Annotated in this window: 45 protein-coding genes (1 of these 45 running past the window's edge); 27 read left to right on the plus strand and 18 right to left on the minus strand. The window is 66.4% G+C overall.

Annotated features, from left to right (window positions below; genetic code table 11):
- A protein-coding gene (locus SOM18_RS01645) for a glucose 1-dehydrogenase (protein ID WP_031441113.1) crosses the window boundary here: on the plus strand, positions 1-468 show its 3' portion. 330 nt of this gene lie to the left of the window's left edge; only the last 468 of its 798 coding nucleotides appear in the window; the start codon falls outside the window, past its left edge; it ends in the stop codon at positions 466-468.
- 45 nt (positions 469-513) lie between these two features.
- On the opposite strand, the gene SOM18_RS01650 is transcribed toward SOM18_RS01645, so the two are convergent.
- Together SOM18_RS01650 and SOM18_RS01655 are read right to left on the minus strand one after the other, a co-directional pair.
- Positions 514-1617: an NADH:flavin oxidoreductase/NADH oxidase gene (locus tag SOM18_RS01650; protein ID WP_031441114.1), complete on the minus strand. Its 1104-nt coding sequence runs from the start codon at positions 1615-1617 to the stop codon at positions 514-516.
- Positions 1618-1801: 184 nt separating this feature from the next.
- Positions 1802-4228 (minus strand): TonB-dependent receptor, encoded by a 2427-nt coding sequence (locus tag SOM18_RS01655; RefSeq protein ID WP_031441115.1) that lies wholly within the window; start codon positions 4226-4228, stop codon positions 1802-1804.
- Between the two features lie 166 nt (positions 4229-4394).
- Between SOM18_RS01655 and SOM18_RS01660 the strand changes: the two genes are divergently transcribed.
- From SOM18_RS01660 to treY, 5 genes are all read left to right on the plus strand, one after another.
- Positions 4395-6068, plus strand: a complete 1674-nt coding sequence (locus tag SOM18_RS01660; RefSeq protein WP_031441116.1) for an alkaline phosphatase D family protein — start codon at positions 4395-4397, stop codon at positions 6066-6068.
- A gap of 184 nt (positions 6069-6252) precedes the next feature.
- Positions 6253-8355, plus strand: coding sequence for a glycogen debranching protein GlgX (glgX, locus tag SOM18_RS01665; protein ID WP_031441117.1), 2103 nt, complete (start codon positions 6253-6255; stop codon positions 8353-8355).
- Positions 8352-10061, plus strand: a complete 1710-nt coding sequence (treZ, locus tag SOM18_RS01670) for a malto-oligosyltrehalose trehalohydrolase (RefSeq protein WP_320481183.1) — start codon at positions 8352-8354, stop codon at positions 10059-10061. Before glgX ends, treZ begins: the two co-directional genes overlap by 4 nt.
- Positions 10058-12040: a 4-alpha-glucanotransferase gene (malQ, locus tag SOM18_RS01675; protein ID WP_031441119.1), complete on the plus strand. Its 1983-nt coding sequence runs from the start codon at positions 10058-10060 to the stop codon at positions 12038-12040. Before treZ ends, malQ begins: the two co-directional genes overlap by 4 nt.
- Positions 12037-14454 (plus strand): malto-oligosyltrehalose synthase, encoded by a 2418-nt coding sequence (gene treY, locus SOM18_RS01680; RefSeq protein WP_042467338.1) that lies wholly within the window; start codon positions 12037-12039, stop codon positions 14452-14454. Before malQ ends, treY begins: the two co-directional genes overlap by 4 nt.
- Before the next feature lie 34 nt (positions 14455-14488).
- Here the strand turns inward: treY and SOM18_RS01685 are convergent, their stop codons facing one another.
- The 7 genes from SOM18_RS01685 to SOM18_RS01715 all read right to left on the minus strand — a co-directional run bounded on the left by SOM18_RS01685 (position 14489) and on the right by SOM18_RS01715 (position 24014).
- Entirely contained in the window at positions 14489-15532 is a 1044-nt protein-coding gene (locus SOM18_RS01685; RefSeq protein WP_031441121.1) for a c-type cytochrome, read from the minus strand.
- Positions 15529-16149: a cytochrome c oxidase assembly protein gene (locus SOM18_RS01690; protein WP_031441122.1), complete on the minus strand. Its 621-nt coding sequence runs from the start codon at positions 16147-16149 to the stop codon at positions 15529-15531. Before SOM18_RS01690 ends, SOM18_RS01685 begins: the two co-directional genes overlap by 4 nt.
- Positions 16146-16547 (minus strand): hypothetical protein, encoded by a 402-nt coding sequence (locus SOM18_RS01695; protein WP_042467339.1) that lies wholly within the window; start codon positions 16545-16547, stop codon positions 16146-16148. Before SOM18_RS01695 ends, SOM18_RS01690 begins: the two co-directional genes overlap by 4 nt.
- Complete coding sequence (gene ctaD / locus SOM18_RS01700) at positions 16544-19090, minus strand: cytochrome c oxidase subunit I (protein ID WP_031441123.1); 2547 nt, start codon at positions 19088-19090, stop codon at positions 16544-16546. Before ctaD ends, SOM18_RS01695 begins: the two co-directional genes overlap by 4 nt.
- A complete protein-coding gene (locus SOM18_RS01705; RefSeq protein WP_320481325.1) occupies positions 19087-20055 on the minus strand; it encodes a cytochrome c oxidase subunit II in 969 nt (322 codons plus the stop codon). Before SOM18_RS01705 ends, ctaD begins: the two co-directional genes overlap by 4 nt.
- 121 nt (positions 20056-20176) lie before the next feature.
- Positions 20177-23092, minus strand: a complete 2916-nt coding sequence (locus SOM18_RS01710; protein ID WP_052380943.1) for a PAS domain-containing protein — start codon at positions 23090-23092, stop codon at positions 20177-20179.
- A 124-nt stretch (positions 23093-23216) separates the two neighbouring features.
- Positions 23217-24014: an N-formylglutamate amidohydrolase gene (locus SOM18_RS01715; RefSeq protein WP_031441125.1), complete on the minus strand. Its 798-nt coding sequence runs from the start codon at positions 24012-24014 to the stop codon at positions 23217-23219.
- Between the two features lie 16 nt (positions 24015-24030).
- Here SOM18_RS01715 and SOM18_RS01720 point away from each other — a divergent pair, with 16 nt between their 5' ends.
- The 3 genes from SOM18_RS01720 (at position 24031) to SOM18_RS01730 (ending at position 26213) form a co-directional block, all read left to right on the plus strand.
- On the plus strand, positions 24031-24957 hold the full coding sequence (locus tag SOM18_RS01720; RefSeq protein ID WP_042467344.1) for a transglutaminase family protein: 927 nt from the start codon (positions 24031-24033) through the stop codon (positions 24955-24957).
- A gap of 13 nt (positions 24958-24970) precedes the next feature.
- Complete coding sequence (locus SOM18_RS01725; RefSeq protein WP_031441127.1) at positions 24971-25786, plus strand: transglutaminase-like domain-containing protein; 816 nt, start codon at positions 24971-24973, stop codon at positions 25784-25786.
- An 88-nt stretch (positions 25787-25874) separates the two neighbouring features.
- Positions 25875-26213: a hypothetical protein gene (locus SOM18_RS01730; protein WP_320481184.1), complete on the plus strand. Its 339-nt coding sequence runs from the start codon at positions 25875-25877 to the stop codon at positions 26211-26213.
- Positions 26214-26237: 24 nt separating this feature from the next.
- Here the strand turns inward: SOM18_RS01730 and SOM18_RS01735 are convergent, their stop codons facing one another.
- Together SOM18_RS01735 and SOM18_RS01740 are read right to left on the minus strand one after the other, a co-directional pair.
- Positions 26238-26972 (minus strand): Crp/Fnr family transcriptional regulator, encoded by a 735-nt coding sequence (locus SOM18_RS01735; RefSeq protein ID WP_031395205.1) that lies wholly within the window; start codon positions 26970-26972, stop codon positions 26238-26240.
- Between the two features lie 132 nt (positions 26973-27104).
- Entirely contained in the window at positions 27105-27746 is a 642-nt protein-coding gene (locus SOM18_RS01740) for an arylesterase (RefSeq protein WP_320481185.1), read from the minus strand.
- A 109-nt stretch (positions 27747-27855) separates the two neighbouring features.
- Here SOM18_RS01740 and SOM18_RS01745 point away from each other — a divergent pair, with 109 nt between their 5' ends.
- From SOM18_RS01745 to SOM18_RS01765, 5 genes are all read left to right on the plus strand, one after another.
- On the plus strand, positions 27856-28575 hold the full coding sequence (locus tag SOM18_RS01745) for an ABC transporter ATP-binding protein (protein ID WP_031441129.1): 720 nt from the start codon (positions 27856-27858) through the stop codon (positions 28573-28575).
- Positions 28572-31070 (plus strand): ABC transporter permease, encoded by a 2499-nt coding sequence (locus SOM18_RS01750; RefSeq protein WP_031441130.1) that lies wholly within the window; start codon positions 28572-28574, stop codon positions 31068-31070. The genes SOM18_RS01745 and SOM18_RS01750 overlap by 4 nt, the downstream gene beginning before the upstream one ends.
- 85 nt (positions 31071-31155) lie before the next feature.
- Positions 31156-32361 carry a YihY/virulence factor BrkB family protein gene (locus SOM18_RS01755; protein ID WP_320481186.1) on the plus strand — a complete coding sequence of 402 codons (1206 nt, stop codon included), beginning with the start codon at positions 31156-31158 and terminating at the stop codon, positions 32359-32361.
- The gene (locus SOM18_RS01760) at positions 32342-32728 is read left to right on the plus strand and encodes a ribonuclease HI family protein (protein ID WP_031441132.1); all 387 of its coding nucleotides are present in this window, start codon (positions 32342-32344) and stop codon (positions 32726-32728) included. Before SOM18_RS01755 ends, SOM18_RS01760 begins: the two co-directional genes overlap by 20 nt.
- 144 nt (positions 32729-32872) lie before the next feature.
- Entirely contained in the window at positions 32873-33640 is a 768-nt protein-coding gene (locus SOM18_RS01765; RefSeq protein ID WP_320481187.1) for a Crp/Fnr family transcriptional regulator, read from the plus strand.
- Here SOM18_RS01765 and SOM18_RS01770 read toward each other — a convergent pair.
- Genes SOM18_RS01770 through SOM18_RS01785 form a run of 4 tightly spaced genes read right to left on the minus strand, consistent with a single transcriptional unit; the run spans position 33637 to position 37478 of the window.
- Positions 33637-34386: a 3'(2'),5'-bisphosphate nucleotidase CysQ gene (locus SOM18_RS01770; protein WP_042467347.1), complete on the minus strand. Its 750-nt coding sequence runs from the start codon at positions 34384-34386 to the stop codon at positions 33637-33639. The two genes, SOM18_RS01765 and SOM18_RS01770, sit on opposite strands and share 4 nt — an antisense overlap.
- Positions 34383-36296, minus strand: a complete 1914-nt coding sequence (gene cysN / locus SOM18_RS01775; RefSeq protein WP_031441135.1) for a sulfate adenylyltransferase subunit CysN — start codon at positions 36294-36296, stop codon at positions 34383-34385. The genes SOM18_RS01770 and cysN overlap by 4 nt, the downstream gene beginning before the upstream one ends.
- Positions 36296-37240 carry a sulfate adenylyltransferase subunit CysD gene (gene cysD / locus SOM18_RS01780; RefSeq protein ID WP_198526928.1) on the minus strand — a complete coding sequence of 315 codons (945 nt, stop codon included), beginning with the start codon at positions 37238-37240 and terminating at the stop codon, positions 36296-36298. The genes cysN and cysD overlap by 1 nt, the downstream gene beginning before the upstream one ends.
- A 22-nt stretch (positions 37241-37262) precedes the next feature.
- A complete protein-coding gene (locus SOM18_RS01785) occupies positions 37263-37478 on the minus strand; it encodes a hypothetical protein (protein ID WP_031441137.1) in 216 nt (71 codons plus the stop codon).
- Positions 37479-37639: 161 nt separating this feature from the next.
- Between SOM18_RS01785 and SOM18_RS01790 the strand changes: the two genes are divergently transcribed.
- The 9 genes from SOM18_RS01790 to SOM18_RS01830 all read left to right on the plus strand — a co-directional run bounded on the left by SOM18_RS01790 (position 37640) and on the right by SOM18_RS01830 (position 41097).
- Entirely contained in the window at positions 37640-38050 is a 411-nt protein-coding gene (locus SOM18_RS01790; RefSeq protein ID WP_320481188.1) for a hypothetical protein, read from the plus strand.
- Positions 38047-38361, plus strand: a complete 315-nt coding sequence (locus tag SOM18_RS01795) for a hypothetical protein (RefSeq protein WP_320481189.1) — start codon at positions 38047-38049, stop codon at positions 38359-38361. The genes SOM18_RS01790 and SOM18_RS01795 overlap by 4 nt, the downstream gene beginning before the upstream one ends.
- Positions 38358-38564, plus strand: a complete 207-nt coding sequence (locus tag SOM18_RS01800) for a hypothetical protein (RefSeq protein ID WP_320481328.1) — start codon at positions 38358-38360, stop codon at positions 38562-38564. The genes SOM18_RS01795 and SOM18_RS01800 overlap by 4 nt, the downstream gene beginning before the upstream one ends.
- Positions 38501-39031: an XF1762 family protein gene (locus SOM18_RS01805; protein WP_320481190.1), complete on the plus strand. Its 531-nt coding sequence runs from the start codon at positions 38501-38503 to the stop codon at positions 39029-39031. Before SOM18_RS01800 ends, SOM18_RS01805 begins: the two co-directional genes overlap by 64 nt.
- Positions 39032-39071: 40 nt before the next feature.
- Complete coding sequence (locus SOM18_RS01810; RefSeq protein ID WP_320481191.1) at positions 39072-39392, plus strand: hypothetical protein; 321 nt, start codon at positions 39072-39074, stop codon at positions 39390-39392.
- Positions 39379-39840, plus strand: coding sequence for a hypothetical protein (locus SOM18_RS01815; RefSeq protein WP_320481192.1), 462 nt, complete (start codon positions 39379-39381; stop codon positions 39838-39840). The genes SOM18_RS01810 and SOM18_RS01815 overlap by 14 nt, the downstream gene beginning before the upstream one ends.
- Before the next feature lie 24 nt (positions 39841-39864).
- Positions 39865-40056, plus strand: coding sequence for a hypothetical protein (locus SOM18_RS01820; RefSeq protein ID WP_320481193.1), 192 nt, complete (start codon positions 39865-39867; stop codon positions 40054-40056).
- Between the two features lie 175 nt (positions 40057-40231).
- Positions 40232-40465, plus strand: a complete 234-nt coding sequence (locus SOM18_RS01825) for a hypothetical protein (RefSeq protein WP_320481194.1) — start codon at positions 40232-40234, stop codon at positions 40463-40465.
- Between the two features lie 197 nt (positions 40466-40662).
- The gene (locus SOM18_RS01830) at positions 40663-41097 is read left to right on the plus strand and encodes a hypothetical protein (RefSeq protein WP_320481195.1); all 435 of its coding nucleotides are present in this window, start codon (positions 40663-40665) and stop codon (positions 41095-41097) included.
- A gap of 232 nt (positions 41098-41329) precedes the next feature.
- On the opposite strand, the gene SOM18_RS01835 is transcribed toward SOM18_RS01830, so the two are convergent.
- Positions 41330-41998, minus strand: coding sequence for a Crp/Fnr family transcriptional regulator (locus SOM18_RS01835; protein WP_244654694.1), 669 nt, complete (start codon positions 41996-41998; stop codon positions 41330-41332).
- 396 nt (positions 41999-42394) lie between these two features.
- Here SOM18_RS01835 and SOM18_RS01840 point away from each other — a divergent pair, with 396 nt between their 5' ends.
- From SOM18_RS01840 to SOM18_RS01855, 4 genes are all read left to right on the plus strand, one after another.
- Complete coding sequence (locus SOM18_RS01840) at positions 42395-42604, plus strand: hypothetical protein (RefSeq protein ID WP_192138979.1); 210 nt, start codon at positions 42395-42397, stop codon at positions 42602-42604.
- Positions 42605-42913: 309 nt separating this feature from the next.
- Positions 42914-43144, plus strand: a complete 231-nt coding sequence (locus SOM18_RS01845; protein WP_192070265.1) for a hypothetical protein — start codon at positions 42914-42916, stop codon at positions 43142-43144.
- Between the two features lie 148 nt (positions 43145-43292).
- The gene (locus SOM18_RS01850) at positions 43293-43505 is read left to right on the plus strand and encodes a hypothetical protein (protein ID WP_192008813.1); all 213 of its coding nucleotides are present in this window, start codon (positions 43293-43295) and stop codon (positions 43503-43505) included.
- The gene (locus SOM18_RS01855) at positions 43505-43681 is read left to right on the plus strand and encodes a hypothetical protein (protein WP_192008815.1); all 177 of its coding nucleotides are present in this window, start codon (positions 43505-43507) and stop codon (positions 43679-43681) included. The genes SOM18_RS01850 and SOM18_RS01855 overlap by 1 nt, the downstream gene beginning before the upstream one ends.
- 254 nt (positions 43682-43935) lie before the next feature.
- On the opposite strand, the gene SOM18_RS01860 is transcribed toward SOM18_RS01855, so the two are convergent.
- The gene (locus SOM18_RS01860) at positions 43936-44823 is read right to left on the minus strand and encodes a CpsD/CapB family tyrosine-protein kinase (RefSeq protein WP_192008817.1); all 888 of its coding nucleotides are present in this window, start codon (positions 44821-44823) and stop codon (positions 43936-43938) included.
- The gene (locus tag SOM18_RS01865; protein WP_192008819.1) at positions 44820-46193 is read right to left on the minus strand and encodes a GNVR domain-containing protein; all 1374 of its coding nucleotides are present in this window, start codon (positions 46191-46193) and stop codon (positions 44820-44822) included. Before SOM18_RS01865 ends, SOM18_RS01860 begins: the two co-directional genes overlap by 4 nt.
- Positions 46194-46225: the final 32 nt, after the last annotated feature.

Here is a 46225-nt window from a genome sequence, read left to right on the forward strand (position 1 = left end):
CGCGTCATCGACGTCAACCTGACGGGCCAGTTCCTCGTGTCGCGCGAAGCGGTACGCCGGTTCCGCGCGCAGGGTGATCGCGGCTTTGGCCGGGCGATCGGCAAGATCCTGTTCATGAGTTCGGTGCACGAGACGATCCCCTGGGCGGGACATGCAAACTATGCAGCGTCAAAGGGCGGCAGCGGGATGCTGATGCGGACACTGGCACAGGAGGTCGCGCAGGAGCGGATCCGGGTCAATGCGCTGGCGCCCGGCGCGATCGCGACCGACATCAACGCCGATGCGACCAAGGGCGATGCCGCCGACGCGCTGCTCGAGCTCATCCCCTATGGACGAATCGGCGAACCCGACGATGTCGCGCGTGCGGCGCTGTTCCTGGTGTCCGATGCCGCGGACTATATCATCGGATCGACGCTGACCGTCGACGGCGGGATGAGTCTGTATCCCGGTTTCCGCGACAACGGCTGACCGCGCTGGAGACATTGCCGCGACCTGCGAGGGTCGCGGTTGGCGTCAGGCCTTGAACAGGTCCTTGTACTGGCGTGGCTGTGAGCGGAGATACTGGTTGGGCGCCTTCACATGGCCGCCGAGATGTGCGGCGGCATGCCACGGCCAGCGTGGATCGTAGAGCAGGGTCCGGGCTAGCGCGACGAGATCGGCGTCACCGGTACCGATGATCGCCTCGGCCTGTTCATAGTCGGTGATCAGGCCGACCGCGACGACGGGGATGCCGACCGCCTGCTTGACCTGACGCGCCAGCGGGACCTGATAGCTCGGGCCGACCGGGATCTGCTGGTCCGGGCTGAGGCCCCCGCTCGAGACGTGGATCGCGTCGCACCCGCGAGCCTCAAGCGCCTTTGCGAAGGCGACGGTCTGTTCACCGTCCCAGCCACCCTCGACCCAGTCGGTGCCCGATACGCGCATCGTCACCGGGCGATCCGCCGGGAAGGCGGCGCGGACCGCGTCGTAGATTTCGAGCGGGAAGCGCATCCGGTTCTCGAGGCTGCCGCCATAGTCGTCGTCGCGGTGGTTGGCCAAGGGCGAGAGGAACTGGTGGAGCAGATAGCCGTGCGCGGCGTGCAGCTGGATCGCATCAATCTCGAGGCGAGCCGCGCGCGTCGCCGCGGCGGCAAACGCGTCGCGCAGTCGCGCCAGCCCCTCGCGATCGAGCGCCGTCGGCGGCGTATCGTCGGGCAGGAAACCGGCCGGGGAGGGGGCTTCGGTCTGCCAGCCCTGCTCAGCGTCGGGCGCGATCTGACCGCCGCCCTTCCAGGGCACCTCGCACGACGCCTTGCGTCCGGCATGCGACAGCTGGATGCCGATCGGCATGTCCGACCAGCGGCGCACGCTGTCGAGTGTCCGCGCGATCGCCGCTTCGCTCGCATCGTCATACAGCCCGACATCGGCATAGGTGATCCGCCCCTCGGGCGTCACGGCGGCGGCTTCGAGCATCATCAGGGCCGCGCCCGACAGCGCGAGATGCCCGAGATGGATCAGGTGCCAGTCGGTCATGCAGCCGTCGACCGCCGAATATTGGCACATCGGCGCGATGACGATCCGGTTGGCGAGATCGAGCTTGCCGACCTTGAACGGCGTGAAGAGCTGCGGACCGCTCATGCGGCGACCGCCGGAACGATAGAAGTGGCGCGCATCGTGAGAACCTCGTGCGATGGGGAATGCGCGTCAACGCGCCGGGCCGGGATAGGAGCCGGCCAAGAAGCGAACCGCCACCTGGCCCAGGCCCGCGGATGGTCCCCGCCGTCCCGGCGCGTGCCGGAACGACAGGGTGGGACAGGGCTGTTTAGAACTTGGCGCCGAGCTCGACGCCGTAGAAGCGCGGTTCGCCGGCGATATAGGTGGGGATGCCGAAGCCGCCGCCCGTGTTGCCCGCGTCGATCAGGTACCGCTTGTTCGTCAGGTTGCGCGCAAAGCCGCCGACGCGGTAGCGCCCGTCCGCAAGCTCGATACCCGCACGCAGGTTGACCAGCGTATAGCCGCGCTGGCTGATAGCGGCGCTGTTGGGCAGTTCGAAGAACACCTTTGACCGGTAATTCGCGCTCGGCGTCGCATAGAAGACCGCGCCGCCGACGGGCAGCCGGAGCGTCGCGCCGCCCGAGGCCGTGGTGCTCGGCTGGAGGCGGAAGCGGTTGCCGGCAAAGGTGCCCGCAGGCTGGTCCGCGATCCCGCCGTCGAGATAGGCGAAGGTCCCGAACACCGACAGATACTGGCCAAGCGCCAGATTGCCCTCGAGCTCGACGCCGACATTCTTCGCCGAGCCCGCGCTGCGCGTGACCGCAACGACCGCACCATTGGCGGGATTGACCTCGTTCACCGAGACCTGGAACCCGTCATAGGTCTGATAGAAGACCGATGCCGCGCCGGTGAACGGACCGACGCGCCCCTTGATACCGCCTTCGTAGTTCCAGACATTTTCCTCAGGCACGATCTGAAGATTGGGGCGTACGCCATTGACGGCGTTGAGTGCGGCCAACTGGACGACCGGCGAGCGCCGGCCCTTGCTGATCGTGCCGTAGAGGCTGACATCGTCGTCGAGCTTCAACAGCGCATTGAAGCGCGGGAGGATCGCGGCGAAGCTCTGGTCCGCTTCGAACTTCACGCCATTGGTGTTCGCGGTCCCGAGCAGGCTGGTGCGGACGCCCAGCGCGGCGAGGATCTGAGAGTTGGGCTGGATCGACGAATAGCCCGACTGACGATCCTCGATCAGGATGCGCGCGCCGGCGGTCAGCTCGAGCGCCGGGATCGGGATATAGGTCGCATCGGCGAACACCGAATAGGTGTCGTTGTTGCCGTAATTGGTGAACTCGGACGAATAGGGGATCTGCGTCGAACGGCCGCCGGTGAGGATCGCGGTGGCGCGGGTCGCAGCCGGGATCGTGCCGTTGGCGGCGACACAGCCCGGGCCGGTCGGGATGCCGGCACCGTTCAGCGCGGTGCGGAACGGCTGATAGGCCGCAGCGATCGAGCAAGCGATATAGGTGCCCTCCTCGGTCGAGAAGGGGACGCGCTGCGACCCGTTTTCGAAGAAGGCGTTCCACCCGAACGACGCGCGATATTTCGGGCCGTCGAACGCGAAGCGGCTCTCATGGCTCCACTGGTCGCCCTTCGCATCCTCGGCGAATTCGAGATACCAGGCCGGGCCGCCATCCGCGTCGAAAATCTCGAGCGCGTCGAAGCGGCGATAGCCGTTGACGGTGGTGAAGGTGATGCCGGGCGACAGATCGACCGACACCGTCAGGTTGGCGTCGTAGACGTTGCGGTCGAGACCGAGCTTGCGCGCACCGAGCGCCGTCGCGCTGAACGGCGAACCCGAAAGTTCGGCATTGCCGTAATCGCCGGTCTGGCCGCCGGTCGGGGCATGCGCGCGGCTCTTGAACGCGGTGCCGGGATTGCGCTGACCGTCATAGGTCAGGACGAGGTCGGCGGTGATCGCATCGTTCGGCCGGAAGCGCAGCGAGCCGCGGATGCCGCGCTGGTCCTGCCCGTTCAGATCGTCCTGATCGACCTTGCCCTGGTTCTGGTTGGGGATGTTCGCATCACCGGCGATGTTGCGGACATAGCCGTCGCGATATTTATAGGCGAAGGCCAGGCGCCCCGACAGCACGTCGTTGCCGGCGTTGATAAAGCCCGACACCTGCGTCCTGTTGTAATTACCATAGGAGCCGGTGATCGCACCCGAGGTGCCGGGCTGCGGCTTGGCGGAGATGAGGTTGATCGCACCGACCGCGGCGGCGGTGCCGAACAGCGTCGCCTGCGGGCCCTTCACGACTTCGATCCGCTCGAGATCATAGAGGTCCTGATAGGCGCCGCGCGAGCGGCTGATGTCGACGCCGTTATAATAGAGCGTCACGCGCGCACCCTGCTGCGACGAGCCATTGTCCGAGGTGATGCCGCGGATCACGAAGCCGGGGTTGTTCGCGCTCTGCTCCTGGATCTGCAGGCCGGGAATATAGGCGGCGACCTCGGACAGCGAGTTGACGCCGATATCCGCCATCTTCGCGCCGGTGAGCGCGGTGACGGTCAGCGGCACGTCCTCGATCCGCTGTTCGCGCTTCTGGGCGGTGACGACGATGTCGCCGCCGCCCGTCACGTCGGCGCGGGCGGCCGGGCCGGTCGCCGGATCGGGTGCGACGATCGCCTGGGCAAGCGCACCCGTCGAACAGGATGCAGCAAGCGCGGCCAGAGCCAGGCGCGTAGAAATAGTCGTCATGAAGTCCCCCGATTGTCAGTGAGCGAGCACCTAGGGCGGGGTCGTTACGGTTCCGCGTCGGATACATGACCCGCGCGTGACGGCCTGTCATCGCGGCGTAACACCGTCGCAACGTGACTGACGCCGAGCGCCCCTAGCAGGCGGCATCACCGCAAAAGGCACTGTTATGACGATCAATCGCCGCGACGCCCTCACGCTCTTCGGCTCAGGCTCCGCGCTCGCGCTTCCTGGCCTTGCCACCGCGGCGCGCACGAACGGCAGCGCGGGGGCAGCGCGCTTCGACCACGGCGTGGCGAGCGGCGATCCCTCCGCGGACGGCGCCATCCTGTGGACCCGCGCGACCCCGCAGGATCCGCAACAGGCGGGCGATATCGCGCTGACCTGGCATGTCGCACTGCGCGAGGGCGATACGCCCCTCCGTTCGGGCCGTATCGCGGCGCGTGCCGCGCGCGACTTCACCGCCAAGGTTGCGGTGACGGGGCTGAAGCCCGGAACCGAGTATCGCTACTGGTTCGAAACCGCGGCGGGCACGCGCTCGCCCGTCGGCCGGGTCCGCACGCTGCCCCGCGGCGCGGTGGCGGATGTCGTCATGGGCGTGGTGTCGTGCCAGCTCTACCCCGGCGGGTTCTTCAACGCCTATGCTTCGATCGCGAAACTCGACCGGCTCGACGCGGTGCTGCATCTCGGCGACTACATCTATGAATATGCCATCGACGGCTATGGCGGCGACATCGGCAAAAAGATCGGCCGTCTGGTCGAGCCCACGCATGAGATCCTGACGCTCGCCGACTATAGGATGCGTCACGCGCAGGTGAAGCGCGACGCCGACATGCAGGCGGCGCATGCCCGGGCGGCGTTCATCTGCGTGTGGGACGATCACGAGGTCGCCAATGACGACTGGATCGGTGGCGCCGAGAACCATGACCCGGCGACCGAGGGCGACTGGAAGGCGCGCAAGGCCGCGTCGATGCAGGCCTATTTCGAATGGATGCCGATCCGCGACCCGAAGCCCGGCGAGCCGTGGGAAGCGATCAACCGCAGTTTCGAGTTCGGCGAACTCGCGACGCTGGTGATGGTCGAGACGCGGCTGCTCGCGCGGAGCAGGCAGGTCGCGGCAAAGGGCGAGGCGATTGCGCCTGCAGAATATGCCCCGATGATGGCGGAGCGCGCGCAGCCGGGTCGCGAAATGCTGGGCGCACCGCAGCTCGCCTGGATCGAGCGGACGATGGCGGCGTCGGTCACGGCGGGCAAGCCATGGCAGGTACTCGGCAACCAGGTGGTGATGGCGCGCGTCGCCGGCCCCGATCTCGAGAAGCAGCTCGGCCCCGATCGCTTCGCCGCGATGATGGCGCGGCTCCCGGAGAAATGGCGCACGGCGCTGATGGCGAGCATGGCATCCTATCGCGCGGGTCTGCCGTTCAACTTCGACAGTTGGGACGGCTATCCTGCAGCACGCGAACGGCTTTATGCCGCGTTCAAGCGGTCGGGGTCGCGACCGGTCGTGCTGTCGGGGGATAGCCATGCCGGCTGGGCGAACGATCTGCACGATGCATCGGGGAAGCTCGTCGCGGTCGAATTCGGCGCGACCGCGATCACCAGTCCGTCCTATGGCTCGCTGATCCCGGGAATCGGCACGCTGATCGCCGACGCCAATGACGAGGTCCGCTTCTGCGACCAGGATCGCAAGGGGTACATCGTCCTGACGCTGACGCCGGACCATGCCACCGCGGACTTCAAGACGGTATCGACCGTTGTTGCCAAGCCGTTCGAGGAGGCGAGCGTCGCGCGGTTCCGCGCCTCGGCCGCAGCCCCGGAAGCGAAACTCGAGCAGCTTGGATAGCGGCGGCGACGCACCGGGTGACGCCGATCGGGGTCACCCGCTTTGCACGAGACCGCCGGTAATTTCTCGTCGACAGGGAAAAGAAACCGAACCGGGAACATTGGCGAGAGCAGGCGGGTTTTCGCCCTGACACGCCGCCGCGCTGCTAGAATGGTGGAGGTTGGCGTCAATCTGGGGGCTCGCTTTGCATCTTCTGCCTGATACGCTCGAGGCCGGTTCGGCCTATCCGCTCGGCGCCACGTTCGACGGGCTCGGGGTCAATTTCGCGGTCTATTCGGCCAATGCCGAGAAGATCGAGCTGTGCGTCTATGACGACAGCGGCCGCCGTGAACTGAAGCGCTACGTCCTGCCCGAATGGACCGACGAGGTGTGGCACGGCTATCTCCCCGATGCGCAGCCGGGGCTGTCCTATGGCTATCGCGCTTATGGCCGGTACGCGCCCGAAGAAGGCCACCGGTTCAATCCTAACAAGCTGCTGCTCGATCCCTATGCCAAGGCGATGACGGGCGAGTTGCGCTGGACCGACGCGATGTACGGCTATCAGGTCAAGTCGGCGCGCGAGGATCTTAGCTTCGATCGACGCGACAATGCGCTGACCATGCCCAAGGGAGTCGTGACCGACAGCCATTTCGACTGGTCGCGCGACGTCCGCCCGAACACGCCTTGGTCCGAGACGGTCATCTACGAGGCGCACGTCAAGGGTCTGACCAAGTTGTTCGACGAGGTGCAGCCGTCCGAACGCGGGACCTTCGCCGCGCTCGGCAATCCCAAAGTCATCGATCATCTGAAGCGGCTGGGCGTGACCGCGCTCGAGCTGTTGCCAATCCAGAGCTATACGCAGGATCGTTTCCTGCAGGAGAAGGGGCTGAGGAATTACTGGGGGTACAACACCCTCAACTTCTTCACGCCCGAACGCTCCTTTTTTGCTACCGACAGCCACAACGAACTGCGCCGGTCGATCCGCCGTCTTCATGCGGCGGGGATCGAGGTGATCCTCGACGTCGTCTACAATCACACGTGCGAGGGGTCCGAGCAGGGGCCGACACTGTCGTGGCGCGGGCTCGACAATGCGAGCTATTACCGGCTGGTCAAGGATCAGCCGCGCTTCTCGATCAACGACACGGGGACCGGCAACACGCTGAACCTGACCAAGGCGCGGGTGATCCAGATGGTGGCGGATTCGCTGCGCTACTGGGCGACCAGCTTCGGGATCGACGGGTTCCGTTTCGATCTCGGGCTGACGCTGGGGCGGACCGATACCGGCTTCGATCCGGGCGCCGGCTTCTTCGACGTGCTGCGCCAGGATCCGGTACTGGGCAGGCTGAAGCTGATCACCGAACCGTGGGACATCGGTCCGGGTGGCTATCAGCTCGGCAATTTCCCCCCGGGCTTTGCCGAATGGAACGACAAGTACCGCGATACCGTCCGCAAGTTCTGGCGCGGTGACCATGCGCAGCGCGCGGATCTGGCGGCGCGGCTGACCGGGTCGGCGGATCTGTTCGATCGCCGTGCGCGGCGCCCCTGGGCGAGCGTCAACCTGCTCGGCGCGCATGACGGCTACACGCTCGCCGACACGACGGCCTATGAGGAACGGCACAACGAGGCGAATGGCGAGGACAATCGCGACGGCCATTCGAACAATTGCTCGCGCAACTGGGGTGTCGAGGGGCCGACCGACGATCCCGCGATTGCGGAGACGCGCAAGCGGGTCGCGCGCTCGATGCTGACGACGCTGTTCGCCTCGCTCGGCACGCCGATGCTCGTCGCGGGCGACGAGTTCGGGCGGACGCAGGGCGGCAACAACAACGCCTATTGCCAGGATAACGAGATCAGCTGGCTCGACTGGACGCAGGCGAAGACCCCCGAGGGCGAAGCATTGATCGACTTCACCGCGCGGCTGGCCGCGTTGCGGCGCGACTATCCGATGCTGCGCGCGGGCAATTTCCTCTACGGCGAGGATACCCCGGCGGAGGGTCTGAAGGACATCGAATGGTGGGACGAGCGCGGTGTCCAGCTGTCGCCTGAGGACTGGGAAAACACCAATGGCCGTGCGCTGACGATGCGTCGTGCGGCGCTGTGCGAGGATGGCAGGATCCAGGTCGTGTCGTTGCTGCTGAACGCGTCGGAGGGTCCGCTGACCTTCACCATGCCACCGCCCTCCGAGGTCGAGCGTATGGTACTGATCGACAGCGCCAAGCCCGATCAGCTACCGATGCCGATCACCGACAGCTATGACCTCGCACCACAGGGTGCGGCGCTGCTGTCCTGGACGATGGATCCGGCATGAGCGCGTGGGGCGCGACGCCGGCGAACGGCGGCACGGCGTTCCGGCTCTGGGCGCCCGATGCCGACCGGGTGACGCTGGAGATCGACGGGGCTGCGCCGACGTCGATGGACGGGCAGGCCGACGGATGGTTCACCGCGACCGCCGATGTCGGCGCAGGGGCGCGCTATCGCTTCCGGATCGGCGAGGACCTGGCCGTTCCCGACCCCGCCTCGCGCCAGCAATCGGGGGGTGTGCATGGCTGGAGCGTTACCGTCGATCCCGCTGCGTATCGCTGGCAATCGACTGACTGGCGCGGGCGGCGCTGGGAGGAGCTGGTGATCATGGAAGTCCATGCGGGAAGCATGGGCGGTTTCGCCGGGATCACCGCACGCCTGCCCGAGATCGCCGCGCTCGGCGTGACCGCGATCGAGCTGATGCCGGTCGCGGCGTTCGGCGGCACGCGCAATTGGGGCTATGACGGCGTCCTGCCCTATGCGGTCGCCGAGAGCTACGGCACGCCCGACGATCTGCAGGCGATGGTCGACGCCGCCCACGCGCTGGGCGTCGCGGTGCTGCTCGATGTCGTTTATAATCACTTCGGGCCCGACGGGAATTATCTCGGCGCCTATGCCGGATCGTTCTTTCACAAGGACGTCGACACCCCCTGGGGCGGGGCGGTGGCGGTCGATGTCGAGCCGGTTGCGCGCTACTTCATCGACAACGCACTGATGTGGCTGACCGACTACCGGATCGACGGTCTTCGGTTCGATGCCGTCCACGCGATCGACAATGACCGGTTCCTCGACGCGATGGCGGCTGAGATCCGCGCGACGGTGACCGACCGGCCGGTTCACCTCGTCCTCGAAAACGAGCGCAACGACGCCGATCGACTGCGGCCGGGCGGCTATGACGCGCAGTGGAACGACGATTTCCACAATGTCCTTCACGTGCTGCTGACGGGCGAGACCAGCGCCTATTACGCCGACTTCGCCGACCGGTCGGCGGAGCGTCTCGCGCGGTGCCTGGGCGAAGGGTTCATCTATCAGGGGGAGGGGTCGGCCAATCATGACGGCCGGACGCGCGGGACGCCGAGCGCGCACCTGTCCCCGACCGCGTTCGTGTCGTTTCTCCAGAACCACGACCAGATCGGCAACCGGGCGCTTGGCGAGCGGCTGACGCGGCTCACCGATCACGCGCGGTTGCGTGCGGCGACAGTCCTGCTGCTGCTCTGCCCGCAGATCCCTCTGCTGTTCATGGGGGACGAGACGGGGAGCGAGACGCCGTTCCTGTTCTTCACCGACTTCCATGACGAGCTGGCAGATGCGGTGCGCGATGGCCGGCGCCGGGAATTCGCGAAGTTTGCCGCGTTCGCCGACGAATCCGCCCGCGCGGCGATCCCCGATCCGAATGCGCGCGCGACCTTCGAGGCGTCGGTTGCTGCGCCTGGTCCCGACGCCGATGCGTGGCGCGATCTTTATCGCACGCTGACCGCGGTCCGGCAGCGCGCGATCATACCGCGCCTGTCCGGCACGCGCGCGATGGGCGCGGAGGCGATCGGGCCGGCAGCGGTCGTCGCGCGCTGGACGCTGGGCGACGGCGCGGTGCTCACGATCGCGCTCAATCTCGGCGAGGATCCGGTCGCATTTCCGGAGGCCTCCGGCGAGATGCTGTTCGCGCAGGGCGATGCGGGGCAGCCCGCGAGTGTCGCCGTGTGGCTGGCGGCATGAGCCTGCTCCACGACCTCGCCGCCGCCGCTGGTCTGCAGCCCCGGTGGCAGGATGCCGGCGGGCGTGCGCAGACCGTAGCCGACGAGGCGTTGCGAGCGATCCTGAGCGCGCTCGGGCTTCCAGCCGACTGCGACGCAGCGATACGCGCCAGCCTGGCTACCGCACGCGCGGCGCGTGCCGAACCTCCGTCGTTCGTCTCGGCAGATATCGGTGCGCGGGTGTCGGTTGGAGCAGGCGACGGACCTGCCATCCTGACGTTGGAGGACGGGTCGTCGCGTGCCGTGACGATCGTCGACGGGCAACTGCCGGGCATCACGGAGCCGGGATACCACATGCTCACGATCGGCGGCCGGGACATCCGGCTCGCGATCGCGCCACCGCGCTGCGTCACGATTGCGGATGTCGACGCAGGTGGGCGTCTCTGGGGCCCGGCGGTGCAGATCCCGGCCCTGCGCGACGGCCGGGGCACCGAGTTCGGCGACTTCGGCACGCTTGCGGACACGGTGCGCGCGTTCGCGACGCGCGGTGCCGATGCGGTGGCGATCAGCCCGACACATGCGCTGTTCCCGGCGGATGCGACCCGCTTCAGCCCCTATGCCCCGTCGAGCCGCCAGTTCCTCAACGTCATGCTCGCCGATCCGTCCATGATAGCCGGCGATGCGCCAGCGGACGCAGGGTCGCCGCCCGCGCTGATCGACTGGGCGGGCGCGATCCCGGATCGCCTCGCCGCGCTGCGTCGACGGTTCGACACGTTGCCGGACACCGTACGGGCCGAGGTCGAGGCGTTCGCGGCAAGGGGCGGCAGTGACCTGCGCTTCCACGCCGCGTTCGATGCGCTTCACGCGCATTTTCTTGCGCAGTCGGGCGCCCGGGGATGGCAGGACTGGCCCGCTGCCTATCAGGATCCCGATGGCGCCGCGGTGGCCGCGTTCATGACCGAGCAGCGCGATACGTGCGACTTCTATGTCTTCCTTCAGTGGCTGGCGGATACCGGGCTTGAACGGGCGCAGCGCACGGCACGTGATGGCGGCATGGCGGTCGGTCTGGTCGCGGATCTCGCGGTCGGCATGGATCCGGGCGGCAGTCATGCGTGGCGGCGGCGGGGTGATCTGCTGAACGGCCTGTCGATCGGCGCGCCACCCGACCCGCTCGGCCCCGACGGGCAGGCCTGGGGCATCACCGGATTCGATCCGCGCGCGCTGGTGGCAAACGGCTTCGCGCCGTTCATCGCGACGATCCGCGCGGGTCTGGCGCATGCCGGCGGGCTTCGCATCGATCACGCCTTTGGCCTGCGCCGGCTATGGGTGGTGCCGGACGGCGCGTTGGCGGCGGACGGGGCGTATCTCGACATGCCCTTTGCCGACATGATGCGGATCATCGCGATCGAATCGCACCGCGCGCGCGCGATTGTCATCGGCGAGGATCTGGGGACCGTGCCCGACGGGTTTCGCGAGGCGATGGACACGCGGGCGATGCTGGGGATGCGCGTGCTCTTGTTCGAGCGCGACGGCGACGGTGATTTCATTCCCCCCGACTCCTGGTCGGTTGATGCGGTCGCGATGAGCGGGACGCATGATCTCGCGACGATCGCGGGCTGGTGGCAGGGTCGTGATATCGCCTGGAACTGGGCCCTTGGCCGGACCAGCGAGGCCGCCGACGAGGCGGCCGACCATGCCGCCCGCGCTGCGGATCGGTCCCGGCTGTGGACCGCGCTCGGTGCGCCGGGGCCACAGCCCGATCCGAGCGACACCGCGCCGGTCGTCGACGCCGCGCTGGCGCATGTCGCACGGACGCCTTGCGGGCTGGCGATCTTCCCGCTCGAGGACCTCGTCGGCCTCGTCGAGCAGCCCAATCTTCCCGGCACGATCGATGAACACCCCAATTGGCGGAGACGCATGCCAGACACCACCGACGCGCTCCTCGCGCGCCCCGAGATCGCCGCGCATCTTGCCCTGATCGCCACGGCACGCGCGTCATGACGCCGCGCGCAACCTATCGGATGCAGTTCCACAAGGACTTCACCTTCGCGGACGCCGAGGCGCAGGTGCCCTATCTGGCCGCGCTCGGGATCAGCCATCTCTACGCCTCGCCGATCGCGACGGCACGATCCGGATCGACGCACGGCTATGACGTTGTCGATCCGACCCGGATCAATCCCGAACTGGGCGGCGAGGCGGGATTTCGCGGGCTCGTCGACCGGTTGAAGGCGCACGGCATGGGCATGATCGTCGACATCGTCCCCAATCACATGGGTGTGGCGGGCGGCGAGAATGGCTGGTGGAACGACGTTCTCGCGAACGGGGCGTCGAGCCATTATGCGCACTTTTTCGATATCGACTGGCGCGAGCCAGTGCTGCTCCCGATCCTGGGCGATCCGGTGTCGGTGGCGATCGCGCAGGGTGCGCTCAGCGTCGAACTGGTCGACGATGTGCCGATGCTGGTCGCTTATGGCGAGCACCGTCTGCCGCTCCGTCCCGAGGATCACGCGACCGCCACGAGCGACGACCTGGCCGTGTTGCTCGATCGGCAGCATTACCGGCTGGCATCGTGGCGCACCGCGAACGACGATCTCAACTGGCGACGGTTTTTTACGATCAACGATCTCGCCGGACTGCGCGCGGAAGACCCCGCAGTGTTCGAGGCGAGCCACCGCCTGTATCTCGACCTCTATGCCGAGGGGCTGATCGACGGTGTCCGGGTCGATCATGTCGACGGACTGACCGACCCCGCCGGCTATTGCCGAATGCTGCGCGCGCACTTCGACGCGATCACGCTAGCTGGCGCGGATCCGGCCTATATCGTCGTCGAGAAGATCCTCGCGGAGGGCGAACCGCTAGCCACCGACTGGGGAATCGATGGTACCAGTGGGTATGACTTCATGGCGCAGGTCACCGCGCTGTTGCATGACGAGGACGGCGCCGCACCGCTCGCCGAGCTCTGGGCGGATATCAGCGGGCGGTCGGCCGCGTTCGAGCCCGAGGATCTGCGCGCGCGTCAGGACATGCTGTCCTGGCAGTTCGAGGGGCAGCTTGCCCGATGCGTCGCGGCGTTCGTCGCGCTGGCGCGGTCGACGCCAACGGGCGACGGGGTAACCGCGGGGATGATCCGGCGGGCGGTCGAGCGCATGCTCTGGGTCTTCCCGGTCTATCGCACCTATGGCACCGGCATCGCGGCACCCGCCGCCGATGCCGCGATCCGGGCGATCGTGCGCGAGCGGGTTGCGACGCATCTGGCACCCGGCGAAGGACCGGTCGTCGACCTGATCCTCGACTGGCTGGCTGGCGAAGGTCCGGGCGACCCGGATCTCGCAGCGGCCGCGGTGCGGCGGTTCCAGCAACTCTCGGCACCGATCGTGGCGAAGGCCGTCGAGGACACCGCCTTCTACCGCTATGGCCGGTTGCTGTCGCGCAACGACGTCGGGTTCGACCCTGCGGCCTTCACGTTGCCCATCGAGGCGTTTCATGCCGCGATGGCGGAGCGCGCCGCCTGTTGGCCGCGTGCGATGCTGGCGTCGGCGACGCATGATCACAAGCGTGGCGAGGACGTCCGTGCACGTCTCGCGGTGCTGAGCGAGATCCCGGTGCGCTGGTGTGAGACCGTGACGGGCTGGCTCGCCGCGGCGGCCGCTATCGACGACGCGGTGGATGCAGGCGATGCCTATATGCTGCTGCAGACGCTGTTCGGCGCGTGGCCCGAGGGGCTGCAGATCGATGACCGCGCAGGGCTTGCCGCTTTTGCCGAACGCATCGTCGGGTGGCAGGAAAAGTCGCTGCGCGAGGCCAAGCTGCGGTCGTCCTGGGAGGCGCCGGACGAGGCCTATGAGGAACGCTGTCACGTACTCGCCCGCGCCTTGCTCGACCCGGGCCGTTCCGCGGCGTTTCTGCGCGATCTGCATGATCTGGTCGAAGCGACCGCGGCGGCGGCGCAGGCGAATGCGCTCGTTCAGACGGCGCTGCGTTACACCGTGCCGGGGGTCCCCGATCTGTATCAGGGCACCGAACTGGCGGATCTCAGCCTGGTCGATCCGGACAACCGCCGGCCGGTGGATTATGCCTGCCGCGCGCGGCTGCTCGGGCACGATGCGCCTGCAAAGCTCGCGCTGATCGCCCGCCTGCTCGCGACCCGGGCGGACGCACCCGAGATCTTCGCCCAGGGTGACTACGCCCCTCTCGACGTGACCGGACCGCGTGCCGCGCATGTCCTCGCTTTTGAGCGCCGCGCGAACGGACAGACCTTGCGGGTTGCGGTCTCACTACGCTGCGCGGCGGAATTGCTCGATCAGTCGGGGGCGGCGGTTCCTGCGGCATGGTGGGGTGAAACCCGGCTCGCCACCGGCGAGCGCGCAGCCGACCTTTTCGTGGACGGACCGGTCTTCGTCGCGGTGAGCAACTGATCCGGAGGGCGTCCCGCACAGCGCGGGACGCAGCTTATTTGCCGGCGAGATACGCGGCGATCAGGTCGATCATGTCCTCGGGGATGCGGCGCGCGATCACCGGCATCGTCGCCTGCGACTTGCGCGCGTCTACCACCGTCTCGTCACCCCGCCAGTTGCGCAGGCGCTGTGCGATGTAGGTGGCGCTCTGCCCGGCAAGAATTGGATAGGGCTTGCCCGGCGCGTGGCAGCTGGCGCAGGCGGGAAGCTGCTTGGCAGGCAGGCCCTCGCGGACGATCCGCGCGGCATTCACGCTGCCCGAGGCTGTGGTCGTGCCGAGACCCGGCATGGCGGCGAAATGCCGCGCGAGCCGCGTCATCTCTCCGGGCGTCAGTGTCGCGGCGGCGTTGGCCATGACCGCGCTCTGGCGCTTGCCAGTCGCATAGGCCTGGAGCGCAGCACGCAGATAGACGGGGCTCTGGCCCCCGAGCACGGGCATGTCGGGCTGGCCACGGCCGCGGCCGTCCGTGCCATGACAGCCGGCGCAGACGGCGATACGTGCTGTGTCAGGACCGGCGGTACCGCTGCCGGGGACTTCGGTCAGGGCGCGATAGGTCGCAGGCGACATCTCCGGCAACAGGCGGACGAACGCGACCATGCGGCGGACCTCGTCGTCGCGGTCCTTGGCCGCCCAGCCGGGCATGCCGGTATATTTGACGCCGTGCTTGAGGATCCAGAAGATCTGCTTGTCGGTCCATTCGCGCGCGTTGACCGCGAGGTCGGGGGCAGGGGGCGTCGCCGCCTGCATCACCGGCAACGGACGCACGCCGGGCGCGCCGTGGCACGAGGCGCAGCTTGCCCTGAACAGGCCCGCCGCGCTGACGAGGCCTTCATTCGCCTTGGGATCGTCGGGCGCGGTGAAGGCGGCGTGCGTGCGCACTGAATTGCGCATCGTCCAGTGAAGGAACCAGTCGGTGATCTTCCAATGACCCGACGAGGCGGCGATGTTGAACACGCCCGACCAGGCGAACAACAGCCCGGCAAGCGCCAGCGCGACGATCGCGGCGATCGCGCGCGCCCAGGTAATGCGGATCGTCATGCCGTCGCGCTCCGTGTCTTCAATACCCCGCCGAGCATCGCGAGCCCGCCGAGGAAATAGCTTGCTGCGCCGACCATCAGCATGACGACGCCGCCGAGCTGCTGATCCTCGAGCGCGTCGAGGCCGTGCGCGGCCGGGTGCATCGCCATCATCGCGTAAAGCGGCCGCGGGGCGAGGCCGACGAGTGCGCCGAGAAGGGTCATGTGCATCGACGTCAGCAGCATCGCCGCGACGCCCGATACGCGCCGGTCGGTCGCGCCACCGGTGCGCGTGCCAAGCACCGCGCTCCAGAGCAGCAGGCCGGCCGCGAGGAAGCTCGCCTGTTCAAGCAGCAGCGCAACCGGCTGCATGTCGACGCGCAGCCGGAGCGCGGGGAGGTGCCAGAGCCACACGACGACCAGCTCGACCAGCGACATGGCCAGCGGAGTGACGATCGTCGGCCAGCGCTCGGCGGGATCGAACCGGCTGCCCGCGATGCCATAGGCGAGGAACGGTGCCGCGACTGCGACGGCGATCATGTGGCCGGTCATGTGGCCGACCATGCCGAGCGGCGCGGCGGCGAACGCCCAGCCGATCGGCGCCAGCGCGACGCCGAGCGCGAGGCTCGCGCGCCTCATCGGCAGTCGCCGAAGACGATCACGGGCAGCGCGGTGAAGATCACCGCGACGAAGCTCAGGCCTGCGAGCAGCCGGGTCGACAGCGCAAGGAAGCGCAGCCGGTCGATCGCGGTCCCCTCGTCATGCGGCGGGGCGTCGCCCGGCGTCTGCGACTGGACACGCGCGATATAGCCCGCGGCGAGGATGCCGAGCAACGCGACGATCGTCGCGATCAGGGTCGCCACGGGAAAGCCCGTCAGCGCTGTCGCCGGCGTGGGGGACTTGGCGCACGTCACCGCGACCCACAGATAGCAGAACAGGAAATGCACGGCCCAGATCGTCGGCGGGACGATCAGCGTCCACAACGTGACCTTCAGGTCGCGCGCCCAGTGTTTCCGATTGTCCTTCGGTGTTGTCATGCGACCCCCGGGAACAGGCCGATCGTGCAGAACGTCACGATGCCCGTCAGTGCGAGGAAATGATGGTAGACGGTGATGTTGCGCAGATCGGCGTCATAGACCGGCGTCATCTTGCCCGCGAGGCTACGCGCGAGCGTATAGGCCTGCATGATCACGCCGATCGCGGCATGCACCGCCGTCCAGATCGCGAGCGTCCAGACGATCGCCGGATAGACATGCAGTTCAGGGTCCATCCCCGAATACCACGGCCCGGCGAGCCCGGCGAACAGGCTCGACAGCGTTGCGACGATGCCTAGGACCAGCAATAGGCGGCCCACGGCGACGTTGCCGCGACGATGCACCTCGCGCGCGCCGACGGTCGCCGCCCAGCCGGTCAACGTCAGCGCCAGCGCGACCATCGGCCAGAATACGCCGGGTCCGTCCAGCCCCGCGCCCGTGGGCGGGAAATTGCTATGGATCGTCCAGAAGAAGAAATAGCCGAAGACGAGCCCCGAAAACGCGGTCGCATCCGCCATCATCGTGATGAACATCGCCCACCAGCCCGGCGCCGATGGCCCCGAGGTATAGAGCGGTACCTCGATCCCGTGACCGATATGCTTGGTCGGCTTTTCGGGGATCTCGGCGGTGCCGGTCCACAGCCACCACAGCACGCAGGCGAGCGTCGCGACGCCGCTGAGCGCTGACAGCAGATAGAGGTGATAGGTCGTCAGGATGAATACGCCCGCCAGTGCGACCGCGGTCATCATCGGCTTCACGCTGGGCGTGCCGAGGCGGATGACCTGCAACGGTCGTGCGTCGAGCACGGTGGTGATGATCGACTCGCGCCGCATCTCCTCCGCGTCGGGCAGGAAGAAACGACCCTCGTCGACCTTCTGGACGAAATTCTTCTGGTCCCAGATCGGATAGCGGCTCTCGATCAGCGGGACCGAGCGGATGCCCCAGTCCTCGTCATCGGGCAGCGCCAGCCATTCGAGCGTCCCTGCGTTCCACGGATTGCGCGGCGCCTTGGGGCGGCGCGGCGACAGCGCGAGGTCGATACAGACGATCAGCACGCCGAGCGCGAACATGTAGGAGCCGGCGGTCGAGGCGAGATTGAGCCCGCCGATGCCGAGTTCCTCGGGGTAGGTGAACACGCGGCGCGGCATGCCGAGCAGGCCCGACAAATGCATCGGGAAGAAGGTCAGGTTCATGCCGACGAACATGATCCAGAACGCGGTCCGCCCGAGCCGATCCGACAGCTTCTTGCCGGTAACCAGCGGCCAATAATAATAGAGCCCGGCGAACAGCGGCAGCAGCGTACCGCCGATCAGCACGTAATGGAGATGCGCGACGATGAAATAGGTGTCGTGTGCCTGCCAGTCGAAAGGCGCGACCGCGACCATCACGCCGGTCAGACCGCCGATCACGAACACCGCAAGGCTGCCGCTCGCGTAAAGCAAGGGAGTCGATTTCTTGACGTTGCCCGCCCACAGAGTCGCGATGAACACGAATATCTGGACGCCGGTCGGGATCGCAACCGCCTCGGACGCTGCCGCGAAGAAGGCGAGGCTGATCTTAGGCAGCCCGGTCGTGAACATGTGGTGGACCCACAGCCCGAAGCTCAGGAACGCGGTGCCGACCGCCGCCAGCACGATCCACGGATAACCCAGCAGATGCCGCTGTGCGAAGGTCGGGATGAGCATCGCGAACAGCGCGATCGACGGCAGGAAGACGATATAGACTTCGGGGTGGCCGAAGATCCAGAACAGGTGCTGCCACAACAGCGGGTCGCCGCCCTTTTCCGCGTTGAAGAACGGCCAGTTGAGCAGCCGCTCCATCTCGAACAGCACGTCGCCTGCGATCAGCGGCGGGAAGGCGAACAGGATCATCACCGCGACGACCAGGATGTACCAGGCGTAAAGCGGCATGAGGTTGAGCCGCATGCCGGGCGGGCGGCATTTGAGCACGCCGACGATCAGCTCGACGGCGGCTGCGACCGACGACACCTCGATGAAGCTGAGGCCCAGCATCCAGATGTCCGCGCCGAGCCCGCTGAGATCGGTCCGCGTCGTCAGCGGCGGATACATGAACCAGCCGCCATCGGGCGCGGCATCGAAGAAGATCGATCCGGAGACGAACACGCCGCCGATCAGGAAGCTCCAATAGCCAAAGCCCGACAGCCGCGGGAAGGGCAGGTCGCGCGCGCCGAGCAGCTGTGGCAGCAGAATGATCGAGACCGCCTCGAACATCGGCACAGCGAACAGGAACATCATCATCGAGCCGTGCAGCGTGAACAGCTGGTTGAACGTGTTCGCGGTGACGAGATCGTTGTTCGGCACCGCCAGCTGCGTGCGCATGATCAGCGCGAGCACGCCCGCGAACAGCATGAAGCCGAACGCGGTCAGCGTGTACCAGACGCCGATCCGGTTGTTGTTGACGTCGGTCCAGCGGAAGAACCAGCCGCTCGGCGGTTTCCAGACCTCGCGCAGGCGATCCTCTTGGCCCTTTCGGACCGCGGGATCGTTCTGGTCGGGGGCGACATAGGCCGGACTGTCGGTCGTCATTTCAGCCCCTGAAGATAGCTGGCGATCTGGTCGGCTTCGGCGGCCGACATCTGCGGGAAGGCGGGCATGCGGACGCCGGGCTTGGTCTTGCCGGGCTCACGCACGAACCGCGCGATATTGGCATGGGTCATCGGCAGGATCCCCGCCGCGAGCGTCGGGCGCGATCCGAAATGCGTCAGGTCGGGGCCGATCTTCGCCGCCGGGCCCACCCCGCGAACGCTGTGGCAGCCGCTGCAGCCATAGCTGGCGAACAGCCTCGCACCGGGCGATGCGGTGACCGTCGCCGGACGCGCCTGCGCGGTGAGCCAGCGCTCGAACGCGGCAGGCTCCATCGCGACGACGTCGAATGCCATCAGCGCATGCCCCAGCCCGCAGAATTCGGCGCAGACGCCGCGATATGTTCCGGCCTTGATCGCGCGGACGACGAGGCGATTGGTACGGCCGGGGATCATGTCCATCTTGCCAGCAAGCCCCGGCACCCAGAAGCTGTGGATGACGTCGGGGCTGCGCAGCGACAGCTCGACGGTGCGGCCGACGGGGAGGCGGAGTTCGTTCGCCGCCTCGACGACCGCGCCGCCGGGCGGGGCGTACCTTATGCGCCACCAGAATTGTTCGCCATCGACGCCGATCCGCAGGTCGGCATCGGCGACCGGTCGGGGGCGCATCGCGGGCAACGCGTAGAGCAGCAGCGCGAGCAACAGGATCGACGGGCCGATCCCGCCAAGCCACAGGACCATCTTCATCCCGCCCTTGTGGGTCAACCGCCCCTCGGGCGCGCGGATCGCATGCCGCATCAGCAGCGCAAGACCCAGTGCAAGCACGACCGCGCCGACGACCAGCACGATGGTGATCGACAGGACCTGATCGGCCTGTTCACCGAACGGAGCCAGCGTCGACTGGTGCCGGTTGCAGGCGCCAAGCGCCGGCAGACAAGCCCAGACGGAAAGTAAACTTGCCTTCCGCATCATCGCCTTAGCTTCCCCTTTGAGCAGGTCCTCTAGCTGTGGCCGAAACGGCGTTAAACCCCTTAAATGAACTTTCCGTCATGAACTGGCACAACCCGGGCGGGGGGGCCTGGCATGTGGACTAGGGCAGGCGGATGAGATCGCGGATACGGCCGGCCAGCGCGTCGATCGCGAAGGGTTTCGTCATAACGTGCATGCCCGGATCGAGATGGCCGTTGCCGACCACTGCATTCTCGGCATAGCCGGTGATGAAGAGGATCTTGAGGTCCGGACGGCCAACGCGCGCGGCATCCGCCATCTGCCGCCCGTTCATCCCCCCCGGCAAGCCGACATCCGTGACCAGCAGGTCGATGCGCGTGTCGGACTGGAGGATCTTCAGGCCGGCAGGCCCGTCCGCGGCCTCGATCGCCGCATAGCCCAGTTCCTCGAGCACCTCGACGACCAGCATGCGGACGGTGGGTTCGTCGTCGACGATCAGGACGGTCTCGCCACGGATAGCGCGCGGGACCTCGGCAAAATCGGGCTGCGGTTCGTCGTCGTCCGACGGACCGAAATGCCGTGGCAGATAGATGCAGATATTGCTGCCTTCGCCGACCTCCGAATAGATCCGGACCTGTCCGCCCGACTGGCGCGCAAAGCCGTAGATCATCGACAGGCCGAGCCCCGTGCCCAGACCCAAGGGCTTGGTCGTGAAGAACGGATCAAAGGCCTTGGCGACGACCTCGGGGGGCATGCCGGTACCGTTGTCGGACACGCAGAGCGAGACATATTGACCGGGATCGAGATCGCGGTCGCGACCCATCCGCGCGTCGATCCAGCGATTGGCCGTCTCGATCGTCAGCCGCCCGCCCGTGGGCATCGCATCGCGCGCGTTGATGCACAGGTTGAGGATCGCATTTTCAAGCTGGTTGGGATCGACGAGCGTCGGCCACAGCCCGGCGGAGGCGACCACCTCAACAGCGACGTCGGGCCCGACCGTCCGGCGCACGAGCTCCTCCAGCCCGCCGATCAATCGGTTGACGTCGGTCGGCCGGGGGTCGAGCGTCTGCCGCCGCGAAAAGGCCAGCAGGCGGTGGGTCAGCGCCGCGGCACGTTTGGCGGCACCCTGGGCAGCGAGCGAGTAACGCTCGACATCGCCCAGCCGTCCCTGTGCGATGCGGATGCCGAGCAATTCGAGGCTGCCCATGATCCCCGTCAGCAGATTGTTGAAGTCGTGTGCCAGCCCGCCGGTCAGCTGGCCCACGGCTTCCATCTTCTGGCTCTGGCGCAGCGCGGCCTCGACATCCATCAACTCGCGGGTGCGCGCGGCGACCTGATCCTCGAGCGTTTCGGTCCAGGCGAGCAGTTCGGCGGCATGCCGGCGGCCATCGTCGATGTCCGTATTCGTGCCGACCCAGCGCGTGATCTGGCCGCCGATGGTCCGTACCGGCTCCGCGCGAGCAAGAAACCATCGGTAGCCGCCATCAGCACTACGCAACCGGAACTCGGCGGCATAGGTAGTGCCCGTATCACGTGCGGCCTGCCACGTCGTCGCCGTGGCTTCGCGATCGTCGGCGTGAACCAGTGACAGCCAGGTGCCGGATCCGGTTAGAGCGCCGGGCGAGATACCGGCATAATCATAGACCTGCTGATTGACCCAGTAGATCTCGCCATCGGGACGCGCCGCCCAGATCAGGCTAGGCACCGCTTGCGCGAAGACGCGGAACTGCTCTTCACTCTCGCGGAGTGCTGCTTCCGCACGCAGCCGCTCGGTCGCCGCACGCACCCGGTCCGCGACCTCGCGCATAAGCTGGAGTTCCTCGTCCGCCCAGACTCGCGGCTGATCGTGATTGGCATAGAGCAGCGCGACGAACGCATCCTGTTCGAGCAACGGCATGTTGACGAACGACCATGCGCTGATCGCCTTCAGGCCGGCAGCACCCGCAGCGGTGCGCGGGTCGCGCTCGACATCGGCGATCACGACCGTGCGCCCTGCCTTCAAATCCTCGATATAGGACCCATAATCGCGGAACTGCAGCATGCCCGCCAGGGTGCAAGTCCCCGGCGCATTCCAGTCCCGCTCGACGGTGATCGTTTCCGCAAGGGTGTCGATCACACCGTAGCCGACCCGACTGACCTGCAGGGCGTGGCCGAGGATTTCGGCCGCTGCATAGGCGATTGCCGCAGGGTCGGTCAGATCGCGAATCGCATCGCCGAGCGCCAGCAACGCGGTTTGCCGCACGTCGGCGAGCTTGCGGGCGGTGATTTCGAAGCTGATCCCGGGAAAACGTAGCGAAGTCCCGTCGGCCGCGCGCTCGCAGCGGCCCTGCGCGATGACCCAGCGGATCGTCCCGTCGCGCTCGAGCAAGCGATATTCGGCTTCGAAGGGGCCGCCCGATTGGACCGCCGCCTCGATTGCCTGCTCGGTACGCGCGCGGTCGTCCGGATGAATACCTTGAAAGAACGTCGTGATCGGTGCGCCCGCCGCCGCGGCTGCCGGATCCACCCCGTACAGCAGAGCGAACCGGGCATCGGCGGTGACGCGATCCCGGGCGATGTCCCAGTCCCAGGTACCGATCCCGCCGCCGGCCGAAAGCGCCAGCTGCAACCGTTCCTCGGCTTCGCGGGCGAGCGTCTCGGTCCTGCGCCGCTCGGTTACGTCGCTCAGCAGCACGACGATCCTGACCGAGCCCGGCTCGCCAATCCGCGCGACCTGTGCATCATAGCGCCGATCGCCCTGCGCCACGCGCGTCTCGAACCGGGTTGCGTGCCCGGTCCGGGCGATCTCGTCGAACGTCCCGATCCAGTCGCCATCCAGCGCGGGCTGCAGCGCGTGCCAGGTCTGTCCGACCGGATCGCGCAGGCCCGTCTGCCGGAGAAATTGCGCGTTCGTCTCGAGGAACCGGCAATCGACCGCGCGATCGCCGTCGAAGATCAGCTCGACCAGCCCGAAGCCGATATCGATCGCGGCAAACACTTCGCGATGGTCGCCTTCGCCGGGACGTCCCGATACGCGCTGACGGTCGTTCCCGGGGACATTGTTCGGACTCGAGGGCATCGAATTTTCTACTCGCAGGAACACCAACTCGGGTCCGGCATACGATCGGCGACGCAGCCGGCGTCACCGGACCCGGGTCGTCAAACGCGAGACAGGCTGTGGTCGATCCCCGGGAAGTTTGGTGTCATGCGGAACGGACGCGCGCGCTGGCGGATGTCAGAGCGGACGCAACCCGTTCGGACCAGGCAGCACAGCCATCGGGCGCGCCGATCAGGTCCTGGCGGATCTCGATCTCCGCATAGAGGCGCCGTGCCGGATAGGCGTGCCGCGGGATCGTATAATCGATTAAGTCCATCCGATAGGGCTCGTTGTCACCCACCACGAGGTCGGGCTCGCCCGCCAGGACCTCGAGCATCGCGAGGGCGAAGCGCGTGTCGCCGCCATCGTGCAGGATTCCGATATGCCAGGGCCGCAATCCCGCCCCGTCCGCGCCGCGCATCGCCGGGGTGAAGCTGTGCAGCGCAACCAGGATCGTCGGTTGTCCGGCGGCATCCCGGCGTGCGATCTCGGCCGCGATCGCCGCATGATAGGGCGCATGGATCACGGCATATCGCGCGGCTCGATCCGCCTCGCTCAGGTCGCGATTGCCGGGGATCGGCGTGCCGTCGCTGGTCTCGGCGATCGCATCGGGTTGCGTCTCGCTCCGGTTGCAGTCGACGACCAGCCGAGAATAGGTCTGATGGATGAAGACCGCGTCGAGCCGGTTCGCCAGCAACCGTCCGACCTCGCCGACGCCGATGTCCCAGCCGATGTGCCGTTCCAGTTCGGCATCGTCGAGACCGAGCGACCCGAGCGACACGGGCACTGAATTTCCAGCATGATCGCCGATCAGGAGGAACGATGATGCGCCTTTCGGGTTGACGATGACGGTTGGAGGCCTGTCTCCTGCCGCGATCAGCGGTCCCTCGGTCCGGTTGGTCATGCGATACGGATCCTGAATGCCATTTCTCACACTTTCTCACGTGACGAGATACACTTACCGGCAACCGGTAGCATTTGGCGAGCACCGTATCATGGTCCGTCCGCGCGAAAGCCATGACCAGCAGCTGATTTCGGCCGAGCTGACCATAACCCCCGAACCGTCGGAGGTGCGGTGGCTGCACGACGTGTTCGGCAATTCGGTGGCGATCGCGACGTTCGATCGCCGTGCGCGCGAACTCGTGTTCGACAGCCGGGTGCGGCTTGATCACAGCCCCGCCGAACTCGCGACGGTCGATATCGAGCAATACGCACGCTCCTATCCGTTCACCTATTCGTCCGAGGACATGCCCGACCTGTTGCGGTCGATCGAGCGCCAGCATCACGATCCGCACCGCGAGATCGATCGCTGGGCGCGGCGGTTCCTCGATCCCTCGGGGCGGACCGATACGCTGGCGATGCTGTCCGACATGACCGCGGCGATCCGGCGCGACTTCACCTATGTGCCGCGCCCCGAAAAGGGGACGCAGTCGCCGATCGAGACGCTTGCCCGGCGCAAGGGTACCTGCCGCGATTATGCGATGCTGATGATCGAAGCGGCGCGCGCGCTCGGCTTCGCGGCGCGGTTCGTGTCGGGCTATGTCTATAATCCATCGAGCCGCGAGCAGCGGACGGGGGGCGGCAACACGCATGCCTGGGTCCGCATCTATCTGCCGGGATCGGGTTGGGTCGAGTTCGATCCGACCAACGGCATCATCGGCAGTCGCGGGCTGATCCGCGTCGCGATCGCCCGCGACATCTACCAGGCCGTGCCGATCTCGGGAAGCTGGGCGGGCTTCCCCGGCAGCTTCCTCGACATGACCGTCTCAGTCGACATCGCCGTCGACGGTCCGGACGTCGCCCCTACAGCCACAACCCCGCTCGCGCCGCAGCCGGTCCGGGCATGAGAAAGACGACCGCATGCTGATCCGCGCCGGCTATGATATTCGCTTCGAAGCCGATGTTCCGACGCCGCTGATGGCGATGCTGAGCCTTCACCCGTCGCGCAACCGCGATCTGGTCACCCCGCACCGGATCGTCGCAAGCCCCGACGTCCCGATCTACGATTATCTCGACGCGTTCGGGAATGTCTGCACGCGCATGACCGTCCCCGCCGGCGGCCTGACGCTGTCGTGCGACTTCACGATCGAGGATGACGGGCAGCCCGACCCAGTCGATCCCGATGCCGTTCAGCATGCCGTCGAGGATCTGCCGGACGAGATCCTCGTCTTCCTGCTCGGCAGCCGCTATTGCGAGACCGACCGGCTGTCCGAGACCGCTTGGTCGCTCTTCGGGCATGTGCCCTCAGGCTGGGCGCGCGTGCAGGCGATCGTGCAGTTCACGCACGACCATATCGAATTCGGCTATCATCATGCGCGGGCGACCAAGACCGCCTGGGATGCGCATCAGGAACAGCAGGGCGTGTGCCGCGATTTCGCGCATCTCGCGATCACGCTGTGCCGCTGCATGAACATTCCGGCGCGCTATTGCACCGGCTATCTCGGCGATATCGGCATTCCCCCGGTCGATGCGCCGATGGATTTTTCGGCGTGGTTCGACGTCTATCTCGGCGGCCGCTGGCATACGTTTGACGCGCGACACAACCAGCCGCGGATCGGCCGGATCCTGATGGCGCGCGGCCGCGATGCGACCGATGCCGCGCTCACGACGACGTTCGGGCCAGCGCGGCTCGTGGGCTTCGACGTCCACACCGACAGCGTCGACGCGGCGGCTTGAGCCCGCCGCAGCGTCGGTTTACGCTTGTCACCCCGCCGGCGTTCGTGCGAACGCCGCGACACCATTAAACAATGCTGCGATGCACCATATGCCTGCTTCTTCGACACCCGGTTCCGTCCCGAGCAACGCCAACGCGCTGCTGCTGCAAGCGATCGCGCTGCGCCAGTGCGTGACCGCGGTCTACAACCGGATGCATGTCAAACTCGCGCCGCATATCCTGTTCACGCGCCATGATGACGTGTTCGTCGACGCGGTCACGCTGCAGCGCGACGGACAGCCGCCCAAGGAGATCAAGCTCGGCACGTTCAAGCTCGCCGGGCTGAAGGATCTCGTCGTGATCGACGAGGGGTTCCGGCCCGACGCCGTCTTCAACCCGCACGACATCAAATATGAGGGCGTGACGCTTTTCGTCGTCGAGCCGAACTGACCGCCAAACGGACTGGCGCCGTCGTTACGGCGCCGGCGGCAGCCATGCCGTCTCGATCTCGCCGTAGCGGTCGACAAAGCCCGTCCGCCGCATTTGAAGCTCCGGGTCGAGGATCCGGACTCGTCGACCGTTGCGCTCGATCACGCCGTCACGCTCGAGCGCACGGATCGTCCGGTTGACGTGCACCTTGGTCAAGCCGAGCGCATCGCCGATATCGCTCTGCGTCAGGGGCAGGTCGAAGGAGTCGATCACGCCACCGGCAGTGACCCGAAGACGCGCCAGGATATCGAGCAGGAGCGTGGTCAGCCGCTCCGCCGCACCTTTGCGGCCGATCGAGGTGAGCCGGTCGCTCATCGCGACATTCTCCGCCGCGGCGATGGCATAGAGCAGCCCGGCGAGCCGCGGCTGCTGGCGGAAGATCTGGCCCAGATCGGCCTTGGGCAGTTCGGTGACGGTACAGTCCGACACTGCGGTCAGCGTTGCCGAAGCCTGCGACCAAGCGATGCTCGACGTGCCGATCAGGTCGCCGGCATAGTGGAAGCGCAGGATCTGGCGGCCGCCCGCTGCGAGCCTCGCCGCCGAATGCAGCCAGCCATAATGCACGACGAACAGCGCATGGCTCGTCCCGCCCTCGGCCATCAGGATCTCGCCGGGTTTGAGCCGGATCTCGCGTTGCTCGGCGCGCGAGATCGCGGCGCGTTCCTCTTCCGTTAGCGCAAGATGGCGTTCGAGCCGCGCGATCAACCCACTTCGATGCATCGTTCCGCCCCTGCATTCGCCCTTGTCGGCGGCCCCTGTCGGCTGCCCATCTCGGCTGCCCGTTGCGGCCGCTCGTGACCCCATGCTCAACCATGCGGTTCGTCCGGTCGTCAACAGGCGGATTGGTCCGTATCAGCCTTTATCGAGCTGTCCCAGAATGATCGGCGTAAATCGGTCAGCGATCCGATCGATGCCGCGTGTGTTCGGGTGGACATGATCGCGCTGCATCAGCGCAGCGTCGCCGATCACGCCATCGAGAATGAAAGGATAGAGATCCGCACCATAGGTTTTGGCAAGATCGGGCCAGATCGTGTCGAACGCCGCCTGATATTCGGGACCGAGATTGGGGGGCGCCCGCATGCCCGTCAAAACTACGGGGATATCGCGGCGGCGCGCCTCGTCCATCATCGCGGTCAGGTTGGCGCGGGTCTCGGCAGGCGCGATCTGACGCAGCACGTCGTTGCCGCCCAGGCCGAGCAGGATGAGATCGGGTTTGCGGGGCAGGCTGTCCAGCGTGAAGATAAACCGCTGGCGCCCGGCCGCGCTGGTGTCGCCCGAGACGCCGGCATTGACGATCGTCGCGTTGACGTCCTTGCGGCGCAGCGTCGCCTGCAAAACGTCGGGCAGGCTGTGACCGCGCGCGACGCCGTACCCCGCGTACAGACTGTCGCCAAAGGCCAGGATCAGGCGCTCGCGACCGGCCGGCGCGGGAGGCATCGCGACCGCTGTACCATCGACGGCCGTGTCGCTGCCCGCGCCGCGGGTGGCCGCCACAGGGGCCGGGCTATCCGCCGCCCGATCGCACCCCGCGAGGACCAGCGCTTGGAGAACCGCGGCGACTGCCACATATGAAGGCCTGTATCGCTCCAACGTAAAGTGCTCCATGTCCCGATCAACCTCCGACGATATGGTGATATCGGCCCGCAATGTCACGCTGACGCTCGGCAGTGCGAGTGCAGCGACCGCGATCCTCAAGGGCATCGATCTCGACATTGCGCGGGGCAGCAGCGTGGCGCTGCTCGGGCCCTCAGGGTCGGGCAAATCGTCGCTGATGGCGGTGCTGTCCGGGCTCGAACAGGCGAGCGGCGGAGAGGTCGAGGTGGCGGGACTCGATTTCGGCGCGCTCGACGAGGATGCGCTGGCACGCGCGCGGCGTGGTCGTATCGGCATCGTGCTTCAGGCATTTCATCTGTTGCCGACGATGACCGCGCTGGAAAACGTCGCCGTCCCGATGGAGCTTGCCGGCATGGCCGATGCGTTCGCACGCGCCGCCGATGAGCTGGAGGCGGTCGGGCTCGGCCACCGTACCGGGCATTATCCGACCCAGCTGTCGGGCGGGGAGCAGCAGCGTGTCGCGATCGCCCGCGCGCTGGGACCGCGGCCGGACCTCGTCTTCGCGGACGAGCCGACGGGCAACCTCGATGCCGCGACGGGTGCGGCGGTGATGGACCTGCTGTTCGATCGACGCGCGGCGACGGGCGCGACGCTGATCATCATCACGCATGATCCGGTCCTCGCGGCGCGGTGCGACCGGGTCGTCGAACTCGGTGACGGGCGTATCGTCCGCGATCAGTTGCGGTCCGTGACGGGCGCGAAGGCATGACCGACTGGCGGCTCGCCTGGCGTCTGGCCAGGCGCGAGCTCAATCTGCGGTTCCGCGGCCTGCGACTGCTGCTGGCCTGTCTGTTCCTGGGGGTCGGCGCGCTGGCGGCGATCGGCAGCCTGACCCGCGCGATCGACGGCGAACTGGCAAGTCGCGGCAGCACGATCCTGGGTGGCGACGTCGAATTCGCCACGTCGCAGCGCGCTGCGACATCCGAGGAGCGTCGCGCGATGGCCGCGCTCGGCACCGTATCGGAGACGGTGCGCATGCAGGCGACGGCGGTGCGCGGTACGGCCAGCGTGCCGATCGAACTGAAGGGCGTCGACCGCGCCTATCCGTTGTACGGCACCGTCCGGTTTGCCGATGGGGGCGCAGCGGAGCCGCCGCGCGACTCGGGGATCTGGATCGCGCCCGCGCTCGCCGACCGGCTGGGCGTCGGCCGCGGCGCCCGGATCCGGCTGGGTACGGCCGAGTTCGTGGTCGACCATGTCCTCGCCGAGGAGCCTGACCGGCTCGGCGAAGGCTTTACGTTGGGGCCCGTCGCGATCGTTTCGCTGCCCGGGATTGCGCGGACCGGCCTGATCCAGCCCGGCAGCCTGTACGAGACCAAATATCGCGTCCGCCTCCGGTCGGGACTCGCGCCCACGCGCGCGGTCGACCGGATCAAGGCGGCATTCCCGTCGGCGGGCTGGGAAAGCAAGACCCGCGATCGCGCGGCGCCCGGTGCCGAGCGGTTCGTCCAGCGGATGGGCCAGTTCCTGTTGCTCGTCGGACTCTCCGCGCTCGTCATCGCCGGTATCGGCGTCGGGAATGGGGTCTCGTCCTATCTCGCCGCACGGCGGCAGAGCATCGCCGCGCTCAAGGTGCTTGGTGCGACGTCCGGGATGATCGCCCGGGTCTATCTGATCCAGATCGTCGTTGTCGCCGGGATTGGCATTCTCGCCGGTTTGATTGCCGGCGCTGCGGCGGTGCCGTTGATCGTCGCGCTCGCGGGCGACGTGCTGCCGGTCGCGCCGAGCTTTGCGGTGCAGCCCGTGCCGCTGCTGCTCGCCGCCGCTTATGGCATGGTGATCGCGCTGGCGTTTACCGCGCCAGCACTGGTCGAAGCCGGAAGCGTGCCGGCGGTCGTGCTGTTGCGTGGCAGTGCCGGCCAGCGGCGCGTACCGTTGCGCCGGACGCTGCCCTGGGTCGCCGGTGGCGGGCTTGCGCTCGTTGCGCTCGCGCTGCTGACCGCGGAACAGCCCGGGCTCAGCGCGGGGTTCCTTGCGGCGGTTGCGGCCGTGCTGCTCCTCCTTGCCGGGTTCGGCTGGGTCATCCGGATCGCGGCTGCGCGGTTGCCGCGGGCGCGCCAGCCTTTGCTCAGGCTTGCGATTGCAGCACTGCACCGTCCTGGCGCTCGGACCGGCACGCTGGTGGTCGCCCTCGGCCTGGGGCTGACGCTGTTCGTCCTGCTGGCGGCAATCCGGACGAGCATCGATGCGAATATCGCGCAGACCGTTCCGCAGCGCGCGCCTGCGCTGTTTGCGCTCGACGTCCCGCCGCAGCGCGAAGCCGAATTCCGCCGGACGGTCGCTGAGGCCGCGCGCAAGCCGGTCGTGACCACCGTGCCCGCGATGCGCGGCACGATCACGGGCTATGCAACGACGCGTGTCGCCGATCTAAAGACCTTGCCGGAAGGCGCCTGGGCGCTGCGTGGCGAACGTGGCCTGACCTATGCCGAGACGCTGCCGGACGGCAGCCAGATCACCGCCGGGCGCTGGTGGCCGCGCGGCTATGCCGGGCCGCCGCTGGTGTCGATCGACGAGCGGCTGGCCAAGGCGCTGGCTCTGAAGATCGGCGATCCGATCCAGTACAGCCTGCTGGGTGTCGAACGGAGCGCGCGGATCGCCTCGTTCCGGCGGATCAGTTGGGATACGCTCGGCTTCAACTTCGTCATGGTCTTTTCCCCCAACGCGATCGCCGACGCGCCGCATAACCTGGCGGCGACGATCGATCTCGACCGTGGCGAGGAGGGGGCGGTGATGCGCGCGCTGCTGCCGCGGTTTCCGTCTGTTTCGGTGATCGAGGTCCGCGACGTTCTGGGGCAATTGCGAACGATCGTGGGGCAGATGGCGACCGCGATCACCGCGGCGGCGTCGGTCGCGATCCTCGCCGGCATCGCTGTGCTGATCGGCGCAATCGCCGCGGCGCGTGAAGCGCGGACCTATGACGGGGTGATCCTGCGCACGCTCGGCGCGACTCGCCTCCAGGTGCTCGGCGTCCAGGCACTCGAATATGCGTTTCTGACGGTGATCCTGTCCGCGGTGGCGCTGCTGCTGGGGCTGGGGGGGGCGTGGTATGTCGTCACGCAGGTCTTCGCGTTCTCATGGCTGCCGAGCTATCCGGCGGTGGTCGCGACGCTGGTGGCGGGCGCGGGGCTGACGATGGCTATTGGGCTGATCGGGGCCTGGCCGATCCTGAGTGCGAGGCCGGCCCGGGCGTTGCGCGACCTCTGACCTGTTCCGGTCGCGGCACGAAATCGCGGCCGCGGCGTTTGCAAGGGATCGGGACGGCGCGATGGGCGGCCAAGGGGATTTTTGAGTGAGCAATGCAGTGGCAAACGGCGACGCGCCCGTCGACGCGACGAGCCCGTGGTCGATGTCTATGGCCACCTGGTGGTCGGTGCTGAAACGCAGCTGGGCGGAAGCCAGCGACGACAATATCGGGCTGATCGCCGCCGGCACCGCCTTTTACGCATTCGCGGCGATCGTGCCGCTGCTCGCCTCGATCGTGCTGATCTACGGGCTGGTCGCGGACACGGCGACGGTCGTCGCGAATATCCGCGGTCTGTTCCAGGTGCTGCCGGCGGACGCGGCCAAGGTCATCGGCGACCAGCTCGCCACCGTGGTCGGAACGTCGGAGGGCAAGAAGGGGTTTGGACTGATCCTAGCACTCGCGCTTGCGCTCTATGGTGCGTCGAAGGGGGCATCGTCGATCGTCACGGCGCTTAACATCGCTTATGAGGAACGCGAGACCCGCGGGTTCTTCGCGCTGTATATCCTCGCATTCTCGATCACCGCGGGCGCCGTGGTGCTGGCGCTGACTGCCGCGCTGTCGACCGCGGCCTTCGCACTGCTCGACAGCATGATTCCGGGGGCTCCCGATTTCGTCCTGACGCTACTGCGGCTTACCAGCTATGCGGTACTGGCAATGCTCGCAGTCACCGCAGCGGCGTGCTTGTACCGGTACGGGCCGAACCGCGCGCATGCCAAATGGGCATGGCTGACCCCGGGGTCGCTTGCAGCGACGCTGATCTGGCTCGCCGCGACTATCGGCTTCGGTTTCTACGTCGCAAATTTCGGGAATTACGGCGCGACCTACGGCTCGCTGAGCGCGGTGGTCGTGTTGCTGACCTGGCTGTGGCTGTCCGCCTATGTCTTCCTCCTCGGGGCCGAGCTCAACGCCGAACTCGAGCATCGCACCACCCGCGATACGACCACCGGGCCCGAACGTCCGGCCGGTGCGCGCGGTGCCGCCGTCGCCGATGCTACGGTAACGGCGCCCCCTCCATCAGACACACCCGAGATAGCAGAGCCGCGGCGTGGCGTGCGAACGGCGCAGACCGCGGCGGCATCTCGTGCCGCGCGCGCGCCGATGCCGTCGGTTCTCCTCGCGGTTGGCGGGCTTGGTGCACTGCGTCGAGGTTCCGGCAAGGCAGGCATAATCCTGCTGGTCGTCGGCGGCGCGCTCGCCTGGGCGGGCCGGACCTCCCCGGAGGGTGACGACGATGCCCAGCGTTCCGCTTAAGCTGTTCTTCGACGGCGGATGTCGTCCGAACCCGGGGCGCATCGAGATCGGCGTCGTTGTTCGCGGCATGACCCATATCCTGGATGATTGCGGCCACGGCACCAACAGTGATGCGGAATGGCTGGCGGCGATCCATGCGCTGAGAGTCGCCCGCGAGCTTGGCGCGGTCTCGGTCGATCTGCGCGGGGACTCCGCGCTGGTGGTGGGGCAGGCGCGTGGTACTGCGCGCTGTCGATCGGCTGAGCTTCGCGCGCACCGCGACGCCTTTCAGGCGCTTGCCGCGACGTTCGAGACGGTGAAGATCCGCCATGTCGGCCGGTCCCACAATCTTGCCGGGATTGCGCTGGCCCGCCTGCATCCGCGCTGAGCGGCAGGCCCTCTAACCAACCCCCGATTGACAGTGCTGGTCGTGGCGCGCCAGCCTGCTATAGCGCTACCATCGCTGGCTCGTTCCTGACCGCCGACGACAGAGAGATGCGCGCGCTCCCGTCACACCGACTGGAGAACTGCGTTGGCCATCGCTCCATCGTCCCCGACCCCCGCAAAGACTGCAACATCGCCCCTCGCGCTGATGATCCGGAAGCTCGAGACCCATGCGACGCTTGACCGACGTGATCGCGAGGCGATCCAGGCCCTGCCGCACCATGTCCGCACGTTCGATGCATCCGCCTATCTCGTCCGCGAGGGCGACAGTCTCCAGCATTGCTCGGTGCTAGTCTCGGGCTATGCGTTTCGCCAGAAGGTCACCGGCGACGGGTTGCGGCAGATCGTGTCGCTGCACATTCCCGGCGAGCCGCTCGATCTCCAGCATCTGTTTCTCGATCTCGCGGACCACAACGTCCAGACGCTGACGCGCGCCGAGGTGGCGATCATTCCGCGCGCAGCGCTGCAGGAACTCGCCTTGTCGCATCCTGCGATCGGTCACGCGCTGTTCGTCAACACGCTGGTCGAGGGATCGATCTTCCGCGAATGGGCGCTGAACGTCGGGCGGCGCGACGCCCGGACCCGGCTGGCGCATTTCCTGTGTGAAGTCGCAGCGCGGCTCGACGCTCAGGGTCTCGACGGGGTCAGGGGCTATGAGCTGCCGATGTCACAGGAACAGATCGGTGATGCGCTCGGGCTGACCGCGGTCCATGTCAACCGGACGATGAAGCTGCTCGAAAGCGAAGGGCTGATCGTCCGCACCAGACGATGGATCAGCATTCCCAGCTGGACCGCATTGCGCGAGGTCGCGGACTTTTCGAGCCGCTATCTCCACGCGAGGTCCAAGGCCGACTAGTCGCGCTCTGCGGCCAGGGCCGCGAGGATCGACGCGGCCAGCTCGGGACGGCAGATCAGGAGATCGGGGAGCAGCGGATCGACGCAGTTGTAGACCAGCGGGCTGCCGTCGATCCGCGACGCATGCAGCCCCGCGGCGATCGCAACCGCAGCCGGGGCGCAATTGTCCCATTCATACTGACCGCCGTCATGCAGATAGGCGTCGGCCCGGCCATCGACGACGGCCATCGCCTTGGCACCCGCCGATCCCATCGGCACCAGCGTCGCCCCCATTGCGACACCGACACGACGTGCGATGTCCGGCGCTCGCGAGCGGCTGACGACGATCCGAAGCGGTTCGCCAGCGGGTGCCCAGGGCCGTGCCGGATCGTCGGTCGCGAAGACCGCGTCGCGCGCAGGCACCGCGACCGCACCGACGCGCGGGACGCCATCGATCGCGAGGCCGATATGCACCGCCCAGTCGTCGAGGCCCTCGGCATATTCGCGCGTGCCGTCGAGCGGGTCGACGATCCAGACGCGCCGCGCCGCACAGCGGCTGCGATCGTCGAGCGATTCTTCGGACAGGATGAAATCGTCCGGGCGTTCGGCGCGCAGCCGGTCGATGATCAGCATATTGGCCTCGCGGTCGCCCGCAGCCCCCATCGCCGCCCCCGCGATCGTCCCTCGCGCCCGGATTTCCTGCAGAAGCGCGCCTGCCTCTAGCGCCACCGAGCGCGCGAGTCCGGCATCGGTCAGGTCGGTCGTCACAGGTCGTAGCTCCAGACGCCGATGACATGTTCGACGATGCGCTCGGCCGCGGCCTCCGGGCTCTCGCGGGTCGTATCGATCCGGATGTCGGGACGCTGGGGCGCCTCATACGGGCTCGATATACCGGTAAAGTCGGCGATCTCGCCCGCGCGTGCCTTGGCGTAGAGTCCCTTGACGTCGCGCGCCTCGGCCGAGGCGAGCGGCGTGTCGATGAAGATCTCGACGAACTCGCCCGGAGCGACCATCGAACGCACCATGTCCCGCTCCGCGCGGAACGGCGAGATAAACGCGGTCAGCACGATCAGCCCGGCATCCGCCATCAGCCGTGCGACCTCGCCGATCCGGCGGATATTCTCGATCCGGCCGGCCTCGGTAAAGTCGAGGTCGCGGTTGAGCCCGTGACGGATATTGTCGCCGTCGAGCAGGAAGCTGTGCCGGCCGAGCGCGAACAACTTCTTCTCGACCAGGTTCGCGATCGTCGACTTGCCCGAGCCCGACAGGCCGGTGAACCAGAGAATCCTGGGTGACTGACCCTTTTGCGCGGCATGCGCCTCGCGCGTGACGTCGATCGATTGCCAGTGGACGTTCTGCGCACGGCGGAGCGCCGATCCGATCATTCCCGCCGCGACGGTCGCGTTGGTCGCGCGGTCGATCAGGATGAAGCCGCCGAGATCGGCACCGTCGGCATAGGGCTCGAACACGATCGCCCGGTCGGCATAGACCTCCGCGACCCCGATATCGTTAAGCGCGAGCGTCGAGGCGGACAATTCGGCCTGCGTGTTGACGTCGACGACGTGACGCGGCGGCTGGACCGTCGCCCCGACGACCTGCGTGCCGAGCTTCAACTGATAGCCGCGGCCCGGTACCAGCGGCGTGTCGGACATCCAGACGATGGTCGCGAGGAACTGGTCGGCGGCCTCGGGCGGCGCATCGGCGGCGGCGATCACGTCGCCGCGCGAGCAATCGACCTCGTCGGCGAGCACGATCGTCACGGACTGGCCGGCGACCGCCTCGGTCAGGTCACCGCCGAGCGCGACGATCCGGGCGACGGTCGTCGTCTTTCCCGACGGGACGACGCGGACGCTGTCGCCGGGACGCACGGTGCCGCTGGCGATCATGCCGGCAAACCCGCGGAAGTCGAGATCGGGACGATTCACCCATTGCACGGGCAGCCTGAACGGCTGCGCCTGGCGCGCGTCGACGTCGATCGGCACGGTCTCGAGATGCGCGAGCAGCGGCAGACCGGTGTACCAGGGCATCGTCGCGGCCTGGGTCGCGACATTCTCGCCGGTCAGCCCCGACAGCGGGATCGCGGTGAAGCGGTCGATACCGATCGATGCGGCAAAGGCGCGATACTCCTCGACGATCGCGTCGAACCGCGCCTCGTCATGGCCGACCAGATCCATCTTGTTCACCGCGAGCACGATCTCGCGGATGCCGACAAGGTGCGCCAGATAGCTGTGACGGCGGGTCTGGGTCAGCACGCCCTTGCGCGCATCGATCAGGATGACGGCAAGGTCCGCGGTCGACGCGCCGGTGACCATGTTGCGCGTATATTGCTCGTGCCCCGGCGTGTCCGCGACGATGAACTTGCGCTTTTCGGTCGAGAAAAAGCGATAGGCGACGTCGATCGTGATGCCTTGCTCCCGCTCTGCGGCAAGACCGTCGACCAGCAGAGCAAAGTCGATATTCTGGCCCTGCGTGCCGACCCGGCGGCTGTCCGCCTCGAGTGCTGCGAGCTGATCCTCGAAGATCGTCTTGGAATCATACAGCAAACGGCCGATCAGCGTCGACTTGCCGTCGTCGACCGAGCCGCAGGTGATGAAGCGCAGCATCGACTTGTTCGCATGCGTGTCGAGATAGGCGTCGATATCCGACGCGATCAGCGCCTCGGGCGTATAGGCGGACATCAGAAATACCCCTCGCGCTTCTTCTTCTCCATGCTCGCCGCCTGATCATGGTCGATCGCGCGGCCCTGACGCTCGCTGGTCGTCGTCAGCAGCATCTCCTGGATGACGTCGGGCAGCGTCGCCGCCTCGCTTTCGACCGCGCCGGTCAGCGGGTAGCAGCCGAGCGTCCGGAAGCGGATCGACCGATCGACCGCGACTTCGCCTTCACGAAAGCGGAACCGCTCGTCATCGACCATCAGCAGCATCCCGTCGCGCTCGACGGTCGGGCGCGGCGCGGCGAAGTAGAGCGGGACGATCTCGATCCCCTCGGCCAGGATATATTGCCAGATGTCGAGCTCGGTCCAGTTGGACAGCGGGAAGACGCGGATGCTTTCGCCCTTGGCGATCCGCGTATTGTACAGGCGCCAGAGCTCGGGGCGCTGCGCTTTCGGATCCCAGCCGTGACTCGCCGAGCGGAAGCTGAAGATTCGCTCCTTGGCGCGGCTCTTCTCCTCGTCACGCCGCGCGCCGCCGAACGCCGCGTCATAGCCGCCCGCAGTCAGCGCCTGCTTCAGCCCGTCGGTCTTCCACATGTCGGTGTGGCGGCTGCCATGGTCGAACGGGTTGATCCCGAGCGCTTTCGCCTCGGGATTGGTGTGGACGATCAGCTCCATCCCGGCTTCCGCTGCCGCACGATCGCGCAAATCGTACATCGCGCGGAATTTCCACGTCGTGTCGACATGCAGCAGCGGGAAGGGCGGACGCGCGGGGAAGAACGCCTTCTTCGCCAGATGCAGCATTACGGCGGAATCCTTGCCGACCGAATAGAGCATCACCGGGCGCTCGGCCTCGGCGACGACTTCGCGCAGGATGTGGATGCTCTCGGCTTCGAGGCGTTGCAGATGTGTGAGCCCGGTCATTGCGTTCCCAGATAGGCCCGCGGACGCGGTGTGCGACGAACTTATACTGTTGGCCGCGAAAGCGCGATCAGTCGCGCGACTGGTCGACCGAGTCGATCAGCCGCCCGCCCGCCATGAATACCGCGGTCGAACAGGCCGCCGCGAGCAGCCAGCCGCCATAGCCCGGATACTGCTCCAGATAATGGCTGCCACGTTCGACCGCCCCGAGACCGAGCCCGTAGATAACGAGATACGCCTCGAACTTGGTCTTGATCACGAACAGGCGGCAGAAACGTTTCCACATTGCCGCAACCTAGCAACGGTCGTGCCAAGCGCGGAATTGCGCCGTTTGCGCAGGGTCGGGGTTGGTTAATTGTCAATTAACCCGACACGGCAGAATTCTGCGGTTCTGACGCGAGAATACCAGAAAACCTCCGCTGTTTCCACCGAGAGAAAGGGTGCGAAATGGAAAACCGTCTGAGCGTCATTCCAATTAATTTGATCGCCGTCCCCGAGCCCTCGGCCGGCCAGGATCTGCACATCCTCCAGCACGCGCTCGGCGTCGATCAGTTCGGCCGCGGCGAGCAATATCGCTCCCACTTCGTCACCGGCTTGGGCAGCGACGATCATCCGGCCTGCATGGCGATGACCGAGCGCGGCCTGATGAAGCACTGGGACGGCGCGACCCTTCAGTTCGGTGGCGACGACTTCTTTCGTGTCACCGATGCCGGCCGCGCCTTCGTCGTCGAGCATAGCCCCGCGCCGCCAAAACTTACGCGGTCGCAGCAACGCTATCAGCGATACCTCGACGCCGACTGCAGCCTGACGTTTCGGGAATGGCTCGGCACCTCCTACGTGAAGGACACCGCAGCATGACCGGCCCCGACCGCATCGCGATCACCGGCGCGCATGGCTTCGGCATTTCAACGGCGCTGATCGTCTCGCTGGCCGCCGCCGGCGTCGTCGTCGTCAATCTCGATGATCAACACGAGCGCCGGCGTCGCGACGAGGATCTGCTCGATAGGCTCGATGTTCTGGACATGCTCGTCGGCGCCTGGCCGAAGTCCGGAGCACCGAACACCTACACCCCCGGCCGCCTAACCCACCGCCAGATCGAGTTTATCGACACGCCGAAGCCGCTGTCGAAGCGCCGCGCGCGCCGCCTGCGCGGGAGGGTCGGGGCATGAGCGAGTTCAGAGTCCGCCGGCGGGGCAAGCGATGGGGCGTCCAAGAGCGCACGCGCTGGCGGTGGCGCTGGATCGGGCAGTTCGGTGGCCGCGCATCATTCTGGGCTGAGAGCGCCGGGGCCCTTTGGTTCGCCAACCTATGCGAGCGTGTCGACGCCCGCCACGATGCCGCCGCGCGCGCCGCGCAAGGCCGCGCCGCATAATCGCGCTGCGGCCCGTCCAGCGCATCGAGGCGCGGCGTTTCGTCCTGGATCATCACCGGCACCACGGTTGGGTATCCGGCTTCCTCTGGCTACATGGCCTGGCGGGGGAGGCTGGTGCGCTGGTCGGCATCGCCGTCGTCGGTCGGCCGGTCGCCCGCGCGCTGCAGGATGGTCTGACGATGGAGGTCACCCGCCTATGCACCGACGGGGAGCCGAATGGCTGTTCGATGCTCTACGGCGCGGCGCGGCGCGCGGCGGTCGCCAAGGGATATCGATGGGGCCTGACGTACATCCTTGCGAGCGAGACGGGTGCGTCGCTGCGCGCGGCGGGCTGGCGGCTCCTCTGGCGCGTCCCCGGCCGCAGCTGGGACACGCCATCGCGTCCGCGAACGGACAAGCACCCGACCGAGGACAAGGCCGCCTATGGCTGGGGCGATTGGCCTGCCGCCGTGGAGCTCGCCGCATGATCATCGACACCCTCAATCCCCGATACAGGAGCGCGACAGCATGAAGCGTTACAGGACGCTGACGGCCAAGCCGGGCGAGTTGAAGGCCGGCTATGGCAGGGAGGACCGGCACTGCTCGCCGAGCCTCGTCTATGTCTGGGGCGGCGGGGGCGCGCAAAAGCCGGACGCTCGGGTGTTGGGATCCGCGCTCGAGGACAAGCGGCATGGCTACGCCTTCCCGTCGATGGCGCTCGAGCAGCGACCTTCCCTGATCGAAGAGCTCGAGGCGCGGGGTTACGACATCACCACGCTGCGCTTCTCGATCCGGATGAAAGAGACGCCCGACACCCTCAGTCTGGAGGACGCGCATGGCATACGCTGAAGCTACCAAGGTCAGCGTCGAGAAGTCGGTCGCTGAGATCGTCACGCTGGTGCGCCGCAATGCAGGCTCGCAGATCGCGCAGCTGGACGACGACGATCGCTACGTGATCGCCTTCTCGACTGCCGCGCGGCAGGTCAGGTTCGTCGTCAACTTCGATCCCGTCACGCACAAGCGATTCCAGCTGGACGGGCGCGGGTCGACGCGGACCGCGGCGCAGCGGCGCGACCACTGGGAGCAGCACCGCCGGCAGCGGATGCGCGCCATGCTTCTCGTGATCAAAGCGAAGTTCGAGAGCGTCGAGAGCGGCGTCGAGACGTTCGAGCAGGCCTTCCTCGCGAACGTCGTCACCTCAAGCGGGGCGACTGTTTACGAGCGCATCGCCGAGGATCTGGCTGTCGAATATCAGACCGGCGCCGTTCGTCCCCTGATGCTTGGCGCGCCGCAGTGACCATCCCCAATCTGGAGAACGCCCGTGGCTGAGAAGAGCAAAGTCTTCGAGGCCGCAAAATCGGGGTTCGCTGCTGTCGGTGTCCTGTTCGCCGCGACTGTGGTGAGCGGGGGCGTAACAGCGGTCGAACCCCATGCTGGATGGACCACCTTCGGCTCCGCGGCGCTGTGGATAGGACTGCCGCTTATCGTCGCCGTCAACCGGTATCGCAAATGAGCGGCCGGAAGCGCTGGGCTCACCTCGACCAGATGGTCGGGGAGGGGACTGTCGGCGCGGAAACTATCGGAAATTCTGATATTTTGCCGAAGCGTGAAGGGTGCGACCCGGTTGATCCTCCATTGCAGATTGATCTGTCCAGCCTTGCTCCCGCTCTCTCGAAAGGATCCGATGTATGACCGTTGTGGAGAAGGTAGCGCGGGCTGTCACCGACGAGCTCGGCCGGCAAGATGGCTATGATGCACCGGCGTGGAAGCTCGAGAACGGGCTAAAGCTGGCATGGCTTGATCAGGGCGAAGTAGACATGGGCCTTGTTGCCCGAGCCGCCCTCACCGCGCTACAGGACAGCTTCGCCGATCCCGTCGTTCGCGCTGCTATCCAAGCCGCTCTCGATGAGAAGGACGGATGAGCAGCCGAAAGCGCTCGACCTACCTCGACCAAATGGTCGGTACTGGGCAAATTGAAACCGCTCGGTGCGCCTCTGGACCCATCCGGTCGCAAGACATAGCTTGCTCTTTCAAGGCGATTCGCAGTGGCGCTCTGCAAACATGCAAATGCAAAGCAGACGGTGCCATCTGCGATCACGATTCAAGTTAGGAATTGTTCATGGATCTGAAAACATTCGTTACCGAAACTCTCGTGGGAATAGTCGAAGGCGTCGCCGAGGCTCAAAAGCGAATTGCCCAGCATCATCCTACAGCGGCCGTGGCTCTACTTGATCGACCAGCCGACGAGGCAGATAGGCCAAATCCGAACTATAAAAGCGTTTCCTTCGACGTGGCGGTTACGAGCGCGCAGGAGGAGACAGCAGAGACCAGCGGCAAGGGAAATGTACGGGTTTACGTGATCAACGCCGCGATAGACGGTAAAGATACCGCGTCAAATAAGTCGAGCTCAGCAAGTCGCGTCCAGTTCCAGGTCCCGCTTCACCTCCCTACAATGCACTCGTCAGTAGCATCGGATGGCTTACAACGGGCGAGCGATAAAGGCGATCGGGCTATAGCAAACCACCGCGCCGAGGCCACCAGAACCGTTGCCTGAGATCTACCCTTACGCGCCGAACTCCGGCCCTTCCTCATCAGGATAGAACGCGTGGGGATCGTAAACCGGTCGCTGCGCCGGCCGCGCCTGGCGGGGAGGCGGGCGTTTCAGAACATCGGGAACCGGGTCGGGCATGGTAGGCACCCCCGCCTCCGAACCGTATCTGGATGTAAGCGCCGCTCCCGTGCATCGCCTGAAAGACGGCATCGCGTCCGCTCAACCTTTCCTCCGTTTAAGGAGCATGCTCTGGTCTGGCAAACGAATGAAACAGGTAGTCCGGGTCAAATTCCCCAAGCCTAGCAAGTCCGTCATAGTCAAGGATTTGGATACGGCGTTTGTCTACTACAAAGAGGCCTCGATTACGGAGCCATCGCAGTACACGATTAACGTGAACGCCTGTAAGCCCTGTCACCTCGCCAATGTCAGGCTGGGTCAATGGAAAGTGAAACGCGTTATCCGTGACCAGGCCGACCATGTCGAGGCGCACGTATATCTCGCATAAAAAGTTTGCAATCCGTGCTTCTGCACGATGTCGTCCGTGCGAAAATATCCATTTCCGATGTATTGCGGCGTCTAACAAAGTGCTAAACCAAAAAGCATTTGCGAGGCGCGGCGATTTTTGTGTTATATCCGTCAAGTCTTGACGGTCAAATGTGGCAACCTTAACCTCACTAATAGTTACGATGTCATGATCAAGTTGCTTCAATGGCAACGCGTGGAGATCAACAAAGTCGCCAGGTACATGTATTCCGACCGCTTGGCGCGCACCGGTCTGGTCGTTTTTATATCTGCATGCAAAGCCTTCTAGAAGCAGTGTGCTTTTGACGACCTCTTCCCCACGGCATGCTAACGGCTCTCGCGCTGGAACCTCGATTACGTTGGCAATTTTACTTTCGATCATTCTTATTTCCTCGATCGAAAGCTGGTCGCGTCCGCGCCCCATGAGGAATTTATGTGAAATCACTGGATCAACGCTCAAACGCCCGTCTTGACGTGGTTAAAAAGCACATTGATTGATATTGTGAAATTGACGCAGGTTGAGGCGGGCAAGCTATAAGGCCCTAACAAACATCAACCTAAACGGTCTTGCGGGAGGTAACTCGTTCCAGCGTTTGGCGGTGGGCATACGTTAGCCACGGCCGATCGGTATATGCGCGAGGGGCTTGCCGTTCTCGATCGGGGCCCTCCTTCTCGAGAGAGCCGCACTCGACAAGTTCATTTAATTTCGTGCTGCCGTGGATCAATGCTTGGAACGATCCGCAGCCACTGGCCGCTGATTGCCGGTGGGAGAATCGGCATGCTGATCACCTTGCGAGCTGAAGTTTTATGCGTCTCGGCCAATGAGGGGCTGGTGCTGATCGACGGCCCTGGCCTCGCTGTCACACTCGACATTGAAGCGGCGTCAGCGCTGTCCGATCAGCTGCTTGCCGGATGCACCTTGGCTCGGCAGCAACAGCGGGCAGCGATCGGTCAGGCACCCCACTCCGACCCATGCTCGTTCGGCTAGAACGGGCGCTCACATAGCTAGCGCACAAAAAAAGGGCAGCCTGAGCCGCCCAAGGTAAGGGGTGATGCCGATGCCGACAGAATTCCGTCAGCAGGCAAGGAATGGGGTAGAGCAACTGTCCCGATATGCCAAACCAATTTTGTTTAATCGAAGCTGCGTAGGCTCTGGGCGCAACCCGGCCAAATAGCCGGCATGATAGCATTGCCAAAAAGCCCTGTCCTTGAACCGGAGAGCGGATCAGTCGATGCTGTCGTTGTGCGGCAGTTCCTCACTTTCGAGGATCCAATGGCGCTAGATAGGACCTCCGACATGAGCATCCAGAACGATCGTCTACCGGACCTTGAGGAACCCTGCAGAGCGTGCGGAGGAACGGGAAATTCATCGCCAGCCCAACCTGGTCAAATGAGGGCGAGCTTTCATTGTGAAGTCTGCAAAGGTTACAAATTGGCTCCGACCGAAGCAGGTCAACAGCTTATTGAGTTCATCAGCCGGCGATTCCGCATCTCCGACTACGAGGTCCAGCGGGATATGTTTGGCTGATCACGCTCCCCACTCGGGTCCTTCCTCGTCAGGATAGAACGCGTGGGGATCGTACACCGGTCGCTGCGCCGGCCGCGCCTGCCGTGCGGCGGCTAGTTTGCCCGAATCGGTCGGCCGCGCATAGGCTGTGGCGTCAGGAGATTAAGGCATGACGTTCCAGAACGATCCCGCGAACGATCCAGAGCGTTCGGCGTATGATCCTAGCCGAGAACCACCAGACCTCACCGAGGCAGCTGCCCGATTGCGCGAGTTCCGTATGTCGCGGGAAGACGGCGACATGATCGACGCAGGCAGCAAGCTGACGACCACTGACCTCGACGCAATTTTAGGCTTCCTCGCTGACTTTCCGTCGACCGGGTGATGAGCGATCGAGAGGTATGGCTGAAAGCATGGGCGGTCGTACAGACGCACGGCACATTGGAATCTGCACCTATTGTCGCCACGCTGCTCGACGTAATGGGCGATGATCCCCACCACTCCGATTGGGCGCGCATTGCGGCGGCTGTAGATGCAATCAACGATGGCGAGCCGCAATGACTGATCCAGCCCCTTAGACCTAAGAAAAATGCAATCCCTCGATATCCGGACGATAGATCTGATCTGTGGCTGTGGACGGCATAAGGAGGTCAACGACGACGGCTATGCGGGGACCGAGGCTGTGCCGTCGATGACCCGGTTCTTCCGGGGCGGGTAGTGCGGCAAGCGCCCGAAGACTGCGCGGCCGGGGCTGCTGCACCGCGGCGCGGCATCGATGTGGCCGATTCGCCGAATCTCCATCATGCCCACCATGCTCAATCGATCAGGATCGAGCCGAGAACGGGGGTGGCATGCTCCTGCAGCACGGCCGCGGCGTTGCGCAGCGCGCGAGCGTCCGACCGGTTGCGGCGCGCAACGATGATCGCCGCGTCGAGTCCGAAACACGCCTCGAGCTGTGTCGCGCTGGCGGGGCCGGCATCGAAGATCACCAGCCCATAATGATCGCGCAGCGGATCGAGCGTGTTGGCAAGCCGCTGGCGATCGAAGAGCTCGGACGCGTTGGGGACGCTAGGACCCGCCGACAGCAGCGACAGGCCGGGGATCGCGGTGGTCTGGGCAATCGCCTCGACGCGACCGCCCGACGACAACAGCGTCGACAGGCCGGTCCGGTTGGGCAGGCGGAAGAGCCCGTGCTGACGCGGTGCGCCGATGCCGCCATCGACCAGCAGCGTCGAATAGCCGGCCTGGGCGCACGCGACCGCCAGATTGGCGGTGAGCACGGTGGTGTGCAGCGTCTCGTCGTCGATCCCGATCATCGCTATCCCCTGAAGCGGGGAGCCGTCGGGACGGACGTCGCGCGTCACGATCGCGCGAATGTCGCGCGCGGTGACCGCGATGGGATCGTCGGGCGCGAATGCTGCGACGACGAGCGGATCGACGCGCTCATCGCCCTCGGCAAGAACCGTGAAGCCCTGCTGCAGCTCGATCGCGCGGCGCACCTGCTCGTCGGTCGCAAAGCCGAGCTCAACCGCCGCCTCGCCGAACAACAGCCCGGTTTCAGCCTGGTGATGCTCGATCTGGCGATGCGCCTCGGGCGACAGTGACAGCAATTTGCCCAGAAGCTGCCGCTGGCTGGGCGCTTCGGCGCCCGGCGCGACCGCGGGCCGAACGACATTTGCCGTTTCGCTCGAACGAAGCCTCATGACGTCTGCCTTCCACCCAGCAGCGACGCGACGCGCGACTGCGAAAACGATACCGAGCCCAGCACGGGCACACCCATGGCGGTCGCTGCGCCGCTCGACGTCCGCACCCGCGGCCGCCACAGTTCGAGTGCCAGCGCCGTCCCCGCCGCCAGCATCCCGCCCAGCACTAGGCCGAGCGCCAACCGCATCGGTACGTTGGGCGAGGAGGGGAGCATCGGCGGCTGCGCGACGTCGAGCTGGACGACGTTGGTCGACGGCGCCTCGCTCTGCAGCCGCATCGTGCCGAGACGCTGGGTCACGGTATCATAGGCCGCGCGTGCCGAATCGACGTCGCGCTGGAGCACGTTGAGATCGGCCCGGTCGCCCGCCAGCGCCAGCATCTTGCCGCGCTGCTGGTTGAGCAGGGCGCGCATCTGGCTTTCCTTGCTGCTCGCCGCGCCGCTGGCGACGCGTACCGCATTGGTGTTTGTCCCCGTCTCAACCGCCAGCCGCCGGCGTAGCGCCGACAGCTCCGCCTCGGCAGCCTGCCGCTGCGGGTGGTTCGGGCCGAGATCAGCGCTCAGCTGCGCCACTTCGGCCGTCTTGGCCGAGATCTGCGTGCGCAGCCCCTGGACGACACCGGACGTTTGCACGTCGAGCCCGGTGCTGCCGCCGCCAGCGCGTGCGCCAGCATCCGCCGCCGCCGCTTCGGCTGCGGTCAGCTGGCCGGACAGTTCGGTCAGGCGGGCGGCGTCGGTGTTGTTGTTCGTCGTGTCGACGATCCCGGTGCGACGCTGGAACGCGGTCAGTCGGCCCTGAGCCTGCTCGAGCGCGGTGCGGACCTCGCGCGTGCGATCCTCGAACCAGCGCGAATAGGTGCGGGCGGGATCGGTCTGCAGCTGCAGCCGCGCCTCTAGGTAGCTGGTGGCAAAGCCATTGGCGACCTGTGCCGAGAATTGCGGATCGGCCGACTTGAAGCGGATCGCAAGCACGCGCGACGTCCGGCCGGGTATGACTTCGAGCCCGCCGAGCAGCTGGCGACCATACCAAGCGTTGACGTCGCCGGTGCCACCGGTGCGTGCACGCCACTGGTCAGCGACCTGCGGGTTGGCGGCAAGCTTCAGATCGCGGACGACCGCGGCGGCGATCGCCTCGCTCTGCAGGACGTCGGCCTGGGTCGCGACGAGCGCGGCCACGCCATCCTGCGGCGCCGCCTCGTCGGTGACCGACTGGGCCGGGCCACCGTCGAACAGCAGCGAGGATTGCGCGACATAGGTCTTGGGCGTGACGGCCGTCCAGAGTGCGACCAGCACGACGATCATCAGAATGATAGCCAGCTCGATACGCCAGCGCGCCTTGAGCGACGCGATCAGATCAGCGGGTATTAGCAAGGTTGCTCTCCTGCGGTGCGCCAAGCCGGGCC

Source organism: Sphingomonas sp. CFBP9019, assembly GCF_034045155.1.
Lineage (GTDB): Bacteria > Pseudomonadota > Alphaproteobacteria > Sphingomonadales > Sphingomonadaceae > Sphingomonas > Sphingomonas aerolata.

Bases quoted from the DNA above. Each gene is read 5' to 3' on its own strand.
- SOM18_RS01745 (WP_031441129.1), top strand. From the start codon at position 27,856: ATGTCCCGATCAACCTCCGACGATATGGTGATATCGGCCCGCAATGTC.
- SOM18_RS01790 (WP_320481188.1), top strand. From the start codon at position 37,640: ATGGAAAACCGTCTGAGCGTCATTCCAATTAATTTGATCGCCGTCCCC.
- SOM18_RS01735 (WP_031395205.1), bottom strand. From the start codon at position 26,972: ATGCATCGAAGTGGGTTGATCGCGCGGCTCGAACGCCATCTTGCGCTA.
- SOM18_RS01655 (WP_031441115.1), bottom strand. From the start codon at position 4,228: ATGACGACTATTTCTACGCGCCTGGCTCTGGCCGCGCTTGCTGCATCC.
- SOM18_RS01860 (WP_192008817.1), bottom strand. From the start codon at position 44,823: ATGAGGCTTCGTTCGAGCGAAACGGCAAATGTCGTTCGGCCCGCGGTC.
- SOM18_RS01845 (WP_192070265.1), top strand. From the start codon at position 42,914: ATGAGCATCCAGAACGATCGTCTACCGGACCTTGAGGAACCCTGCAGA.
- SOM18_RS01705 (WP_320481325.1), bottom strand. From the start codon at position 20,055: ATGCGGAAGGCAAGTTTACTTTCCGTCTGGGCTTGTCTGCCGGCGCTT.
- cysN (WP_031441135.1), bottom strand. From the start codon at position 36,296: ATGTCCGCCTATACGCCCGAGGCGCTGATCGCGTCGGATATCGACGCC.
- SOM18_RS01660 (WP_031441116.1), top strand. From the start codon at position 4,395: ATGACGATCAATCGCCGCGACGCCCTCACGCTCTTCGGCTCAGGCTCC.
- SOM18_RS01855 (WP_192008815.1), top strand. From the start codon at position 43,505: ATGAGCGATCGAGAGGTATGGCTGAAAGCATGGGCGGTCGTACAGACG.
- SOM18_RS01725 (WP_031441127.1), top strand. From the start codon at position 24,971: ATGCTGATCCGCGCCGGCTATGATATTCGCTTCGAAGCCGATGTTCCG.
- SOM18_RS01805 (WP_320481190.1), top strand. From the start codon at position 38,501: ATGCGAGCGTGTCGACGCCCGCCACGATGCCGCCGCGCGCGCCGCGCA.
- SOM18_RS01815 (WP_320481192.1), top strand. From the start codon at position 39,379: ATGGCATACGCTGAAGCTACCAAGGTCAGCGTCGAGAAGTCGGTCGCT.
- SOM18_RS01850 (WP_192008813.1), top strand. From the start codon at position 43,293: ATGACGTTCCAGAACGATCCCGCGAACGATCCAGAGCGTTCGGCGTAT.
- SOM18_RS01835 (WP_244654694.1), bottom strand. From the start codon at position 41,998: ATGATCGAAAGTAAAATTGCCAACGTAATCGAGGTTCCAGCGCGAGAG.
- SOM18_RS01795 (WP_320481189.1), top strand. From the start codon at position 38,047: ATGACCGGCCCCGACCGCATCGCGATCACCGGCGCGCATGGCTTCGGC.
- SOM18_RS01720 (WP_042467344.1), top strand. From the start codon at position 24,031: ATGCCATTTCTCACACTTTCTCACGTGACGAGATACACTTACCGGCAA.
- SOM18_RS01715 (WP_031441125.1), bottom strand. From the start codon at position 24,014: ATGACCAACCGGACCGAGGGACCGCTGATCGCGGCAGGAGACAGGCCT.
- SOM18_RS01785 (WP_031441137.1), bottom strand. From the start codon at position 37,478: ATGTGGAAACGTTTCTGCCGCCTGTTCGTGATCAAGACCAAGTTCGAG.
- SOM18_RS01810 (WP_320481191.1), top strand. From the start codon at position 39,072: ATGAAGCGTTACAGGACGCTGACGGCCAAGCCGGGCGAGTTGAAGGCC.
- SOM18_RS01760 (WP_031441132.1), top strand. From the start codon at position 32,342: ATGCCCAGCGTTCCGCTTAAGCTGTTCTTCGACGGCGGATGTCGTCCG.
- treZ (WP_320481183.1), top strand. From the start codon at position 8,352: ATGAGCGCGTGGGGCGCGACGCCGGCGAACGGCGGCACGGCGTTCCGG.
- SOM18_RS01800 (WP_320481328.1), top strand. From the start codon at position 38,358: ATGAGCGAGTTCAGAGTCCGCCGGCGGGGCAAGCGATGGGGCGTCCAA.
- SOM18_RS01690 (WP_031441122.1), bottom strand. From the start codon at position 16,149: ATGAGGCGCGCGAGCCTCGCGCTCGGCGTCGCGCTGGCGCCGATCGGC.
- treY (WP_042467338.1), top strand. From the start codon at position 12,037: ATGACGCCGCGCGCAACCTATCGGATGCAGTTCCACAAGGACTTCACC.
- SOM18_RS01825 (WP_320481194.1), top strand. From the start codon at position 40,232: ATGACCGTTGTGGAGAAGGTAGCGCGGGCTGTCACCGACGAGCTCGGC.
- SOM18_RS01730 (WP_320481184.1), top strand. From the start codon at position 25,875: ATGCCTGCTTCTTCGACACCCGGTTCCGTCCCGAGCAACGCCAACGCG.
- SOM18_RS01710 (WP_052380943.1), bottom strand. From the start codon at position 23,092: ATGCCCTCGAGTCCGAACAATGTCCCCGGGAACGACCGTCAGCGCGTA.
- ctaD (WP_031441123.1), bottom strand. From the start codon at position 19,090: ATGACGACCGACAGTCCGGCCTATGTCGCCCCCGACCAGAACGATCCC.
- SOM18_RS01650 (WP_031441114.1), bottom strand. From the start codon at position 1,617: ATGAGCGGTCCGCAGCTCTTCACGCCGTTCAAGGTCGGCAAGCTCGAT.
- SOM18_RS01830 (WP_320481195.1), top strand. From the start codon at position 40,663: ATGGATCTGAAAACATTCGTTACCGAAACTCTCGTGGGAATAGTCGAA.
- SOM18_RS01750 (WP_031441130.1), top strand. From the start codon at position 28,572: ATGACCGACTGGCGGCTCGCCTGGCGTCTGGCCAGGCGCGAGCTCAAT.
- malQ (WP_031441119.1), top strand. From the start codon at position 10,058: ATGAGCCTGCTCCACGACCTCGCCGCCGCCGCTGGTCTGCAGCCCCGG.
- SOM18_RS01840 (WP_192138979.1), top strand. From the start codon at position 42,395: ATGCTGATCACCTTGCGAGCTGAAGTTTTATGCGTCTCGGCCAATGAG.
- SOM18_RS01685 (WP_031441121.1), bottom strand. From the start codon at position 15,532: ATGACGATCCGCATTACCTGGGCGCGCGCGATCGCCGCGATCGTCGCG.
- SOM18_RS01695 (WP_042467339.1), bottom strand. From the start codon at position 16,547: ATGACAACACCGAAGGACAATCGGAAACACTGGGCGCGCGACCTGAAG.